This is a genomic window from Pseudomonas sp. GW458-11-26-14-LB4, assembly GCF_059423925.1.
Genome location: NZ_JBWKYU010000018.1, coordinates 56,705 through 112,049, shown reverse-complemented (window position 1 = coordinate 112,049; position 55,345 = coordinate 56,705). Strand labels below are relative to the sequence as shown.

The window sequence follows — 55,345 nt, the reverse complement described above, 5'->3', positions numbered from 1 at the left end:
CGGCGATCAGCACGACCTTGCCGTCGATGTCCGCACCCAGGCCTTCGATGGCAGCCAGAGCGGCGCCGACGTTGGTGGCTTTGGAATCGTTGTAGTAACCGACGCCGTCCAGATCACGCACCCACTGGCAACGGTGTTCGAGACCGGCGAAGGTGCGCAGCGCTGCCAGCATGGCGTCGAACGGCAGCCCGACCGCGTGGCCGAGCGCCAGCGCCGCCAGGGCGTTGGACTGGTTGTGGGCGCCGCGAATCTTCAATTCGCGCACCGGCATCAGGTTCTGGAATTCAAAGGCCAGGTATTTCTCGCCATTCTCTTCACGCAGGCCGAATGCCTTGAAATCGGGTTTGGTCAGGCCGAAGGTCCAGCACGGCTGGCCCTCGCCCATCAGCGGCCGGGTCAAGGCGTCTTGACGGTTGACCACGAACTGCTTCGCACCACGGAAGATCCGGTGCTTGGCCAGGTGATAGGCCGGCAGACCGCTGTAGCGGTCCATGTGGTCTTCGCTGATGTTGAGCACGGTCGCCACTTCGGCGTTGAGCTGGTCGGTGGTTTCCAGCTGGAAGCTCGACAGCTCCATCACGTACAGCTCGACGTCATCGCTGAGCAGATCCAGCGCCGGCGTACCGAGGTTGCCGCCCACGGCCACGCGTTTGCCGGCCGCAGCCGCCATCTCGCCGACCAGGGTGGTGACGGTGCTTTTCGCGTTGGAACCGCTGATGGCCACGATCGGCGCCTTCGCGTTGCGCGCGAACAGCTCGATGTCGCCGGACAGCTTCACGCCACGGGCCGCGGCGGCTTGCAGGGCCGGGGTCGCCAGCGCCAGGCCGGGGCTCACGTAGAGCTCGTCGGCACGGCACAGGAATTCGACGTCCAGCTCGCCACAACGCACTTCCACGTGCGGATAGTCACGCTGGAGCGTGGCCAGTTCCGGTGGATTTTCCCGCGTATCGGCCACGGCAAACGCCACGCCCCGGTTCGCCAGGAAGCGAACCAGGGACATGCCGCTCTTGCCGAGGCCGACAACGATGCGGAAGTGGTCAGAAGCGATCAGAGACACTCGTTCTACCTCAGCTTCAGGGTGGCAAGGCCGATCAGCACGAGAATCACGGTGATGATCCAGAAACGGACGATCACGCGCGGCTCGGGCCAGCCCTTGAGTTCAAAGTGGTGGTGAATCGGCGCCATGCGGAACACACGGCGACCGGTCAGCTTAAAGGACGCAACCTGAATGACGACTGACAGGGTTTCCATCACGAACACGCCGCCCATGATGAACAGGACGATTTCCTGACGGACGATCACCGCGATGGTGCCCAGGGCCGCGCCCAGCGCCAGTGCGCCGACGTCGCCCATGAAGACTTGCGCCGGGTAGGTGTTGAACCACAGGAAGCCCAGGCCGGCACCGATCAGTGCGCCGCAGAACACGATCAGTTCGCCTGCGCCCGGTACGTAAGGGATCAGCAGGTATTCAGCGAATTTCACGTTACCCGAGAGGTAGCAGAAAATGCCCAGGCCACCGCCGACCATCACGGTCGGCATGATTGCCAGACCGTCGAGGCCGTCAGTGAGGTTGACCGCGTTGCTCGAGCCAACGATCACGAAGTAAGTCAGCACGATGAAGCCGGCGCCCAGCGGAATGCTGTAGTCCTTGAGCATCGGCAGGATCAGGGTGGTTTCCACCGGAGTGCTGGCAGTCATATAAAGGAAGATCGCCGCACCGAGGCCGAACACCGACTGCCAGAAATATTTCCAGCGACTCGGCAGACCACGGGAGTTCTTCTCGATCACTTTGCGGTAGTCGTCGACCCAGCCGATGGCGCCGAACAGCAAGGTCACCAGCAACACGACCCACACATAACGGTTGCTCAGGTCAGCCCACAGCAGGGTGCTGACACCGATCGAAGACAGGATCAGCGCGCCGCCCATGGTCGGCGTACCGGATTTGGACAGGTGCGATTGCGGGCCGTCGTTACGAACCGATTGGCCGATCTGACGGTTCTGCAGGGTGCGGATCATCCACGGGCCGTAGCACAGCGACAAGACCAGCGCGGTCAGCACACCGAGGATCCCGCGCAGGGTCAGGTACTGGAAGACCGCGAAGCCTTTGTAGAACTGTTGCAGATACTCCGCTAGCAGCAGCAGCATTAATGTTTCTCCAGACTGGACCCGCACAGGGCCGCAACGATGTTTTCCATCGCTGCGCTGCGCGAACCCTTGATCAAAATGGTGGTGTTTTTGTCCTGCTCGGCGTCGAGGGCCTGGATCAGTTCGGCTTGGGTGCCGAAGTGATGCGCCTCGTTACCGAATGCGTTCACGGCGTGGACCATGTTCGGCCCGACGGCGTATAGCGCGGAAACCTTGCCTCGGGCGTATTCGCCCACGTCGCGGTGCCCCTGCTCCGCCCAGTCGCCCAACTCGCCGATATCCCCGAGCACCAGGACGGTGCGGCCGGAAAAGCCGGCGAGTATATCAACGGCCGCGCACATCGAGGTGGGGTTCGCGTTGTAAGTGTCATCGATCACGCGCATGCCGTTTTTAGCCAGCTGCGCGACGGTGCGACCCTTGACCGGTTGTACCGCGCCAAGCCCGGTGGCGATGCCGAACAGCGACACGCCCAGTGCGTGAGCGGCAGCGGCGGCAGCCATGGCGTTGGCGACGTTGTGGGTGCCGAGCAGGTTCAGTTGAACCCGCTCCACACCTTCAGGACTGTGCAGGTTGAACGCCGGGCAGCCGCGGGCATCGGTAGCCAGGTCGCTGGCGTAAAAATCCGCCTGAGTGTTGCTCAGGGCAAACGTCAGCACCTTGCGGGCGCCGGCGCGGGTCTTCCAGATACCAAACGCCTTGTCATCGAGGTTCAGCACGGCGACGCCGTCGGCCGCCAGCCCTTCGATGATTTCGCCTTTGGCTTCAACGATTTTCTCCGGCCCGCCGAACTCACCGACATGGGCGGTCCCGGCGTTGTTGAGGATCGCCACGTGCGGCTTGGTCAGCCCTACGGTGTAAGCGATTTCACCCAGGCGCGAGGCGCCCAGTTCGATCACTGCCGCGCTGTGTTCCGGGGCGAGTTCGAGCAGGGTCAGCGGTACACCGAGGTCGTTGTTCAGGTTGCCACGGGTCGCGTGCACCGAGCCGCGCGTGCGCAGGATGCTCGCGAGCATTTCCTTGACCGTGGTCTTGCCGCTGGAACCGGTAACGGCCGCGACCGGTTTGGTGAACGCGGCACGGTTCAGCGCACCCAACTGGCCGAGGGCCTGGCGGGTGTCCTTGACCAGCAATTGCGGCAGCGTGCTGTCGGCGACTTCGCGCTCGACCAATGCCGCAACGGCGCCTTTGGCGGCGACTTCATTCAGATAGTCATGACCGTCGAAACGCGGGCCGGTCAGGGCGATAAACAGTTGGCCAGCCTTGATCGCGCGGCTGTCGATGCTCACACCGTCAAAAGTGGCGTCGGCGCTGACCAGACGGGCGTCAAGCGCGTTGGTCAGTTCACTGAGTTTCAGGGCCTTAAGCATGGGCCACCTCCCACGCGGTCAGGGCGTGATCAGCCTCGACCAGATCGGAAAACGCATGGCGCTCGCCGTTGATTTCCTGATAGTCCTCGTGACCTTTGCCGGCCAGGACAATCACGTCGTCGGCCGAAGCGCCGGCAATCAGTTGCGCGATGGCCTGGCCACGGCCAGCCACGAACGTCACGTTATCCACAGCCGTGAAGCCGGCGCGGATGTCATCGAAAATCACCGCCGGGTCTTCGGTGCGCGGATTGTCGTCGGTCACCAGCACGCGGTCGGCCAGACGCTCGACCACTTCGGCCATCAGCGGACGTTTGCCGCGATCGCGATCACCGCCGCAGCCGAACAGGCACAGCAATTGGCCTTTGACGTGCGGGCGCAACGCGGTCAGCACTTTTTCCAGCGCGTCCGGGGTGTGGGCGTAATCGACCACCACCAGCGGCTGGGTGCCACCGCCGAGACGCTGCATGCGTCCGGCCGGGCCTTCGAGCTTCGGCAACACCTTGAGAATTTCGTCGAGGGCGTAGTCGAGACCGAGCAAGGCGCCGACGGCGGCCAGTACGTTGCTCAGGTTGAAACGACCGAGCAGCGTACTGCGCAGATGGTGCTCGCCCTGCGGCGTCACCAGCGTGGCGCGCACGCCATGGTCGTCGAACTGCGCTTCACGCACATAGAGGTAGGCGCTGCTGTCGAGGAGGCTGTAAGTGATCAGCCGCGACTCGCGCTTTTCAACGGCCAGTTGCCGGCCGAAATCGTCGTCGAGGTTGACCACGCGGCACTTCAGGTCACTCCAGGCGAACAGCCGGGCCTTGGCCTCGGCGTACGCTTCCATGGTGCCGTGGTAATCCAGGTGATCGCGGGACAGGTTGGTCATCACCGCCACGTCGAACGCCAGCGCGGTGACCCGGCCCTGATCCAGACCGTGGGACGAGACTTCCATGGCCACGGCTTTGGCACCGGCCTTTTTCAGGTCGCCCAGGGTCGCTTGCATGGCGATCGGATTCGGCGTGGTGTGCAGGCCGCTTTGCAGCGCGCCATGGAAACCGGAGCCCAAGGTGCCGACGATGCCGCAATGCTGGCCGAGCAGGTCCAGCGCCTGCGCCACCAGTTGGGTTACGCTGGTCTTGCCGTTAGTCCCGGTCACGCCGATCAGGTTCAGGTGATGACTCGGCTCACCGTAAAAACGCCCGGCGATGTCCGACAGCTGCGCTGCCAGGCCCTTGACCGGAATCAGCGGCACTTCGGTGATCGGCAGCACGGTGGCGCCTTCCACTTCATAAGCCACGGCAGCAGCACCGCGCTGCAAGGCGTCGGCGATGTGCGCACGCCCGTCGAACTTGCCGCCCGGCACGGCGAGGAACAGGTCACCCGCGCGAACGTTACGGCTGTCGAGCGCCAGTTCACGGATCAACAGATCGTGGCCGGCGTGGGGGAAAATCTTGTTCAGACTCAGAGACATCAGCCGCGCCCTCCATTGGCTTTCAGCGGAACGGCCGGGGTGGCGTTGGCCTGTTGTGTGGTCGGCAGGTTGTCCGGGGTGACGTTCATCAGGCGCAGGGTGCCCGACATCACACGGCTGAACACCGGCGCCGAAACCAGACCACCGAAGTAACCGGCCTTGGTCGGCTCATCGATCACCACGACGATTGCATAACGTGGATCGCTCATCGGGCCGAAACCGGCGAACAGCGAGCGGTAAGAGTTTTCGGCGTAGCCCTTGGTGCCGACCGACGTTTTACGCGCGGTACCGGACTTGCCACCCACGTGATACGCCGGCACCTGCGCACGGAACACGCCGCGCGGAGCTTCGATCACTTGTTGCAGCATGCCTTGCATGGTTTTCGCGACGGCTTCCGGCAGCACCTGGGTGGTCTGCGGTGCCTTGTCGGTTTTGATCAGGGTCAGCGGTGCGAGACGACCGTTGTTGGCCAGCGCCGAGAATGCATGCACCAGCTGAATTGCCGTCACCGAAATACCGTAGCCGTACGACAGCGTTGCGGTCTCGGCCTTGCGCCACTCGCGGTAGTTCGGCAGGTTGCCGACACGTTCGCCCGGGAAGCCGAGGCCGGTGTCCTGGCCGAGGCCGACTTTCTGTGCGAGGCGGAAAATGGTTTCGCCGCCGATATCGAACGCGACCTTGCTCATGCCGACGTTACTGGAATTGATCAGAATGCCGGTCAGGTCGAGCACCGGACCTTCGGTCTTCGATACGTCCTTGATGGTGTACTTGCCGATCTGCAGGGAGCCCGGATACACCTCGACGGTGTCGCTCGGTTTCCAGCGGCCGGTTTCGATCGCGGCGCTCATCGAGATCGCTTTCATGGTCGAACCGGGTTCGAACACGTCGATCATCGCGCGATTACGCATCATCGCCGGCTGCAGGTTGCGACGGTTGTTCGGGTTGTAGGTCGGCTGGTTGACCATGGCGAGGATTTCGCCGGTCTTCACGTCCATGATCACCAGACTGCCGGCCTTGGCGCCGTTCTCGATGATCGCGTTGCGCAGCTCGCGGTTGGCCAGGTATTGCAGACGCAGGTCAATCGACAACGCCAAGGGCTTGCCGGCCTTGGCGTTTTTGGTGACCTGGACATCCTTGATCAGCCGTCCGCGCCGATCCTTGATGACTTGCCGCTTGCCGGGCACGCCGGCCAGCCATTCATCGTAGGCCAGTTCGACGCCTTCACGACCGTGGTCATCGATGTCGGTGAACCCGACCATGTGCGCCGTCACTTCACCGGCCGGATAGAACCGGCGGAATTCTTCGATGCCGTAGACGCCCGGCACTTTCAGGTCGAGCACGGCCTGGCCCTGCTCAGGGGTCAACCCGCGCACCAGATAAATGAATTCTTTGTTGGCCTGGGCCTCGAGACGTTCGGCCAGGGCTTTCGGATCCTGCCCCAGCGCGGCAGCGAGCGCAGGCCACTTCTCTTTGGCGGTCTGCATTTCCTTGGCGTTCGCCCACAGCGTGGTTACCGGGGTACTCACGGCCAGAGGCTCACCGTTACGGTCGGTAATCAGACCACGGTGAGCCGGAATCGGAATGTGCCGAAGACTGCGCGCATCGCCCTGACCTTTGAGGAAGTCACGGTCAACCACTTGCAGGTCGATGATGCGCCAGCAGATCGCCGCGACCATCACGCCGAGCAGTGCCACCATCAAACGGAAGCGCCACGGGAAGAGAGCCCCCTCGAGTTTCATCATGGCGCCACCATCTTCACGTCAGCTGCGCCTGGGATGTGCATCTTCAGTTGTTCGGTGGCCAGCACTTCGATCCGGCTGTGGGCGGTCCAGGTGCTTTGCTCCAGAATCAGGCGCCCCCACTCGGCCTGCGCCTTGTCGCGCACGCTCAGTTCGTTGTAAAGGGTGTTGAGCAACTGCCGGTTCCAGTGGGCGCTGTAAGACACGCCGATGGCCGACACGAGCACGCCGATGAACAGCAGCAGCATGAAAAAGCTGCCGCCGGGCAGTGGCTTGGCGAAAAGCTTGCTCACCGCAGCTTCTCCGCGACGCGCATGACGGCGCTACGGGAACGGGGGTTGGCTTTGAGTTCGGCGTCGGAGGCCGTCTGCGCTTTGCCATGGACTTTGATTTTCGGTTCGAACGCAACGTGGCGAACCGGCAGGTTGCGCGGCAGGTTGTCGGCTTCGCCTTTCACCAGCTTGCGCATGAACAGTTTGACGATACGGTCTTCCAGCGAGTGGAAGCTGATCACGACCAGACGACCGCCCACTTCCAGGCATTCGAGCGCGGCTTCAAGACCCGCTTCCAGATCGCCCAGTTCGTTGTTGACGTGAATGCGCAGGCCCTGGAAAGCGCGGGTTGCCGGGTTCTTGCCCTTTTCCCACGCAGGGTTGGCGACTTTCAGGACTTCGGCCAGATCGGCGGTGCGTTCGAACGGCGTGATGTCACGACGCTCGGCCACGGCACGGGCCATGCGGCCGGAGAAACGTTCTTCGCCGTATTCCTTGAAAACACGGGCGATTTCTTCCACTGGCGCGGTATTGACGAACTCGGCTGCGCTGATGCCACGGGACGGATCCATGCGCATGTCCAGCGGGCCATCGTTGAGGAAGCTGAAGCCACGCTCGGCATCATCGAGCTGCGGCGAAGACACGCCCAGATCCAGCAGAATGCCGCTGACCTTGCCGGCCAGACCCTGTTCGGCAACGACCGACCCAAGCTCGGCAAAGCTGCGCTGCACAACGACAAAGCGGCCGTCTTCGGCCGCCAGCGTTTGCCCGGTGGCAATCGCTTGAGGATCCTTGTCGAATCCGATGAGCCGACCATCCGGCCCGAGCTTGCTCAGGATCAACCGGCTGTGCCCGCCGCGCCCGAACGTGCCGTCCAGATAGCAGCCATCAGGACGTACGGCGAGAGCCTCGACGGCTTCGTCAAGCAGTACGGTGATGTGGTTAAAGCCGCTATCAATAGTCACAGGATCAGATCACGCAGTTCGTCAGGCATGGCGCCCGGTTGTTGTATGGCAGCCAGGTCAGCGGCAGAAACCGCATTCCAGGCATCTTCGTCCCACAGTTGGAACTTGTTCAGTTGGCCCACCAGCATCGCGCGCTTGTCGAGCTTCGCGTATTCGCGCAGGCGCGGCGGCACCAGGAAACGACCACTGCCGTCGAGCTCGAGGTCAACGGCATTACCAATCAATAAACGTTGCAGACGACGGTTCTCTTCGCGAAGCGAAGGGAGCGCGCGCAACTTGGTTTCAATAATTTCCCACTCATCGAGCGGGTAGACACACAAACATGGATCAACGGCATCAATGGTCACGATCAACTGGCCGGAACTGCGCGAATCGAGCTCGTCACGGTACCGGCTCGGCATGGCGAGACGGCCCTTTGCGTCGAGACTGATAGCGTTAGCTCCGCGAAACACGTCTGCGTTTCTCCAATTTTTATCGTTTTGAGCTCAAAAAACCCACTTCATGCCACTTTCCGCCACTTGCGCACACTATAGGAATGCGCCCACCACACCGTCAAGGCGCGGATTAAAGGAAAACCCTTACAGAACGGAGATTTAGGAGCATAAAAGGAGGAGCAACGAGAATCTGGCGGATGCTTTTATCCAATAACTTGAAGCAGCACTGAAAGCTGCGCTCGAAAGTTAAAGTAATTTGTTAAGAGTAAGATTTTTTCGGTATTACAAAAGCGCTTCTGCTGTTGATTGAAGCACGGTGGGAAATGGCTATTACTGCGTTTGCCGCTGCCGGTTTCAGCGCAGGCCTGCTGATAATAAACAGCCCTGTCGCCTTTAATTCAAGCAGGGAAGAGAAAAAGGTGGAGAGTCGATCTGTAAGCCGGGTTCTGTCTTGAACAGTCATTCGTCTACGATGGCCATCACTGGACATCTTTAGCAACCTACCCGGTCCCAGCGCGGGCCACGCCTTGGGACCCTATTTGGTCTTGCTCCAAGTGGGGTTTACCTAGCCACGAACTGTTGCCAGACGTGCGGTGCGCTCTTACCGCACCTTTTCACCCTTACCGGCGCCGAAGCGCTTAGGCGGTTATTTTCTGTGGCACTTTCCGTAGGCTCACGCCTCCCAGGCATTACCTGGCACTTCGCCCTATGGAGCCCGGACTTTCCTCCCCCCCCTAATTTTCATAGAGGGCAGCGACTGTCCGATCGACTCTCCGCCGCGCAGGTTAACGGCAGAGCGGCCGAAGAACAAGCGCTAATAGCCCGCAAACCGGTCTGCGCGACGGGTTACGCGTCTTTTTGCCGGTCCAGCGCCACCTGATACAGCACGTTTTTGCGCTCACCGGTGATTTGCGCCGCCAGAGCCGCCGCACGCTTGAGCGGCATCTCTTCCAGCAACAGGTTGAGGATGCGCATCGCCTCGCTGCTGACGGCATCTTCAGACTCCGGCGCGGTCCAGCCCGCCACCACCACGACGCATTCGCCACGCTGCTGATTGCTGTCGGCCTCGACGAATGCCCGCAACTCGCTCAGCGGCAAGCCCTTGAGCGTTTCAAAGGTCTTGGTGATTTCACGAGCGAGCAATGCCGGACGATCAGCGCCGAACACCGCTTCCATATCCCGCAGACATTCCAGAATGCGATGCGGCGCCTCGTAGAAAATCAGCGTGCGCGGCTCTTCTTTAATGGCTTCCAGGCGTGCTTTGCGCCCCACAGCCTTGGCCGGCAGAAAACCTTCGAAGATAAAGCGGTCGGATGGCAGACCGGCAGCCGACAACGCCGCGATCAACGCGCACGCACCTGGCACCGGCACCACATTGATCCCGGCCGCACGCGCCTGACGCACCAGGTGATAACCGGGATCGGAGATCAGCGGCGTACCGGCATCAGAAATCAGTGCGACGTTGTCGCCCGCCAACAGACGGGTAATGAAGCGACTGCCCTCATCCCGCTCGTTGTGTTCATGACAGGCTGCCAGCGGCGTGGAGATGCCAAAGTGCTGCATCAGGCGCTGGGAATGGCGCGTATCTTCGGCGGCGATCAGCGCCACCTCGCGCAGGATCTTCAACGCCCGGGCGCTGATGTCATCCAGGTTGCCGATGGGCGTCGCCACCACATAAAGCGAGCCCGCAGCGGAATTCAAAGGACCTGGAGCAGTCAAAGCGCACACCTCATGATCGGTAAAAGCCGCCATTGTAGCGCGTCGTGCGCCGGTCGACGCGTCCGGGTCGGACACGGTTTGTCGCACCATTGTGAGGCTGCGCACTCTTTGTATCAGCTAAATTGACGGTTTCACGCCAGTAACATCGCGCCCCGGCCAGTGCTTGGGTACAATTCGACGCTAATTTGATCGAGTATCAGGAACACTTACATGATCGCTTGCCTGCGGCTGTTCACTGCCCTCTGCCTCGCTGCCTTGCTGGCGGCTTGCGCCAGCTCCCCTTCCTCCAGCCTTGGCGAACTTCCACGGACCCCGGATGCCACCATCGAGCAACTGCTCGAACAGGCTGCCCAGGCCAAATCGCCGGACAAGGCTGCTCTGCTGCGCCTGAGTGCGGCAGACATGGCATACCGCCAGGGCAATGCCGGACAGTCCGCGCAAATCCTGCAGCAAGTGCCGATGGAGCAACTCCAGCCGGGCCAGCAGGCATTTGCCAGCACGCTGTCTGCTGAGCTGGCCATGACTCGCAACCAGCCGAAAGCCGCGCTGACTGCCTTGAGCCATCCAAGCCTGCAACGCCTGAGCGAAATGTCGGTACCGCTGCAAGTTCGCGCCGGCACCGTTCACGCCCGCGCCCTTGAAGCCGACGGTCAGACCCTGGCCGCCGCCCGCGAGCGCATCTTCATCGCGCCGATGCTGGAAGGCGAAGCTGCCAGCAAGAACCACGAAGCGATCTGGACCCTGATTGCGTCACTGCCGGCCGATCAACTGCAAGCGAACACCACCGATGACCTCGGCGGCTGGATGAGCCTGGCCCTGGCAGTGAAAACCGCCGGCACTCTGGAACAGCAGCAAGCCGCCATCGACAACTGGCGCAACCAGCATCCAAAGCATCCAGCCGCAATCAACCTGCCGCTGCCACTGACCAAACTCAAGGAACTGGCCAGCCAGCCCCTGAGCAAGATCGCCCTGCTCCTGCCGCAGGACGGCCAACTGGCCTCGGTCGGCAAGGCCCTGCGTGACGGCTTCATGGCCGCGCACTATCAGGCTCAGCAAGCCGGTCAGAAACCGCCGGCCATCGAGTTCTATGACAGCTCGAAACTGACCAACCTCGACGAGTTCTACCGCAAGGCCCAGGCCGATGGCGTGCAACTGGTCGTCGGCCCGTTGGAGAAACCGCTGGTCAAACAGTTGAGCACTCGCCCGCAACTGCCGATCACCACCCTCGCCCTGAACTACAGCGAAGGCGATCAAGGTCCGGCGCAGCTGTTCCAGTTCGGTCTGGCCGCTGAAGACGAAGCCCGCGAAGTCTCACGCCGCGCCCGTGCCGACGGTCTGCATCGCGCCGCCATCATGGTGCCGAAAGGCGAATGGGGCGACCGCGTCCTGCGTGCTTTCAGCCAGGACTGGCAAGCCAACGGCGGCAGCATTGTCGCCACCGAACGCGTCGACCAGCCGGTACAACTGGCCCAGCAGATCGCCGACATGTTCCAGCTGCGTCAGAGCGAAGCTCGCGCCAAGAGCCTGCAGAATGCTGCCGGCACCAACGTTGCCGCCCAGCCTTCGCGTCGCCAGGACATCGAATTCATCTTCCTCGCCGCCACTCCTCAGCAGGCGCAGCAGATCAAGCCGACCCTGAACTTTCAGTACGCCGGTGACGTGCCGGTCTATGCGACCTCCCACGTGTTCAGCGCCAGCGGTGACGTGAACCAGTACAACGACATGAACGGCGTGCGCTTCTGCGAAACCCCGTGGCTGCTGGAAACCAGCGATCCGCTGCGCCAGCAGGTCACCGCGCAATGGCCACAAGCCGCCGGCAGCCTCGGTCGCCTGTATGCTATGGGCGTCGATGCCTATCGTCTGGCGCCACGTCTGGATCAACTGAAAGCATTGCCGGACAGCCGCATCGAAGGCCAGTCGGGCAGCCTGGGAATGACCCAGTCCCAACGCGTCGTCCGTCAGTTGCCATGGGCACAGTTCGTCAGCGGTCAGATCCAGCGCCTGCCGGACACTCCACGCTGATGCCCGACAGGTCACACCTGCAAAGCGGCAAGGATGCCGAGCGTCAGGCGCTCGAGCATCTGCAACACCAGGGTCTGCGCCTGCTGGCGCAGAACTGGTTATGTAAACGCGGCGAGCTTGATCTGGTCATGCTTGATGGCGATACAGTAGTATTCGTCGAAGTCCGTTACCGAAAGAACACTCAATGGGGTGGCGCACTCGACAGCATCGATGGGCGCAAACGGCAGAAACTGATTTTCGCCGCACAGTATTTTCTTCAGCGCGAGTCGCGTTGGGCCAATTCCCCCTGCCGCTTCGACGTGGTGGCCATCGACAGCCACCAGGGTCAGCTGAACTGGTTGCAGAATGCGTTCGACAGTTGACCGCCTGCTCCGACCCGGACACTTTCACTCAACACTTTTGCTCTTTGCTTTGCGGGCTGCACATTCACGTGCCGGACAGCCGCGCTAATTAAGGTCACACAGATGGACATGCAATCCCGAATTCGCCAGCTTTTCCAGGCCAGCATCGACACCAAGCAACAGGCGATGGACGTACTTGCACCGCACATCGAGCAAGCCAGCCAGGTGATGGTCAACGCGCTGCTCAATGAGGGGAAAATGCTCTCGTGCGGCAACGGCGGCTCGGCCGGCGATGCCCAGCACTTCTCCTCGGAACTGCTCAACCGTTTCGAGCGTGAGCGCCCTAGCCTGCCGGCGATCGCGCTGACTACCGACAGCTCGACCATCACCTCGATCGCCAACGACTACAGCTACAACGAAGTGTTCTCCAAGCAGATCCGTGCACTCGGCCAGCCGGGTGACGTATTGCTGGCGATTTCGACCAGCGGCAACTCGGCGAACATTATTCAGGCGATCCAGGCCGCACATGATCGCGAAATGATTGTCGTAGCATTGACCGGACGCGATGGCGGAGGCATGGCTTCACTGCTGCTGCCCGAAGACGTCGAGATTCGCGTACCGGCCAACGTCACCGCACGTATTCAGGAAGTCCACTTGCTGGCGATCCATTGCCTTTGCGATCTGATCGACAGCCAACTGTTCGGGAGTGAAGAATGACCCCTAATCGCCTTGGCCTTCTGGCCTTGACCCTGTGCCTCGGCATCAGCGGCTGCACCTCGGTGGTGAATGCCAGCCGTGAAGCGCCGATCGAAGACGACCGCGGCACCCGCACTTTCGGCAGCAAGATCGATGACTCGCTGATCGAAACCAAAGTCGGCGTCAACGTAGCCAAGGCCGATCCGGCCCTGGACAACGACTCGCACATCGTCGTCACCAGCTTCAACGGCGTCGTTTTGCTGGCTGGCCAGACCCCGCGCGCAGACCTCAAGGAAAAGGCCGAACAGGCTGCCGCCAACGTTCAGCGCGTGAAAAAGGTCCATAACGAACTGCAAGTGTTGCAGCCCTCCTCCCTGCTGGCCCGCCAGAACGATGCCTGGCTGACCACCAAGATCAAGACCCAGATGCTCACCGACGCCAGCATTCCCGGCTCGCGGATCAAGGTCGTGACCGAGAACGGCATCGTCTATCTGCTGGGCCTGCTGACCAAACAGGAAGCCGCCCAGGCGACCAATCTGGTGCAGGGCGTTTCCGGTGTGCAGAAGATTGTGAAGCTGTTCGAGTACATCGACTGACCGCAAAACGCAGGCACAAAAAAGGCGATCCAACCGGATCGCCTTTTTTTATTACTTCACCACTTTCAGGCTTGGCCGGCCGCTTGGGCGCGGTGGCTCGCTGTCCGGTGGCGGAACATCGTCATCCTGCTCGATCTCGTCTTCGTCATCCATCGGCGACTCCAGATCGAACACCATGCCTTGACCGTTCTCCCGGGCATAGATCCCCAGGATTGCAGCAATCGGCACGTACAGACTGTGCGGGACGCCACCGAAGCGACCTTCGAAGGTCACAACGTCGTTGTCCATGTGCAAGTGCCGCACGGCACTCGGCGAAATGTTCAGGACAATCTGCCCGTCACTGGCAAAGCCCTGTGGCACCTGCACCGCCGGGTACTCGGAATTGACCAGCATGTGCGGGGTGCAATCGTTATCCACAATCCACTCGTAGAGCGCGCGGACCAGATAAGGTCGACTGGAGTTCATAGCGGCTCCTTAAGCCTTAGCGCATGTCGCGTTCGACACCAGACAGACTCGCCTGGAAAGCCTCACGCGCAAACTGACGCTCCATATAATCAAGCAGCGGCTTGGCCGGCCGCGGCAGTTCTATACCCAGAATCGGCAAACGCCAGAGTATTGGCAATAGGCAGCAATCCACCAGACTTTGTTCCTCACTGAGGAAAAACGGCTTGTCGGCAAACAGCGGCGACACGCCCGTCAGGCTTTCGCGCAATTCCTTGCGCGCCACGGCACGGGCCGCTTCCTTGGTGCGCGAATCCAGAATCAGATCCACCAGACCACACCAGTCACGCTGAATGCGGTGAATCAGCAGACGGCTGTTGGCACGCGCCACCGGGTACACGGGCATCAATGGCGGATGCGGGTAACGCTCATCCAGGTATTCCATCACCACGGTCGACTCCCACAACGCCAGGTCACGATCGACCAGCGTGGGCAGACTGCCGTAAGGGTTCACTTCAATCAGTTTAGGCGGCTGACGACCAGCCTCCACAAAAATGATTTCGGCGCTGACACCCTTCTCTGCAAGCACGATGCGCACTCGGTGGGAATAGTGGTCGGCGGGGTCGGAGTAACAGGCCAACCGATTGGTCACGCCCATGGCGATCCTCCTCGCTTGTTGAAATAGTCGGAGCCGGAAAAACGCGCGCGCCCAGAGGGCGCCTCCCGCAACGGCTGGCGTACCAGGCGTTGCGTTTTCAGAGGCGCCCTTGGGCGCGCGCGATTAACAGCAATTGCTTGAAGCGTATCAGTGCACGTCTTTCCAGTATTCACGCTTGAGCAGATAGGCGAACACAAAGAAGAACGCCAAGTACAGCAAGACATAAGTACCGATGCGCTGATGTTGCAGCTTAACCGGGTTAGCCGAGTAAGCCAGGAAGGTTACCAGATTCTTGACCTTCTCATCGAACTGCTCTTCGTTGAGGGTTCCGGTTTTCGGCAAGATGGTCAGCTGATCGCACGCTTCATGAGTCAGAGGCGTACCGGTCAGCGGGTCATATTGCTTCTTGCCGTCTTCGACGATCTGTACTTGTTTGCAACCCACGACCTGACGACCTTGCAGGCCGACCAGCACGTTAGGCATGCCGACATTCGGGAAGACCTTGTTGTTCACGCCCCATGGACGTGCAGGATCTTCGTAGAACGACTTGAGGTAACCGTAGAGCCAGTCAGTGCCGCGAACACGAGCCACCAGCGTCAGGTCCGGCGGCGCTGCGCCGAACCAGGTCTTGGCGTCGGCCGGCTGCATGCCGATGTTCATGTGATCGCCGATCTTGGCGCCGGTGAACACCAGTTTCTCCAGCATCAGTTCGTGCGGAACGCCGAGGTCATCGGCCACACGCTCGTAACGCTGGAACTTGGCACTGTGGCAACCCATGCAATAGTTGGCGAAGGTACGCGCACCATCCTGCAGGGCAGCCTTGTCGGACACGTCGATGTCGACCTTTTCCAGTTCCGGACCACCGTGTTCGGCCGCGAAAGACAGCACTGGCAGAGCAGCAAAAATCAGAGCAAAAAATAACTTTTTCATCAGCCAGTCACCCTTTCCGGAACCGGTTTGGTCTTCTCGAGCCTGGTGTAGAACGGCATCAGAATGAAGTAGGCGAAGTACAGGAAGGTGCAGACCTGCGACAGCAGCGTACGGCCTGGCGTCGGGGCCAGAACGCCCAGAATGCCGAGGATCACGAACGAAATGCAGAACACCACCAGCCAGATCTTGCTCATCCAGCCTTTGTAGCGCATCGACTTGACCGGGCTGCGGTCGAGCCACGGCAGGACGAACAGCACCGCAATCGCCGCCCCCATGGCGATAACACCCATGAGCTTGTCAGGGACCGCACGCAAGATTGCGTAGAACGGTGTGAAGTACCAGACCGGTGCAATGTGCTCAGGGGTCTTGAACGGGTTGGCTTGCTCGAAGTTAGGCTTTTCGAGGAAGTAACCGCCCATTTCCGGGAAGAAGAACACAATGAAGCAGAAGATGAACAGGAACACCACGACGCCGACGATATCTTTTACGGTGTAGTACGGGTGGAAGGCGATACCGTCCAGCGGGATACCGTTTTCGTCTTTGTGTTTCTTGATGTCCACGCCGTCCGGGTTGTTCGAACCGACTTCGTGCAGCGCCAGGATGTGCAGCACCACCAGACCGAGAATCACGATCGGCAGGGCAACCACGTGCAGGGCGAAGAAGCGGTTCAGGGTGATCCCGGAAATCAGGTAGTCACCGCGGATCCACTGGGTCAGGTCGTTGCCGATGACCGGGATCGCGCCGAACAGCGAAATGATCACCTGGGCACCCCAGTAGGACATCTGGCCCCACGGCAGCAGGTAACCCATGAAGGCTTCGGCCATCAGCGCCAGGTAGATCAGCATCCCGAAGACCCACACCAGCTCGCGCGGTTTCTGGTACGAACCGTAGAGCAGGCCACGGAACATGTGCAGATAGACCACGATGAAGAACGCCGAAGCGCCGGTGGAGTGCAGCAGGCGCAGGATCGAACCGTACTCGACGTCGCGCATGATGTATTCGACGGAGGCGAACGCTTCTTCCGCCGACGGGGTGTAGCTCATCGTCAGCCAGACACCGGTGACGATCTGGTTGACCAGAACGAGCAGCGCCAGCGAGCCGAAGAAGTAGAAGAAGTTGAAGTTTTTTGGAGCGTAATACTTGCTGAGATGGTCTTCCCACATCTTGGTGGCGGGGAAGCGCGCATCAACCCAATCCATGAACTTGCTCATCACGCTTTCTCCGTATCGACGCCAATGACAATCAGGTCATCGGTCTCATAGGAATGCGGGGGTACTGGCAGGTTCAAAGGCGCAGGTTGCGACTTGTAGACGCGGCCAGCCAGATCGTAGTGGGAACCGTGGCAAGGGCAGAAATAGCCGCCTACCCAGTCTTTGCCCAGATCTGCGGGTGCCACTTCGGGACGGAAGGTCGGTGAGCAACCCAGGTGAGTGCAGATCCCGATCAGCAGGAGGATTTCCGGCTTGATCGAACGCACTTCAGGGTCGACATAAGTGGGTTGCGTGGAGTTTTTGGAGGTCGGATCGGAGAGCTGGCCCTCGATCTTCTTGAGATTCCCCAGGATTTCCTCGGTACGGCGGACAATGAACACCGGCTGGCCGCGCCATTCAGCAATCATCTGCTGTCCTGGCTCGATTTTGCTGACATTCACTTTCACCGGTGCTCCGGCAGCCTTTGCCTTGGCACTGGGAAACCATGACCCCACGAACGGGACCGCAGCCCCCACCGCTCCTGCAGCACCCACCACGGATGTGGCTGCTACCAAGAAGCGACGCCGGCCTGCATTCACGCCGTCATTGCTCATTCAGTCCTCTCCCATCAGCTTTGTGGCCTGTTAAATCAGGCGTCTACTAAATTGAAACTATGTACTTATAAAAATTTTGCCGAATGGTAATGAAAACCCCCAATTCTGACAAGGTAATTACCCGGAGGGCTGGCCCTCAAGCCTTGTAGTATAGGGGGTCTACGAATGTGGCAAGTTGTCACAGCGCAATTATTCAAGAAATCGCACGCATAAAAAAACGCCCGGTTCCGTGAGGAATCGGGCGTTCTTTTTGAACGTGGAAGCGAAATTAACGCTTCGAGTACTGCGGACGCTTACGCGCTTTACGCAGACCAACTTTCTTACGTTCAACTTCACGGGCGTCGCGGGTAACGAAGCCAGCTTTGCGCAGAGCGCTACGCAGGGTTTCGTCGTAGTCCATCAGAGCGCGAGTGATGCCGTGGCGGATTGCGCCAGCTTGACCACTTACACCACCACCGATGACGGTGACGTAGATGTCGAACTTCTCGACAGTCTCAGTCAGTTCCAGCGGCTGACGAACTACCATGCGGGCAGTTTCGCGACCGAAGAACGTGTCCAGGGAGCGGTTGTTGATGGAGATGTTACCAGTACCCGGACGCAGGAAAACGCGTGCGGTTGCGGTCTTGCGACGGCCAGTGCCGTAATTTTGAGTCGCCGACATAATGAACTATTCCGTTAAATCTTCAGTTCTTGGGGCTGCTGAGCAGTATGAGGGTGTGCAGCGCCCGCATAGACTTTCAGCTTACGGTACATGTCGCGACCCAGTGGGTTTTTAGGCAGCATGCCTTTAACCGCGGTCTCGATCACGCGCTCAGGGGCCTTGGCGATCAGCTTTTCAAAGTTGATCGACTTGATGCCGCCCGGGAAACCGGAGTGGGAGTAGTACATTTTGTCAGTGGTTTTAGCACCGGTAACACGGATCTGCTCGGCGTTGATTACGACGATGTAGTCGCCGGTGTCAACGTGAGGAGTGTACTCAGGCTTGTGCTTGCCACGCAGACGGCTCGCGATTTCGGTGGCCAGACGACCCAGGGTCTGACCAGCAGCGTCGACGACAAACCAGTCGCGCTTTACTGTTTCCGGTTTAGCAGTAAAAGTTTTCATTCTTTATAGCCTCAGGGGCCGCCTGTAAATAAGACGGCGGATCTTACTGAATAGTGCGTACTTTGACAAGTCAAAGGCAGCCGGATACAGACGCTTTCGGGGGCTCGGGTCGGCGCGTCCGTTCAACGGCAAGATTCTTCGGCGGCGGGGCATCACTTCCACTGCAGAAAGAGGTCGGCAATTATGCAGATTGCGAAAAAAATTTCAACCTGCTTTTATGCTTGTTTTGCCCAAGGAGCACCCGATGGACTATCGCCAGCTAGGCCGTACCGACCTGAACGTGAGTGCAATCTGCCTCGGCACCATGACCTGGGGCGAGCAAAACACTGAAGCTGAAGCCTTCGCCCAGATCGAACGGGCAAAAGAGGCCGGGATCAATTTCCTCGACACTGCCGAAATGTACCCGGTGCCGCCAAAAGCCGACACCTACGCCACCACCGAGCGCTACATCGGCAATTACTTCAAGAGCCGTGGCGACCGCGCCGACTGGATTCTCGCCAGCAAGATCGCCGGCCCCGGCAACACCATCGACTACATCCGCGACAAGAACCTGCGCCACAACCGCCAGCACATCACCGAAGCCGTGGACGCCAGCCTCAAGCGCCTGCAGACCGACTACATCGATCTGTATCAATTGCACTGGCCGGAGCGCAGCACCAACTTTTTCGGACAGCTGGGCTACAAGCACCAGACCGAAGCCAACCTGACGCCGCTCGAAGACACCCTTGAAGCACTCGATGAGCAAGTGAAGGCCGGCAAGATCCGCCACATCGGTCTGTCCAACGAGACCCCGTGGGGCACCATGCGCTTTCTCGCCCTGGCCGAAGCCCGTGGCTGGCCGCGCGCCGTGTCGATTCAGAACCCGTACAACCTGCTCAACCGCAGTTTCGAGATCGGCCTGGCGGAAATCGCCATCCGTGAACAGTGCGGCCTGCTCGCCTATTCGCCGCTGGCGTTCGGTTTCCTGTCGGGCAAGTACGAAGGTGGGGCGCGTCCGCCGAAAGGCCGCCTGAGCCTCTACAGCCGCTTCAGCCGCTATTTCAACCCGCAATCGGAGGCGGCCTGCAGCCGTTACGTGGCGCTTGCCCGTGAACACGGCCTGGATCCGGCACAAATGGCCCTGGCCTTTGTGAATCAGCAACCGTTCGTCACCAGCAACATCATCGGAGCGACAACGCTGGAGCAACTGGACAGCAACATCGCCAGCTACGAGCTGAAACTGTCGAAGGAAGTGCTGGAAGGGATCGAAGCGATTCACAAGGATCATCCGAACCCGGCGCCGTGATCCAGAACGATGATCGTTCCCACGCTCAGCGTGGGAACGCATACCGCGATGCTCCGCGTCACTCCCAAAGCGGACGCAGAGCGTCAATGGCGGCATTCCCACGCAGAGCATGGGAACGATCACACGCTCGGATCAAAGCGACCGCGCAATGATCTCCTTCATGATTTCATTGGTGCCGGCATAGATCCGCTGCACCCGCGCATCCGCCCAGGCCCGGGCCACCGGGTATTCCCACATGAAACCGTAGCCGCCATGCAGCTGCACGCACTCGTCGAGCACCTTGCATTGCAGGTCGGTGCCCCAGTACTTGGCCATCGCCGCCGTCGGCACGTCGAGCTTTCCTTGCAGATGCAGCTCCAGGCAGCGGTCGACGAACACCCGGCCGATCTGAATCTCGGTGGCCATTTCCGCCAGTTTGAAGCGGGTGTTCTGGAAGTCGGCAATCGACTTGCCGAACGCCTTGCGCTCGCGGGTGTAATCCAGCGTCCATTGCAGCGCCGCCTCGGCTGAAGCCAGACCGCCAATCGCCACGGTCAGACGCTCCTGCGGCAGTTCCTGCATCAGATAGGCAAACCCTGCCCCGGCCTGACCCAGCAGGTTTTCTTTCGGCACTCGCACGTCCTGGAAGAACAATTCCGACGTGTCCTGCGCCTTCATTCCGACCTTCTCCAGGCGCTTGCCCTTGTCGAAGCCCGGCGTGTTCGCCTCCACCAGAAACAGGCTGGTGCCCTTGGCGCCGGCCTTGGGATCGGTCTTGGCGACAACGATCACCAGATCCGCCAGGAAGCCATTGGTGATAAAGGTTTTCGAGCCGTTGATCACATATTCGTCGCCATCCAGCACCGCCGTGGTCTTGACCCCTTGCAGGTCGGAACCGGCACCCGGCTCGGTCATGGCGATCGCGGTGACCATCTCGCCGGACACCAGTTTCGGCAGGTACTTCTGCTTCAGCGCCTCGCTGCCGTAATGCAGGATGTACGGCGCAACAATGTCCGAATGCAGCGAGAAACCGATGCCGGTCAGACCCAGCCGCCCCACTTCCTCGATGACAACCGCGCTGTAAAGAAAATCTGCGCCCAACCCGCCGTATTCCTCCGGCAGGTGCGAACAGAGCATCCCCGCCTCCCCCGCCCTGTTCCACAGTTTGCGGTCGATGTAGCCTTGTTTTTCCCATTGCCCATGGAACGGCACGGCCTCTTTTTCGAGGAATGTTCGTACGCTGTCGCGGAACAATTCGTGCTCGGAGCTGAACAAGGTTCTGGGAATCATGCGGCACCTTTTCTTTATTGTTGGAGGGATCAGACCTTCAGAGACTAAGCCTCGCTTCCGATACAGGACACTGGACACATCCGACAAAAAATAAGACGATCCAGCCGTCTGGTGACCACTTTCCCTTATAAAAACAAAAGTTGAATTATGCCCAAGCAAGTCTCCACGCCCTTGCGGCGCGTCAGCATCCTGGCGATCGACCGGGTTTTCGCTTCCACCCTCATGCAAGCCAAGGATTTCTTCCATCTGGCCAGCCTGCGTTACGGCAAACAACTGGGCCACGGCCTGACTCCGGCGTTCGAAACCCGCCTGGTCAGTCCCGACGGCAAACCGGTGAACAGCTTCAGTGACGTGGTCATGCCGGTGGACGGTGGCCTGGAAAACGCCGACGTCATCATCCTCCCGGCGTTCTGGGACGATTTCGATACGCTGTGCCAACGTTATCCACAGATCCTGCCGTGGCTTCGCGAACAGCATGCCCGGGGCGCCGTGCTCTGCGGCGAGGCCACCGGGGTGTTCTGGCTGGCCGAGGCCGGGTTGCTCAACGGCAAGGAGGCGACCACCTACTGGCGCTTCTTCAACGTCTTCGCCGAGCGTTTCCCGCAGGTCTACCTGAATCAGGACAAGCACCTGACCGACGCCGACAACCTGTATTGCGCCGGCGGCACCACCTCAGCCTGCGATCTCTACATTTATCTGATCGAGCGCTTCTGCGGCGCCAATGTGGCCCAGGCTGTGGCCCGCGACATTCTCTATGAAGTGCAGCGCAGCTACGCCCCGGGACGCATTGGTTTCGGCGGTCAGAAGTTGCACCAGGACGTGATCATCCTGCAGATCCAGCACTGGCTCGAAGAGCATTTCGCCGACAAATTCCGCTTCGAAGACGTGGCCCGCGAGCACGGCATGAGCATTCGCAATTTCATGCGCCGCTTCCAGACTGCCACCGGCGACAAGCCGCTGCACTATCTGCAACGGCTGCGCATCGAGACCGCCAAGGGCTTGCTCTCCGGCAGTCGCAAGAGCATCAAGACCATCAGCTACGAAGTCGGCTACGACGATGCGAGCTTCTTCGCACGGCTGTTCCGCCAGCACACCGAACTGTCGCCGAACCAGTACCGGCAGCAGTTCCAGCAAGCTGCCTGACGATTCGACCAGACACAAAAAAGGGCCTGCATCTGCAGGCCCTTTTTGTTTGCCGAATCCGCTTAAGGCTTGTGTGCCCGGGACAGGAATTCGTGGGATTGCATCTCCAGCAGACGGCTGAGGGTGCGCTGGAACTCGAACGTCAGGCGTCCGCCGGTGTACAGGTCTTTCAACTCGACTTCGGCAGAAATGATCAGTTTGACGTTACGGTCGTAGAACTCGTCGACCATGTTGATAAAGCGACGGGCGATGTCGTCGGTGGTGACGCTCATCTGCTCCACGCCACTGAGCAGCACGGCGTGGAAGATCTTGCCCAGTTCGATGTAGTCGTTCTGGCTGCGTGGGCCGTCGCACAGCTCGCGGAAGTCGAACCAGGCCACGTCATCGCAAGTACGCAGGGCACGGATTTCGCGGTTCTCGATGATCAGCACATCGTTTTCCACCGCCGCCGTGCATTCCGGCGTCAGCGCGCGGAAGCTCTTGCGCAGGCTTTCATGGGCGGCTTCGTCGAGCGGGAAATGGAACAGCTCCGCTTGTTCGAGGTGGCGCAGACGGTAGTCGACGCCGCTGTCGACGTTGACGATCTCGGTGTTCTGCTTGATCAGCGCGATGGCCGGCAGGAAGCGCGCGCGTTGCAGGCCGTCCTTGTACAGGCCGTCCGGCACGATGTTCGACGTGGCGACCAGGGTCACGCCGTTCTTGAACAGTTCTTCCATCAGCGTGCCGAGGATCATGGCGTCGGTGATGTCGGAAACGAAAAATTCATCGAAGCAGATGACCCGCGACTCAGTCGCGAAGCGCTTGGCGATGATGGTCAGCGGGTTTTTCTCGCCGCCGAGGGTCTTCATCTCTTCGTGCACGCGCTTCATGAAGCGGTGGAAGTGAGTGCGGGTCTTTTCCTTGAATGGCAGCGCTTCGAAGAAGGTGTCCACCAGGTAGGTTTTGCCGCGACCCACGCCGCCCCAGAAGTACAGGCCCTTGACCGGCGTCTGATCCTTTTTGCCAAACAGCTTGCCCAGCAAACCCGGCTTGTTCTGCTCGGCCGCGATCAGATCGTCGTACAGGCGTTGCAGATGACGCACGGCAGTTTCCTGCGCCGCATCATGGAAGAAGTCCGGGCGTTTCAGATCAGCTTGATATCGTTCTAGGGGCGTCATAATTCGTTAGCAAGGCAACAAAAACGGGCCGTCACTGTAGCGATGGCCCGTGGGAATGGCAATCGGCCCTTGGTCGGGCCGGCCCGTTGATTATTCCTGAACCGGTGTCAGAGCGACCCGCAAGGCCTCGACGGCCGCATCCCGCGCAGCCACGTCGGCGAACGCCGGGCTGTCGCCAACGCACTCGCCTTCCAGCCAGACGCTGAAGCTCAGCTCTTCGCTGCGCACATCCAGCGCCTGACCCGATTGCAGCTGCTTGGTCACCTGACCGGCGGTTTTACCGTCGGCGAAGTTGCGCGACAGCAGCAATTGCTCGCCGTCGGCCGCCAGCAGACGGAAACGGAAGCTGCCGTCGTCTTCACGGAAGCTGACGAAACGTGCGGCTTTCGCGGCTTTCTTCTTGGTGGTCGCGGCCACCTGAACCTGATTGACGAAGGAGCGCAGGCCGACCGCTTCACGCAGCTCGTTGAGGAACGGCGTCGCCACCGCACGGGCCTTTTTGGCGCCGTGTTGCAGGATGTCTTCCAGATCTGCCGGACGCTCGATCAACTGGTGATAACGCTCGCGGGACTCGCCCAACTCGTTGTCCAGCAGCTGGAACAGACGGTTCTTCGCCTCGCCCCAACCCAGACCGCCCAGCAGTTCGCTGCGGAATTCGTCGGCCTGCGCCGGCGTGGAGAAGGCCTGGAACAGAGTGAACAGGTGCGAGTTGTCCGGATCTTTCGCTTCGCCCGGCGCGCGGGAGTCGGTAACGATGCGCGAGATCGCGTCCTTCATTTCCTTGGCGCTGGAGAACAGCGGAATGGTGTTGTCGTAGCTCTTGGACATCTTGCGACCGTCCAGGCCCGGCAACGTGGCCACGCTTTCCTCGATCAGCGCTTCGGGCATGGTGAAGAACTCCTTGCCCTGGCCGAACAGGTGGTTGAAGCGCTGGCCGATGTCACGGGCCATTTCCACGTGCTGGATCTGGTCGCGGCCGACCGGCACCTTGTGCGCGTTGAACATCAGAATGTCCGCCGCCATCAGCACCGGATAGCTGTACAAGCCCATGGTGATACCGGCATCCGGGTCTTCGCCGGTCTCGACGTTCTTGTCCACCGAAGCCTTGTAGGCGTGGGCGCGGTTGAGCAGGCCTTTGGCGGCAACGCAGGTCAGCAGCCAGGTCAGCTCGGGGATTTCCGGAATGTCGGACTGACGGTAGAAGGTCACGCGATCCACATCCAGGCCACCGGCCAGCCAGGTCGCGGCGATTTCCAGACGCGAGCGCTGGATGCGCAGCGGGTCATCGCACTTGATCAGGGCGTGATAGTCGGCCAGGAAGTAGAACGAGTCGGCATTGCTGTCGCGGCTGGCGAGGATCGCCGGGCGGATGGCGCCGGCGTAGTTGCCCAGGTGCGGGGTGCCGGTGGTGGTGATGCCGGTGAGGATGCGGGTACGGTTCGTCATGGGTAATCGCTTGTCAGACTGCAATCAATTCGAGAGACGCGGCAGGATCAGATCCTTGAGATCGGTCAGCTTGCCATGAAAAAAGTGTCCGCATTCTGCCACTTTCAGCAGCTCATGGGGGCGCGGGAGTTTTTCAGACCAGTCGTAGACCAGCTGCGGATCGATCACTTCATCGGTTTCCGGCTGGATCACGGTCAGCTCACCCTGCTGCGGCAATTGATCCTGATTGCCCAGACGCATCACCGCCGGCGCGACCATGAACAGATGCTTGAGCGCGATGCCCCGGGATTCGAGACGACCGCCGAGACTTGCTGCAACAAATCCGCCGAAGGAGAAACCGAACAGGGTCAGCGGCAGATCCGGGTGTTTTTCCAGCAGCCATGCGGCGGCGGCCTGGGCGTCGTCGACTTCACCAGTGCCCATGTCATGGGAGCCTTCGCTGGCACCGACGCCGCGATAGTTGAAGCGCAAGGTGATCAGGCCGGCGTCGCGTGCGGTGCGCTGCAGGGTCGAGACGACCTTGTTGAGCATGGTGCCGCCCTGCACCGGGTTCGGGTGGCAGATCAGCGCTACGCCGCGGGGCTGCTCGTTGTCCAGATACAAAGACTCAAGTTGCCCCACCGGGCCATCAATCACTACAGGGGTTTCACGCATCAGCAAGGAAGGAACTCCGTGACCTCGAATCGGGTCGACTCGTCTAGCAAATTGTCTGTGCCAGTCTATTGCGAGTGAATCGCGGTATACAGCGCAGGTTCGAGCCGTTAACGTAAAGCAAAGCCGTTTATAGAGGAAGGACTCGTGGAACACTCGCTCTTAGTTTGGTTGTTACCGACTCTTGCCCTGGTTGTGGGTGTCGCCATTGGTTTCCTGATCGCTCGCGTTGCGCCGAACGCCGCGCCCAGCCGCACGCAGCGTCAACTGGATGATATTCAGGAACGTTTCGACAGTTATCAGAACGAAGTGGTGACCCACTTCAACAGCACCGCCAATCTGGTCAAGAAGCTGACCCAGAGCTATCAGGAAGTGCAGGATCACCTCGCCGAGGGTGCCAACCGCCTGGCCCTGGACGAGCAGACCCGTCAACGCTTGCTGGCCTCGCTGCACGCCGACGCGGCACAGGCCCCACGGGAACGCCTGACGCCACCACGGGATCAGGAACCGCCGCGTGACTACGCGCCGAAGACCCCGAACTCGCCGGGCATGCTCGACGAGCATTACGGCCTGAAGAAGTAATCAGCCTTCACGCCAACAAAAAGCCCCCGGACAATCACTTGTCCGGGGGCTTTTTTGTACCTGACGGTTACGGGTACTGCTGAACCGTGCCCGGTTGTTGCTGACCACCGTACTGCTGGCCAGGGATGGCTTTGAGGTTGACCTCGACACGGCGGTTCTGCGCCCGGCCGTTGACGTCACCGTTGCTGGCAATCGGATTATCCGGACCGGCACCGCGGGCGCTCAGGTTGGCACCGCTGACGCCTTGCGAAGTCAGGTAGGTCGCCACGCTCTGCGCACGACGCTGGGACAGGTCCATGTTGTGCTGACGACTGCCAGTGCTGTCGGTGTAACCGACGATTTCGATCTGGTTCTGGTTGAACTCTTTGAGCGAGTTGGCCAGGTTGTTCAGCGGCTGATAGAAGCTGGAAGCGATGTTCGCCGAATCGGTGGCGAACGTGATGTTGCCCGGCATGATCAGCTTGATCTGGTCGCCCTGACGCTGCACTTCAACCCCGGTGTTGGCCATGCTGGCGCGCAGTTTTTTCTCCTGCTGGTCGGCGTAGTAGCCGTAACCGGCGGCCGAGGCACCGACGACGGCTGCGCCGATCAGCGCACCCTTGCCGCGGTTGTTGTGGTCGATGGCGGCACCGGCCAGCGCGCCGGCCAGCGCACCGAGGCCACCGTACTTGGCGGTTTTGCTCATGCCCTGGGAGCCACCGTCGGCCTGACCCTGATTGTCATACGGGTTGGGCGAGGCGCAGCCGGACAAGACGGCCACGGCAGTAGCGACAATAATCAAACGACGCGTGGTGAACATGGAGTGCTCCTACATTTTGCATTCTGTGGTGCAGCGGCCATTGGCAACTGGCCCGTGCGGGCGTTGGATCATGACAATGCACAAAAATTCCGCCGGGCACCCGTGACAAAATGTTTAGGCACGCACAAACGGGTTCTCGCGCATCTCATCCCCCAGACGCGTATCCGGACCATGCCCGGCTACAACGGTCGCGTCTTCATCCAGGGTGTATAGCCGTTGCTTGATCGATCGCACGATGGTCGCCTGATCGCCGCCCCACAAATCCGTGCGCCCTACTCCGCGACGAAACAGCGTGTCGCCGGCAATCAACAGCTTAGCCTCGGAAAACCAGAAGCTCATGGAACCTGGCGTATGCCCCGGCGTGTGCAGCGCCACGCCACAGCCGCAGGCCAGCTCTTCATCATCGCTCAACCAGCGATCGGGAGACGGCACCGGGGTGTAAGGCACGCCGAACATCTGGCACTGCATCTCGAGGTTGTCCCACAGGAACTGATCCTCTTTGTGCAGATGCAAGGTGGCGCCGGTCTTCTCTTTCATCTGTCCGGAAGCCAGAAAGTGGTCGAGGTGCGCGTGAGTGTGAATGATGCTGACCACTTTCAGACCGAGGGCATCGAGCCGGGCCATGATCAGGTCAGGGTTGCCGCCCGGATCGACGACAATGGCTTTTTTGGTGATCGGATCCCCGATGATCGTGCAGTTGCACTGGAGCGGGCCGACGGGGAAAGTTTCGCGAATGAGCGCGGGATTTGCAGCGGTCATGGGAGATCCTGAACAGACATTGAAGACAGTGCGCAGAGGCTGATTTCCGCCATTTTACGTTGTTGGCTCGCAGGATGCCGACACAGCGCAAAACAGCAGATTCAGTTCAACACCCCCAACTCTTTCGCCCGCGCCACCGCTTGCGTGCGCCGTTCCACACCCAGCTTGCTGTTGATGTGACTGGCGTGCGTTTTCACGGTGTGCAGCGAGATGAACAGCTGATCACTGATTTCCTGATTCGAGCAGCCCTGAGCGATCAACCTCAGGACGGCGAGCTCACGACTGCTGAGCGATTCGGTCGTCGTGGATTCCGCTGCAGGACGAGCCGGCGCCTGGGGGAAATGTTCCAGCAATTGCTGACCGGCAGCTGTCGGTGCAGTCAGTGACAGTTGCCCGCGCAACCAGTCAGCATGCTCTTTGACCAGCACATCGAAAGGTTGCAGGACGCCGCCGGACGCCGCTTCCAGTGCCTGACTCAATGCCTTGCGCGCTTCAGGCTCACGATTGTTTGCCAACAGCAACACCACTTTTTGCGTCAGCGCCATCACGCTGAGCAGTTGCCGTCCGGTTTGCTGGCCGTTCTCCAGCAGCACGTTCAATCGCCCTTCGGCGAGCATCGGTTGCCCCTGTATGACGTCCAGCAACGCCTGTTGCAGCTCGACGTGCAAGGGCAGTTGCGGATGAAATTCCGGCGGTGCCGCCGCGTATTCACCGGTGTAGGTCTGGCCCAGTCGCGCCAGCCAGGCTTCGGCCAGATCGATACGCCCCTGAGCCAGCCACAGCTCACATTTGACCAGGGTGATCATCGCCAGGTAGTAGATCGGCGGGACATCCCATATGTGCATCAGCCTTTCGGCTTCGGCCAGTTCGGCGAAGGCCTTGGCGAAATCGCCGCTGCTGCCGTCGAGCCGGGCGATCACGCAGTGGCCAATCAGCACGCTGATGTCACGACAGGCCCTTGCTTCAGTCAGGCCCGCCTGCAATCGCGCCCTTGCCGCCTGAGGCTGCAATCGCATGGCCAGCAGAAAACCCTCATACAGCGTCAGTCGCGCACGCACGGCGTACAAACGCTGCGCGGACAATCCGCGCAAGCGCTCCAACCCTTGGCGCACTTCATCGAGCGCACGCAGGATTTCGCCGCGGGCCTGCAGGACGCGGGCACGATCATAATGCGCCAGCGCCTCGAATAAGGGATTGCCGACCCGCTGCGCCAGCTCAAGCGACTCGCGGTTCAGGCCCCGTGCACGCCACAGATCGCCGTCGGCAATCGCCAGGTTGGACAGGGTCGAGAGGCACATCAGGCGTTGGCCGTAACGCTTGGCCGGCAGGCTTTCCAGTGCTTCGCTGCAATACTCGATGGTCTGCTCGCGATGGCCCCGCCCGCGGGCGATGATGCCCTTGAGCGCCAGCCATTGAGCCAGCATGGATTTCTGGGCGGTGGCCGAAGGTGCCGGCAGAAAACGACTCAGATGACTGGCGAGTTCTTCGGCCGCATCAAGCTGACAGGCCAGCCCCAGCGCCCAGCTGTACAACACGATCAGGCGCGGGGTGCTGATCAGCAGGCTGTCGGGCAGGTCCATTTTCCAGCGCAGCAGCATGCCGACGTTTTGCTCGGCCAGCAGTTGTTCCTCGGACAGGTTTTGTACCAGATTGGCCGCGACGTCCAGATGCCCTGCGCGCAGCGCCTGCTCGACAGCTTCATCCAGAAGGCCCTGGGCATTGAACCAGCGGCAGGCGCGCAGATGCAGCGTCGCGGCCGGCACCAGTGCCCGGGCGATAGGCCGGCTGCGCAACAGGTCGGAAAACAGGTGGTGATAACGATACCAGTGCCCATGCTCGTCCAGCGGCACGAGGAACACCTGATGCGCCAGCAGGAAACGCAGGATTTCCGCACTGTCGTGGGCTTCGCGCACCGCGTCGCACAGCTCGCTGCAAAAGCGTTCCTGCGGCGCGGTGTCATAAAGAAACGCCTGGACCTCGGCGGGCAGGCAATCGATGACTTCTTCCAGCAGATATTCGCGGATCAGCCCTTCCCCGCCGTTCAACGCTTGTGGCAAGGCTGATTCGGTGCCGACTTCAGCGATCGCCAGCAGCCAGAAACGCAGCCCGGCCACCCAGCCTTCGCTGCGCTGGATCAGGTTTTCCAGCGCTTCACCGCGCAGGGAACTGCTGTGACGATCAAGCAGTGCCAAGGCTTCGTCGTGGGTCAGGCGCAGGTCCTGTTCGTGCAGTTCCAGCAACTGGCGCGACAGGCGCAGACGTGCCAGGTGCCAGTCCGGGCGCTGCCGACTGGTGACCATGACCACCAGGCCGTCCGGTAAATGATTGAGGAAAAATTGCAGGCAACGGTCGAGCACCGGCCCTTGAGCGAGGTGGTAGTCATCCAGTACCAACAGCAGCGGAGCCGTCGGTTGCAGATGCAGCGCCAGTTCATCCAGCAGGCCGTCGAGCCATTCTTCGAACGCAAACGGCTGATGACGTTGACGCATTTTCAGCAGTCCCAGTGCCCGGCTGCCCAATTGCGGAAAATAGTCCTGCAGACCTTCGAGCAGTCGCTCGAGAAACCGCCCCGGATCGTTGTCCCGCGGACTCAGACCCAGCCACAGGCTTTGCCAGTGCGCCGGCAGACTCTGACAGAACTCCACCGCCAGCGAGCTCTTGCCGAACCCGGCCGGGGCGCTGACCAGCAACAAACGCCCTCCGAGCCCGGCGCTCAGGCGCTCGCACAAACGGGGTCGCAGCACGTAGCCGTCGGGTAGCGGCGGACGGAAAAAACGTCCGTCCAGTGCCGCGACGGCAACGCTTGCAGGGCCCGGAAGTGGGGACAGATCAGTCATGGCCGGCTCTTGTTTGTAGGGCTGTTGGCGGCGTAGCAGATGCCCGCAGACTAGCCTTAAACGGAGCGGTTATGAAGGTCGTTGCTACAAATGGCTACAAAAAGGCTACGGAAAAAGCGACAGGCAAAAAAACGCCCCGAACCGGTCGGGGCGTTTTAACGAGGATGCGGCCTCGGTTTACAGGAGCTTAGCGAATACCGTCCTGGCGCAGGGCTTGGGGCGTGAAGTCTGCGGTGGTTGCAGTGAAACCGAAGTCATACGCCGATTTCTCTTCGTTCTTCATGCCCAGAGCCAGGTAGCGGCCGGACTGCAGGTCGTAGAGGGTTTCCAGGGTGTACCAAGGCACCTGCACGTTGTAGTAGTCCTGGGAGTGAGCTTCCGCCACGCGCCACAGTTGGTTGCGACCGTCATAGTGATCGATCACGGCCGCTTGCCAGGTGTCTTCGTCGATGAAGAAGTCACGCTTGGCGTAGATGTGACGCTGACCTTCCTTCAGGGTCGCGGTCACGTGCCAGACGCGACGCAGTTCATAGCGCGCCAGATCCTGGTTGATGTGCCCGGCCTTGATGATGTCGGCATACTTGAGCTTTGGATCGTCGAGCTTGTAGCTGTCGGAGGCGATGTACATCTCTTGCTTGCCGACCAGTTTCCAGTCGTAGCGATCCGGTGCGCCGTTGAACATGTCCAGGTTGTCGGAAGTACGCAGACCATCCGCCGCGGTACCCGGGCCGTCATAGGACACTTGCGGTGCGCGGCGCACACGACGCTGACCGGCGTTGTAGACCCACGCCGAACGCGGTTCCTTCACCTGATCGAGGGTTTCGTGCACCAGCAGTACACCACCGGCCAGACGTGCCGGCGCGGTCACTTTCTGCTTGAAGTAGAACAGGATGTTGCCCGGGTTCGCCGGATCGTAATCTTTCATCTTGTCGCGGAACACGAACTGGTCCTGGAAATACACCAGGCTGAACGAGCCGTTCGGTTGCGGCGTGGCCTGGGTCACCAGACGGGTCACGCTGCCGCCGCGATAGCGGGTGATGTGGTTCCAGATGACTTCCACACCGGTTTTCGGAATCGGGAACGGCACGGCGGTATCGAAGTTTTCCAGGCCGTTGCCGCCCGACACCAGCGTCGTGGTGGTGGCGTTCTTCTTGATGGCGGCGAATACCGCATCCGGCACGGTGGCACCGCGATGGGATGGGTAGACCGGCATCTTGAAGGTATCAGGGTAACGCTGGAACATCGCGTACTGACCCGGCGCGAGCTTGGCCTTGTACTGATCGACGTTCTGTTTGGTAATGGTGAACAGCGGTTTTTCACTGGCGTACGGGTCGGACAGGAAGCCTTTGCTGTCGACAGTACCGGCGTTCTTCGGCATCGGTTTCCAGGCCGGGATCGAGCCGTCGGCGTTACCGGCCATTTCGGCGCCCATCGGGGTCAGGCTCTTGCCCAGTTTGTCCGCTTCGGCGGCAGGCACTGCCGCCATGACGCCGGTCGCCAGCAGCGACAGGCCCAGAACACCGGCGTGGAACAGACTCTTTGTTATTTTCATAAATTCGTTCGTCCTGAATGCAGTGCTTAGAAGTTCACGCCGAGGCTGAGCGCCACGAAGTCGCGGTCATCCACGGTGGTGTACTTGCCGTCGAAGAAGTTGGTGTAAGCCAGGCTCGCGGTATAGGTGTTCTGGTACTCGGCATCGACGCCCAGGCTCACCGCCTTGCGACCTTCTTCAAAGTTGCCGCCAGGGCCTGGCGAGTAGCCGCTGACGTCATGGGACCAGGCCACGTTCGGCTTGAGGTTCACGCCGGCGAACACGTCGTTGTATTCCCAGATGGCGCGACCGCGATAACCCCAGGACACCGACGTGGTGAAACCGTCATTGTTGCAATTGCGGCTACGGTTGTTCTGTGGGGAACCTGGCCCGGCGCCATTGATGGTGCCGTTGTTGAGGATGTTGACGCAGGTGTTGGTGCCGCCGGTGGCTGGCAATTCGCCCGGGCCGAAGACCGGGTCGCGGCCATAGCGCTTGTCGGATCGGCTCTCCAGACCGCCCACGTAAGTCGCGCCCACTTCACCCACCAGCGTCAGACGGCTCGCGCCCATGACCTGATCGAAGAAGTGCGTGAAGGTGGTCTGCAGTTGAGTGATTTCCTTGCGCTCGTAACCGTGCAGATCCTGACCCGGCACGCCGTCGAGCAGCGATGCGTTCGCAAACGTGCCGCCCAAGGGACGCACACCGGCGAACAGGATGTCGGTAGAGTTCAGTTGTACCGGCGCATTCGGACGGTAGCTGATCTCACCGCTCCAGGCGGTGCCGGTAGGCAGGGTGGTGGAGAAGCTCAGACCGTACAGGCGGATGTCTTCTGGATACTCGACGAAGTAGTTCGAGTTGCCTGCAACCACCAGCGGCCCCAGGGCCCGGAATGCTGCCGGCAATGCCGCCACGCCGTTGTAGACCGATTGCGGTGCACCCGTGGCGCTGAAGATCGGCGCACGGCTGTGATAGTTCATGAAGTAGGCACCGAACTCGGTGTCCAGTGGCTCGAACATGTATTTGAGGGACGCGCCCCACTGACCGCTGTCTCGGGCATCCCGATCAGGACCGCGACGTACCAGCACGCCTTCCTCGTTGACGTCGACGCCGTTGGCTGCCAATGGCCCCAGGGCAATGGCCGGGATCTGCGAGCGCTTGTTCAGCACGCGCAGGTTGTCGGTGCAGCCGTCGGCAATGATGTCCGGCTGGGAGAAGAAGGTCCCGCAGTTGTCGACGACGGTCTGGTCCCACTCGAGCTGATAGAAGGCTTCGGCGGACAGGTTTTCGGTCAGGCTCTGGGACACGTAGAACATGTTGACCGGGATCAGGCCTTCCTTGATCTCGGCGCCTGGACGACGGAACGCGGACACGTCGATCGGGTTGATCGAGTTGATGCCGCCGCCGATGAAGGTACTTTCACCCCAGCTCACCACCTGTTTGCCCAGGCGCACGGAGCCCGGCTGATCGGCGATCGAATAGTTGTGGTAGACGAAGGCATCGAGGATCTGACCGCCGGCGGACTTGGCGCCTTCCTTGCGGTTGCTGTCGCTGATGTCCTTGAACTCGCGACTCTCGTCCTTGAGTTCGAAGTCGTACCAGTACTTGCCACGGACGAACACGCCGGTGTCGCCGTATTTCAGTTCGAGGTCATGGATGCCCTTGAAGATCTTCGAGAACGTTTCGCCGCTCTTGAAGTTGGCATGGCCGTCGTCGGAAGTCTGGGACAGACCGTGACCGCCGTTGTTGACGCCGATGAGGTTCTTGTTCGGGCTCTGGGTGGACCAACTGGCACCGATCGACAGGGAGGAGTCGAACTGGCCTTCGATTTCACCGACGTTGAAACTGACGCCGAATGCGGGCCCGGCGAGCGAAGAAGCAAGACTGACGGCCAGAGGCAGCTTTGCCCGGCGCCAGAACTGGTTTACTGAGGTCATCGACGCTACTCCATGTGCATTATTGTTATGGCAGTGAGTACTTTTAAAAACGCCTGAAGGACCGGGCGCCAGAGGCTTCCCGAGATCGCTTCAATGTTGCATCGCCCCGTTTGTGCGTGTGCCCCGTTCTTAAAAATCCTTGAGCGGACTATAGCCAGCAGGTGGTACTGCTTGATCCCTCTAAAGTGTGATTTGCAGCTGCCGGCCACTCTGGAACAGTCCTTTCGCCAGTCCGACACATGTCGGCACGGCAAGGATGGCTGAAAATTCGAATTTCACAAGCCAAGCGCTTGCTTGGTGGGTCTGGCGCGCCGTTTTCGGCGCGCCAGAGGAGGCTCAGAGCGTCGAGAGGAAGGTGCTGTTGTTGGCCTGCCATTCGGTGATGTCGAGGCGGATGCGCTTCTTGTCGAGCTTGCCGACACTGGTCTTGGGAATTTCAGTAACAAGCGCGATCTGGCTCGGAATCGCCCACTTGCTCAAGTGCCCCAGTTCAACGAATGGCTTGAGGTGTTCCTTGAGCTCGCGCGCCCCGATGGCGTGCCCTTCGCGGACCACCAGCAAGGCAAACGGACGCTCGCCCCACTGCGGATCGGCGATGCCCACCACTGCTACTTCACGTACCGCGACGTGACGGCTGATCAGGTCTTCGAGGTCCAGCGAGGAGATCCACTCGCCGCCGGTCTTGATCACGTCCTTGATCCGGTCGCGAATGTCGATCACGCCCATGCTGTCGAGCGTGGCGACGTCGCCGGTGTGCAGCCAGCCGCCGGCCCACAGCTCGGCGCCCTTCTGCGGTTCGTTGAAATAACCCTCGGTCAGCCACGGTGCACGCAACACCAGTTCGCCCTGGGTCTCGCCGTCCGCCGGGAGGAAATTGCCCTCGGTGTCGACAATCGCCGCTTCGACCAATGGCCCCGGCACGCCGGCCTTGATGCGGTAGGTGGTGCGCTCGTCTTCGGTGCCTGCCATCAATTCATCGTTGAGGTGCGCGCACGAGACCAGCGGCCCGGTTTCCGACATGCCATAGGCGGCCGTCAGTTGAATGCCCTTGCTCTTGGCTGTTTCGTACAGCGTACGATTGAGCGCACTGCCGCCGATGACGATTTTCCAGCCGCCAAAATCGGTGCCTTGCGCGCCCTTGGCGTTGAGCACCATCTGCAGGATGGTCGGCACACAATGGGAGAATGTGACCTTTTCCTTGCGCCACAACTCGACCAGAAACTCCGGGTCGTAACGCCCCGGATAAACCTGCTTGAGCCCGAGCATTGTCGCCACATACGGCAGACCCCACGCATGCACGTGGAACATCGGGGTGATCGGCATGTACACGTCGTTGGTGCCCAGCAGCCGCACGCTGTCGATGGCGCCCATGATGGTCGACACGCCCATGGTGTGCAGCACCAGTTGCCGATGGGTGAAGTACACGCCCTTCGGATTGCCGGTGGTGCCCGTGGTGTAAAACGTAGTGGCGACCGAGTTTTCGTCGAAATCCTGGAAGTCGTACTGCGGACTCGCGGCCGCCAGCAGTTGCTCGTACTCCCCCACCAGATTCGGCAAATCCGCGGTTTTTTCCGGCAGATCAGTCAGCAGCAGGGTTTTCTCCACCGTGGTCAGGTGTGGCGCGATGGCCTGGTACAGCCCGACAAACTCGCTGTTGACCAGCACGAAGCGGTCCTCGGCGTGGTTCATGGTGTAGAGGATCTGTTCCGGCGACAGGCGCACGTTGATGGTGTGGATCACCGCGCCGATCATCGGAATCGCAAACATGCACTCGAGGTAGCGATGGCTGTCCCAGTCCATCACCGCCACGGTGTCACCGGCCTTCACGCCGGCCGCCGTCAGTACGTTGGCCAGCCGCGCGACCCGCTCGATCAGGGTCGGGTAGCTGTAGCGCAGCTGGTCACGGTAGATGATCTCGCGGGTTTTCTCGTAACGGGCGCCCGACATCAGCAGCCGTTTGATCAGCAGTGGATACTGGTACGCCCCTTCGGCGGGCGGAATAACGCGAGTCTGCAACATAAGAATCCCTTTTCTGACTGCACGGTGTTGGCTTTGGAGTTTCGTACTCTAGAACCGTTATACGTCAGCCAAATCAGCCAAAGGAATGATTTGCAGAGCCGTACAAATGCTAGCTTTGCGCCAGCATTTGCCGAAACAGATGACAGCCCAGAAGGATCAATGCATCTCGGTGAACGCGAGTTTCACGCCGATGGCGATCAGCACCGCGCCCATGGTGCGGTCGAACCAGTGGCCCATGCGGGCGAAACCGGCGCGCACGCGCTGCTGGCTGAACAGCATGGCCACCAGGCAGAACCAGGTGGCGGTCGCGACGGCGAGATAAATGCCGTAACCGGCCTGGACTGTCAGCGGGGTGTGCGGGTTGATCACCACGGTGAACAGCGACAGGAAGAACAGCGTGGCTTTCGGGTTCAAACCGTTGGTCACGAAGCCTGAGGTGAAGGCGCCCCGGGCGGTGCGCTCGCCAGCTTCTTTGTGCAGGTCGTCGGTCACGGTTTTCGCCGGTTGCGCACGCAAAGCCTTGAAGCCGATGTACAGCAGGTACGCGGCGGCCGCCCATTTCAAGGCGTTATACAATACGATCGATTGGGAGACGATCAGCCCGATTCCCAGCAGCGAATAACCCACGTGCAGGAAAATCGCCGTGCCCACGCCCAACGCGGTCCAGGTCCCGGCGCGTCGACCATGGGTCACGCTTTCGCGCACCACCACGGCGAAATCAGGACCGGGGCTGGCGACGGCCAACACGTGGATCAGGGCAACGGTCAAGAATTCGGTCCAGTACATGGGGGCTCCTTTCGGCCAAGCGTAACGAGTTGTTTCATCTGGTAGGCTCGGCAGATTACGCCTTCCCTTCAAAGCACAACAGGTACAGTTGATGACGAACGCCCACCGCGCCGTATTCCTCGATCACCCGTCGCTGGATCTTGGCGATCTCGATCTGAGCCCTTTGCGTGACTGCTTCAGCGATCTGCAACTGTTCGCCCAGACGTTGCCTGCGCAGGTGAGCGAACGCCTGCAAGGTGCGACCGTGGCAATCAGCAACAAGATCCTCATCGACGCCGACGCCATGGCCGCCAACCCACAGTTGAAGCTGATCCTGATCACCGCCACCGGCACCAACAACGTCGATCTGGCCGCCGCCCGCGCCCACGGCATCACGGTGTGCAACTGCCAGGGTTACGGCACGCCGTCGGTGGCGCAACACACGATCATGCTGTTGCTCAACCTCGCCACACGCCTGGCCGATTATCAAAAAGCCGTCGGCGAAGGCCGCTGGCAACAGGCGAAACAGTTCTGCCTGCTGGATTACCCGATCGTCGAACTGGAAGGCAAAACCCTGGGTTTGCTCGGTCACGGCGAACTCGGCGGCGCGGTCGCGCGTCTGGCCGAAGCCTTCGGCATGCGCGTGTTGCTGGGACAGATTCCGGGGCGCCCGGCCCGTCCGGATCGTCTGCCGCTGGAAGAACTGTTGCCGCAGATCGACGCCCTCACCCTGCACTGCCCGCTCAACGAACACACCCGGCATTTCATCGGCGCCCGCGAGCTCGCCTCGATGAAACCCGGCGCGTTCGTGGTCAACACCGCCCGGGGCGGGCTGATCGACGAACAGGCCCTGGCCGACGCCTTGCGCAGCGGTCATCTGGGCGGCGCGGCCACCGATGTGCTGAGCGTCGAGCCGCCGACCAACGGCAATCCGTTGCTGGCTGCCGACATCCCGCGCCTGATCGTCACCCCGCACAACGCCTGGGGCAGCCGCGAAGCGCGGCAGCGTATCGTCGGCCAACTGGTGGAAAACACCCAGGCGTTCTACAGCGGTAAGGCGCTGCGGGTCGTCAGTTGATAAACTGCGGCACTTTTTTTTCACAGGAGCAGTTATGGATCCGCGCAGTGAAGTACTGCTTCGTCAGGCCGAGTTATTCCAGGGTTCGGTGTTGCTGGCCGGTTTGCCTGCCGATGATCTGCTGGGGCGCCTGCCCGATGCGTTTGGCTGGTGCTGGCACGCCGGCGATCAGGCCGCACTCGAAGCCCGCTTCGCAGGCCGCAGCCATTTTGGCGTGAACGTCCCGGAACGCGAATTCACCAACGCCGTGGTGTTCCTGCCCAAGGCCAAGGACCTGACCGATTACATCCTCAACGCCGTGGCTTCGCGCCTGGCCGGGCGTGAGGTGTATCTGGTCGGGGAAAAGCGCAGCGGTATCGAAGGCGCCTCCAAACAGCTCAACCCGTTCGGCAAGCCGCGCAAGCTCGACAGCGCGCGCCATTGCCAGCTGTGGCAAGTGACCGTGGCTAATGCTCCCGAAGCCAAACCGCTGGAAAGCCTGGCGCAAACCTACGAACTGCCGCTGGCCGAAGGCCCGTTGAAAGTCATCAGTCTGCCGGGCGTGTTCAGCCATGGCCGACTGGATCGCGGCAGCGCCCTGCTGCTGGAGCACCTGGACAAACTGCCAAGCGGTCATCTGCTGGACTTCGGTTGCGGCGCCGGCGTACTCGGTGCGGCGCTCAAGCGTCGTTACCCGCACAATCAGGTCACGTTGCTCGACGTTGATGCCTTCGCCGCCGCCAGCAGCCGGCTGACCCTGGCGGCCAACGGTCTGGAAGCCGAGGTACTGACCGGTGACGGCATCGACGCCGCGCCGATGGGTTTGAACGCGATTCTGAGCAACCCGCCGTTCCACGTCGGCGTGCACACCGATTATTTCGCCACCGAGAACTTGCTGCGAAAAGCTGCCAAACATCTGAAAAACGGCGGCGAACTTCGCCTGGTTGCCAACAGTTTCCTGAAGTATCAACCGTTGATCGAAGAGCATCTCGGAGTCTGCGCGATCAAGGCCGAAGGGAATGGTTTCCGGATTTACCGGGCCAAGCGCGGCTGAAAATTAGCACTTGCCGAATGGATTCTGCCTAGGCAGAATCCGCTCCGTCCTAGGGGAGTAGTCTCCCACGAGCGCCAAGCTCGTCCGGCATACGTCAACATACTTGATCCTCAGATCATGGCGTATGCGACCCAAGCGTCCGCAGCAGACGGATCGCAGGGTTTGACAAGACCTATGACACGCACACCTTACCCGGGGCGGGAAGGCTGTACGTGTCATAGCCGTGTCGACCCGCCCCTTAGGAAATCCTGATGCTGGACTCGTTACTCGTTCCCACCGCAATCGTTGCCTTGGCCGAAATCGGCGACAAGACGCAACTGCTCGCGCTGATTCTCGCCGCTCGCTTCCGCAAACCCTGGCCGATCATTGCCGGTATCGTCGCTGCGACCCTGGCTAACCACGCGGCAGCCGGTGCGGTCGGCGCCTGGTTCGGCAGCTTCTTCTCCGATTCGGTACTGCACTGGATTCTTGCCGCGAGCTTTGCCGCCACCGCTCTGTGGACGCTGGTTCCGGACAAGATGGATGACGATGAAGCCAGCACCGCTCGCAAGTTCGGGCCATTCCTGACCACGCTGATTGCGTTCTTCCTCGCGGAAATCGGCGACAAGACTCAGATCGCCACCGTCATGCTGGCCGCGCAATACCCGGAGCTGTGGCTGGTGATTATCGGTACGACGGCGGGGATGCTGATCGCCAACGTGCCGGTGGTACTGGCGGGTAATTTTGCGGCGGAGAAACTGCCGCTGACCCTGATCCGTCGACTGGCCGCCTCGGCGTTCCTGATCCTCGCGATCGTCGCGGTGTACAAGGCGATGCAGAGCAGCGGCTGGGTTTGATCCGGCAGATCGCTCCCGCACCGAGTGCGGGAGCGATCATGGTTTCAGGACTTGGGCGCTTTCTCGTAAAGCGGCATGACCTTCGGAATCGCCGCTTCCAGCGAAGCGATCCGGCTGGACGACGCCGGGTGAGTGCTCATGAACTCCGGAGGGGCCCCTTCGGATGCCTTGCTCATCTTGTTCCACAACGTGATGGCGGCGTTCGGGTTGTAGCCGGCACGAGCTGCCAGTTCCAGACCGATCAGGTCGGCCTCGTTTTCGTTGGCGCGGCTGTTGGGCAGCGTCATGCCGTAGTTGGCCACAGTGTCGGCCAGCGCCAGGCTGTCCTGACCCAGGCCGAGCAACGCACCGGCACCCTGCTTGGCCATTTCGATGCCATAGGCCTTGGACATGGCTTCACGACCATGCTCGCGCAGGGCGTGGGCGATTTCATGGCCCATGACCGCGGCGATTTCATCGTCGGTGAGCTTCAGACTGTCGATCAGCCCGGTGTAGAAAATGATCTTGCCGCCAGGACCGCAGTTGGCGTTGAGCTCGTCACTCTTGATCAGGTTCACTTCCCATTTCCACTGCGCCGAATCCGGACGGAAATTCGGTGCTTGGGCGATCAGCCGGTTGGCGATGGCCTGAATGCGTTTGGCATCGTTGCTGGTCTTGTCCAGCACGCCTTTGCTGGACGCCTCGCCCACGGTCTTCTGGTAGGACTGGGCATACATCTGGTCGACCTCTTGCGAGGACAGCATGCTGAACATGTACTGCTTGCGCTCCACGCCCACGGCACCGCCGCTGGTGGTGTTGACCGACTGACAACCGGCCAGCAACAGCGCTGCGCTCAGTGCACTTACAACCAATGTCTTGTTCATTCAAAAGCTCCCTGAAAACCTGCCGCGTATCCTAGGCGGGTAATTGTATCGACGCCAGATACAACGGACGTGTTGCATCTACTTTCAGAAAACTCCCGCCAGACCTGTAGGAAAAAATTCACATCCGCCACCAGGCCCGCTGCAACTGCGTCGCGCACTGATCCATTTGCGACATTGCGCTGCAATTACTCCCTCTTTACCTCATGGCGCAATAGTGGCTGCCGATACAGCAGCGCAGACGTCCTCTCGCGTGCGGAGCTCCCATGAAGTTCAAGTCGATCCAGTTTTCCGTAGCCGCCCTGGCCGGCGCCATCGTACTCAGCGTAGTCGCCGCGCTGGTGCTGTACGCGCTGTTCTCCGGTGCCCGCACCCAGGAAATGGTCCAGCAACGGACCCAGGCCCAGTTCGAGCAAGTCATCGAACAGCGCCTGACGTCGCTGGCGCAGACCCAGGTCAGCCAGATCCAGCGTGAACTGGAAGCGCCACTGTTGATTGCCGGCGGACTGGTACGGGTCAACGCCCTGCTCGGCACGCCGGGCGCCGATGGCCAGCCGCGACTGACCGTCAGCCGTGAGCAACTGATCAGCCTGATCAAGGAAAACGTCGAGAAAAACCCGAAGATTCTCGGCACCTACATCGGTTGGGAAAAGAACGCACTGGACCACAACGATTCGGCCTACGTCGGCACCAGCGTGGTCGGTATCGACGCCGCCAACGGGCGTTTCCTGCCGTGGTGGTTCCGCAACGACGATGGCACCCTCGGTCTGGACAAACTGGTGGACGTCGACGACCAGAAAGTCCTGTCCACCGGCGTGCGCGCCAGCGAGTACTACCTGTGCTCGAAGGAAACCAAAAAATCCTGCGTGATCGATCCGGCCCCGTACAAGGTTGGCGACAAGATCGTCATGCTCGCCTCCTTTATTGAACCGATCATGCTCAACAGCGCGTTCCAGGGCATCGTCGGCGCCGACCTGTCGGTGAACTTCATCCAGGAAATGCTCCTGGGCGCCAACCAGAAACTGTACAGCGGCGCCGGACAGATGGCCCTGATCGGCGGCAACGGCCGGATCGTCGCCTACACCAAGGACCCGAGCAAATTCGGCGAGAAGGTCAGCGACATCCTCGACGCCCAGCAGATTGCCAACATGGCCAATCTCAAGCGCGGCGAAGTGACGTACACCGTCAATAAAGAGCAAGGCCGGATCGAGTTGTACCTGCCGTTCGGCATCGGCCAGACCGACGCGCGCTGGACGCTGATGCTGCAACTGCCGCTCGACGCGGTGATGGCCGACCTGCAAAAGCTGCAAGGTGACCTCGACGCCCAGCGCAAATCCGACACCTTCGGTATGGCCATGGTCGGTCTGATCATTGCCGGTCTCGGCTTGCTGGTGATCTGGCTGGTGGGCCACGGCATCGCCCGTCCGCTGAAGCAAATGGTGACCATGCTCGATGACATCGCCCAGGGCGAAGGTGATCTGACCCGTCGTTTGACCAGTGATCGCAATGACGAACTCGGTTCAATCGCCAAAGGCTTCAATACCTTCCTCGCCAAATTGCAGGGGATGATCACGCAGGTAGTGTCGTCGGTACAGAGCGTCAGCGATTCCTCGGAGCACACGGCCGACATCGCGATCCGGACCAATATCGGCATACAGAAACAGATGGCCGAGATCGATCAGGTCGCCACCGCCGTGCAGGAAATGACCGCCACCGCGCAGGACGTGGCGCGCAACGCGACCCAAGCGGCACAAGCCGCCAGCCACGCCGATCAGGCCGCCAGTCAGGGCATGCAGATCGTGCGCGACACCTCGAATTCGATCGGCGTGCTGGCCGTAGAAATCGGCAAGGCCGTGGACGTGGTGCAGACCCTGGCCAAGGACAGCGAAAACATCAACGCGATCCTGATCGCCATTCGCGGAATCGCCGAGCAGACCAACCTGCTGGCCCTCAACGCGGCGATCGAAGCGGCCCGCGCCGGTGAACAAGGACGCGGTTTTGCGGTGGTGGCCGATGAAGTGCGCAACCTGGCGCAGAAAACCCAGAAGGCCACCGAAGAAATCCAGAGCATGATCCAGCAACTGCAACAGGGCACCCGCGATGTGGTGCGGGTCATGGAAGACAGCCAGAATCGTACCGACGAAAGCGTGCAGCACGCGGCCAAGGCAGCCGAGGCGCTGGAGACCATTACTCAGGCGGTATCGGTGATCAACGACATGAACACCCAGATCGCCAGCGCCGCCGAAGAACAGAGCGCGGTGGCCGACGATATCAACCGCAACGTGATCAATATCGGTCAGGTGGCGAATGAGGTGGCGGGTGGTGCGGATGAGTCGAGTTCGGCGAGTGCCGATCTGACCAAACTGGCGGAGCAGCAGCGGCGGTTGATCAACCAGTTCAAGGTTTAAGAGCCACCCCCCTCACCCCAGCCCTCTCCCGGAGGGAGAGGGAGCCGACCGAGCAGTCTTCCGTCATACATCGACCTGGTAATTAGTGTCGATTATGGATTCAGCAAAGAACTTTCAAGTCGGTGTATTACTGCAATATCTCTCGGTCAGTCCCCTCTCCCTCCGGGAGAGGATTAGGGTGAGGGGGGCTCTTGATCTGCTGCTAGGCCGGAGTCAGGCACTCCGGCCCGTTGAGCTTCGGATCATTGACCAGATTCGCCAGCACCCGCTCGCGCAAGGCGGCGGGTTCGCTGGCGAGCAAACCCTGCAGAACATGCAATGGCGTTTCAGGATCAAGCCACGCCGCCTGCCCCGCCTCATCAAGAATCAACGGCCGGCGCTGACTGGCCGCTGACTGAGTGATCACCGCCGTGCTCAGCCACACCTGTTCCTGCACCGGATACGCTTCCCAGATCGCCGCAAAAAACAACGACGCCCCTTCCCCCGGCGTCAGCCAGTACGGCCGTTTGCGCACGTTGCCGCGCCATTCGTAGAAACCGTTGGCCGGCAGCAGGCAACGACGCAAGCGCAGGGCTTCACGGAACATCGGCTGTTCGGCGACAGTTTCGGCCCTGGCATGGGCCGGGGTGCGCGACATGTCGGTCAGCCATGGCGGTGTCAGCCCCCAACGGGCACGGGCCAGCGTGCGCTGGCCGTCGGGTTCGGCGCGCAGCATCAACACCGAATCGTTGGGGGAAATGTTCCACTGCGCCTGCTGATCGGCGGGAAAACCTGGCAGGCTCGCGAAATCGCGGTTCCAGCGAAACAGGGCATAACGTCCACACATGGGGCAGCACGACTCACAAATAAAACGAACGCCAGCCTAACAGACCAGCGTCCCGGGATAGCTGTCCGGTTCATCGCCGGGCAGCGGCAGCGCGGCATTGTACGCACTGATCAGCTCGCGGGCGTATTCGGCCTGGTCGTTATCGACCGACAGGCCCAACAGTCCGAAGATCGGCAACTCCCCCGTGCCGCCCAGCAGATCGCGCCCGACCAGATGCGCCTCGATGCCCTCGCTGGCGAGCATGCCCTTGAGCATCTCGCCTTCCATCAGGTTTTCCGGCTCGTAGATTCGCTGCATGGCCGCGCCTCACTCGTTTTCGCTGAAGACTTCCAGAAACCAGTCCTCTCCATGGACCTGCAATACAAAGGTGATCGGCCGACAGCACACCTGACAGTCTTCAATATAGGTCTGGTCGCCAGCGGAGAGATCCACGGTCGTCTCGACCTCTTCACCACAATACGGACATTCATATACTGCGCTTTCCAGCATCGCGGTCTCCCGGGTGACTTGTGCGTATAATCGCCGGTCTATTTGCAGGGCTATTTTTGTCTGGCTACTTTTTCAGACCGTGCCCCGTTGGTTTTCGATCAAAACCTTTACTTACCCTAGCCGTTTCCAACAAGAGAGCATGATGGGCGAATTCGATGCCATCCGACCTTACGACGACAGCGAAGTACCTGCGGTACTGGCGCGACTGCTCGGCGACAAGGCGTTTCTAGATATCCTCACCCACTTCCGCTTCCCGCGTTTTGCCGGTGCCTTCGGCTGGATGCTCAAACCACTTATAGCCCATCGGCTGCGTCGTGAGTTTGCCGACGTGACCTCCGTGGCCACTTTGCAGGACAAGGTCGAGTTCTACGTCGACCACACCATCGAGCGCGCCACCGACGGCGTGACCTACACCGGTGTCGAGCAGTTCAAGTCCGGCAGCGCTTATCTGTTCATCGCCAACCACCGCGACATCGTGATGGACCCGGCCTTCGTCAACTACGCCGTGTACCACGCCGGCCTGCCGACGCCGCGCATCGCGATTGGCGACAACCTGCTGCAAAAGCCGTTCGTCAGCGACCTGATGCGCTTGAACAAGAGCTTCATCGTGCATCGCTCGATCACCGGGCGCCGCGAGAAAATGGCCGCTTACCAACTGCTGTCGGCCTACATCAACCACTCGATCCGCAATGACTGCGCCTCGATCTGGATCGCCCAGGCCGAAGGCCGCGCGAAGGACGGCGACGACCGTACCGAGTCGGCGATCCTCAAGATGTTCCACATGAGCCGCAAGGACGAGCCGTTCGGCGAAGTCATTCAGTCGCTGAACCTGAGCCCGGTGTCGATCAGCTACGAATACGACCCATGCGACCAGGCCAAGGCCCGCGAGCTGTACATCCGCGCCACCACCGGCACCTACAGCAAGGCGCCGGGCGAGGATGACGTGAGCATTGCCAAGGGCATCACCGGCTACAAGGGCCGGGTGCACGTGAACTTCGCCGCGCCGATCACCGAGCTGTTCGAGGACACCAAGCAATTGGCGGTCGAAATGGACAAGCAGATTCTCGGCGGCTACCGGTTGTTCCCGGTGCATTACCTGGCATACGCGCAGTGGGCTGATGCCGATCCGCAGTTGAACGTACCGAAGGCTGCCGAAGTGTTCGGTGCCGAGGAACTGGCCAAGGCCCAGGAAGAATGGCAAAGCCGTCTGGACGCTTGCCCGCAAGAGCATCGTCCGTATCTGGTGCTGCAATATGCGACGCCGGTGCGCAATCAGTACCGGGTCAAGGCTGGACTGCCGCTGTAAGCGGTGTCGGCTGGATACAAGAACGGCGCCTTCGGGCGCCGTTTTTCGTTCAGAAGCGGGTACTGATCCAGGACACCAGCAACGCCAGGCCCAGGCAGGCAAAACCGAAGCGGTAGAAGAAGCGGTTCATGCGCAGGGTCGCCCAATCCAGCACCGGTTCCTGATCCGGCTGACTCTGACGCTGGGCCGCGATACTGGCCATCGCCCGTTGTTCACGGCGGCGGGTCGCGTGCAGCAGCCAACTGCCGGGGAAGGCCAACAGCAGGGCCAGCAGGTTGATCAGTTTGGCGGGATGGGCGGTAAACAGCGTCATCAAATGCAGCGACATCACAGACCTCAATCTAAACCGGTATGGCGAACGCCAGACCGACGACCGCGGCGCGGATTCTACCGAAACCCTCCCCGACTGCCCTAGCCTTTGCGACAAATAACCCGTCAATCGACCGATGGCTGTCCTGTGTCACGGCATCGTCATTTGTTTCAGTCACCCTGCGCGCCTCTAAACCGACACGGAACGCGACATGCTTCACGCTGAAAACCAGGATCGCCTGTACCTCATCTCCCCGTCCGACGAACAGCAGACCCTCATCGGCAGCCTTGCCTTCAATGTTCAGGACCGTCACTGGCTGGTGTATTGCGCCCTCGGCGGGCACCAGCATGCGGACTTGCCCGAGACTGATTTGCTGACTGGTGTCAGCGTCCTCGACTTCTATTCGCAAGCTGCCTGAACGAAAAAGCCCGGAACCATCACTGGCCCCGGGCTTTTTCACATCAACCGAACACTTACTCGGCGAGGACCTGACCCACGGTCGGGTCCTTGAACAGACGGGTCAGCGCATCGCTCAGCACGTCGCTGACCAGTTTGGTGTTGGTTTCCTGGTTCGGCGCCATGCCGAAACGCTGGTCCAGCGAGGCACCGTAACGGCCGCTGTAGCGACGGTTGGCGTTCTGCACGTCGGAGCGGAAGGTCGCACCGATGGTGGCTTCAGTCACGTACATTCCTTCCTTCGGCGACTGGTATTTCAGTTCGGCCAGGGTCACGGTCAGTTGCGGTGCATTGGGCGCGTTGTTGGTCGGGGTGAACCCGAGCAGACGCACGGCGGCTTCAGCCTGGGCCTGCAGCTTCGGCAGGATCTGCTCGCGCTGCACGGTGATGGCGCTGGTTTCCGGGTACAGGCCGCCACGGGTGCCGAGAGTTGGCGACGGACGACCGTCGACCACGCGGACCACGACAGGCTGACCATGGCCGACCGGTGCCAGCTGAGTGGTCAGCTTCGGTTCCGGGCTCAGTTGTTGCGGGCTGTGGGCGCAGCCAACCAGGGTCAAACTGGTCACAGTGATCAAACCGAACAACAGGCGTTGCAACATGCTCTTCTCTCCAGAATCAGGCACAGACAGGCCGGCAGTATAGCGGTGGGCCACTGTGGGTCACCAGCACTGAAATGTCAGACAAAACCCGCCGCCAGCGGTTCCTGTCACACATTCTTCACTCCCCATACACGTTCGCGTCACGGCCTTTTGACAATCTTGCTCACAGATCCCCAAAAGGAGCACTGCCATGCGCTATCTGATCTCGTTGTTCGCCCCACGCCCGCTGCACCGCAGCTTCGCCCTGCTCGACCGCAACGGCCATTGCCAGGCCTTCAAGCAATGCAGCCTGCAACCGATGGGTGACGGCTGGGTCGAAATCGAGGAAATCCGCCTCAACTGGTTGCACCAGCCACTCCCCGCCAGCGCCCGGGTCGAACAGCAGCGCCCACGCGCACGTGCTCAGGCGATGTTGAGCATCTGACCGGATGCCTAATAAAAGTCATTAAACTCGACCAACTCCCCGCATTTCTTCGATACAATCTCCCCCCGATTATAAGGACGTCTCCTGATCGGGCCCCGCAACAGCGTCAATGCGCTTGCATTGGCATCCAAATCGCCCACAGAGAGCCGCCCACACAGATCGAGTGAAGCTGGCGTGCTTGCTGTTTCCCTGGCAAATCCCGCTTTTCGCGAATCTGCAGAGCTGTCATGACGCTCGGCCACTGAGTTGTTTGCCCCCTCGGGCACGGTGCCAGCCCCGGACAGCCCTTTTTGAGGTTCACGTCTTCAAAAGAGCGTGAAAAAAACGGGTTTTCACAACTTCACAAGAGTGTGGCGAGCAAATGAATAGTTTTGCGTCTGAACATGCACCATTAGCGTCTGAAACAGCCCAACGACACAGGAACGGGAACGCCTCGAATACCGGAGCCTGAAGCCTGTCCGCTACGGATTTGGTTGCACAAACGGATGTCTCGACCATAAGTCGAATTGCCAGCCCCGTGCCGAAATGAGTTCATAGGACTCTTGAAGCCAGGCCGCACGCATCCGTCGAAGTTGCGAAAAATTGCGAAGATTCGGACATGGCACACCTGACCAAGGATACCCGGGGCTCAACTGACCTGCCCTGGACGCCTGGCAGCCATGCCGACAATTTGGTGCTGCAGATTTTGGAGACGCGTTAAATGGCGCATAACGAAGCAGTCGACGTAGTTCTGGTTGGGGCCGGCATCATGAGTGCCACCCTCGCAGTACTGCTCAAGGAACTCGACCCGGCGATCAAGCTGGAAGTCGTCGAGCTGATGGATTCCGGTGCCGCGGAGAGTTCCAACCCCTGGAACAACGCCGGTACCGGCCACGCCGGCCTGTGCGAGCTGAACTACACGCCACAGGCTGCCGACGGCACCGTCGACATCAAGAAAGCCGTGCACATCAACACCCAGTTCGAGGTGTCGAAGCAGTTCTGGTCGTACCTGACCAAGAAAGGCACGTTCGGCTCGTGCAAATCCTTCATCAGCCCGGTGCCGCACCTGAGTTACGTCGAGGGTGAGAAAGGCGTGTCGTTCCTCAAGGAACGTTTCAATACGCTGCGCAAGCACCACGCCTTCGCCGACATGGAATACACCGAAGACAAGGCGAAGATGACCGAGTGGATGCCGCTGATGATGCCGGGTCGTCCGAAAGACCAGGTGCTCGCCGCCACCCGCGTGATCAACGGCACCGACGTCAACTTCGGCGCCCTGACCAATCAGTTGCTCAAGCACCTGACCAGCGCACCCGATGCCCAGGTCAAGTACTGCAAGCGCGTGACCGGCCTCAAGCGTAACGGCAACGGCTGGACCGTCAGCATCAAGGACGTCAACAGCGGCAGCAGCCGTGAAGTCGACGCCAAGTTCGTATTCCTCGGCGCCGGTGGCGCGGCCTTGCCGCTGCTGCAAGCCTCGGGCATCGAAGAAAGCAAAGGCTTCGGCGGCTTCCCGATCAGCGGCCAGTGGCTGCGTTGCGACAACCCGGAAGTGGTCAAGCATCACCAGGCCAAGGTTTACAGCCAGGCCGCCGTGGGTTCGCCACCGATGTCCGTGCCGCACCTCGACACCCGCGTGGTCGACGGCAAGAAATCCCTGCTGTTCGGGCCATACGCCGGCTTCACCACCAAGTTCCTCAAGCATGGCTCCTTCATGGACCTGCCGCTGTCGGTTCGCGCCGGCAACATCGGGCCGATGCTGGCCGTGGCGAAAAACAACATGGACCTGACCAAGTACCTGGTCAGCGAAGTGATGCAGTCGATGGAACAGCGCCTGGAATCCCTGCGTCGTTTCTACCCGGAGGCGAAAGCCGAAGACTGGCGCCTCGAAGTGGCCGGCCAACGGGTGCAGATCATCAAGAAAGACCCGAAAAAAGGCGGCATCCTGCAGTTCGGTACCGAACTGGTGGCTGCGAAGGACGGCTCCCTCGCCGCCCTGCTCGGCGCTTCGCCGGGTGCTTCGGTGACCGTTTCGATCATGCTGGAACTGATCGAGAAGTGCTTCCCGGCCAAGGCCAAGGGTGAGTGGGCTGCCAAACTGGCGGAAATCTTCCCGGCCCGTGAAAAGGTCCTGGAAACCGACGCTGCGCTGTATCGCAAGATCAACACGCAGAACAACGTCGCGCTGGAACTGGTTGAAGCCAGCAACGAGACCGAAAGCTACGCCTGATTCGTCTCCATGAAAAACGCCCCGCACTCGGTGAGTGCGGGGCGTTTTTTTATGCCTGTGGAAAACTTCGGGCGATCAGCCGCGTGCTTTCTCGATCAGCTCGATGTATTCCGGGGCGTTGCGCTGATCGCGGATCTGGTCGACGAAGGTCTTGCCGTGCTCGTCCTTGCCGTCCACGTCATAACCGGCTGCAACGAAGAACGTCAGAAAACGCTCGAAATCGTCGATGCGCAGGCCACGGTAAGCCTTGACCAGTTTGTGCAGCGACGGCGAGGTGGCGTCGACCGGCTCAAAATCGAGGAACAGCTTGATCTGCTCATCGCCGATCTCGTCACCAATCACTTGCTTCTTATCTTTACGCATTGCCGACTCCAGCTCGCAGACATTTCACGGGGCGGGCAGTTTACCTCTGCGCAGGCACAAGGCTCAACGCGAGCGCGTGCTGCCGGTGTGCAAATCGGCCCAGATGTGGCCATTGGCATAGGTCAGGAACTGGCAATACACGGTGTCGTTGCGCAACAGATCGATCACCACCCGGTACTGGGCCAGCGGGTAGAAGAGCGTCAGGGTCTTGCTCTTGTCGTCATAAATCGGTTTTTTCAGGCTTTTGCTTTCGCCATCGAAGTTGACCAGCACCTGATTGATCGTCGCGCCCTTGTTCAGGGATTTGCCCTTGAGGCGGATCATCAATGGCGAGGTCACGGGAATCGGCTGTTGGTTGGACTGGCGCTGGGCCCCCACGACCACGGAATAATCGGTGACCTGCAAGAGTTGCTGCTGCTCGGGTTCGGCATCGCGCAGGGTCAGGTCGTCCGGCGGCAGGAATTGACTGTGCATCGGGGCGGCGGCCAGGGGCAGGCTGAGGGTCAGCAACAGGGCGGCGCAGCTGCGGATCAAGAGGCTCATGACAGGCTCCGGGGGGCGGGGCCGAGCACTCTAGCACGGGTTTTACAGGGTTCTGTAAAGCAAAAGGCGCAAGCTTCACCTACGGACGCTTGCGCCTTTTCATTGCGGATTCGCTCAGTCGAATTGCGCGCGCATCCAGGCCTGATACTCCGCAACCCCGGCCTCGCCTTCGCGTGGGGCCCAGTGCGCAAGCTCGCCCTCTCCAACCGGACGATAGGGCCCAGCCTTGCACTCGAACATCAGACTGTCGGCTTCCAGAACGACCAGACCGTGGAATACCCCGACTGGCAGATCCACCCCAAGGCACTCGCCACCGGCCTGCAATACCTGCTTTTTCACCACCGCACCGGTTTCGTCAAAGATCAGCAAACCGAGCTTTCCTTTGAGTACCAGCAAGGTTTCCGCCTTGTTGTCACCCAAATGACGGTGTGGCGGAATGTAGGTGCAAGGTTGCAGCCCTACCGCCATGCGGTGGCAGGCCTCCTCCATCTGATGGAAGTTGTGGTGCTGACGCCCGCGAGGACTGGCCGCGGCTTTCTCGGCCAACTCGGCAAACAGCGTTTGATCAAGAAAGCCCGGCGTGTTCATTGATTACATTCCCTTGACGGCAAAAATTCCGTTGGCGTTGCGCCAGTAACCTTTGTAGTCCATGCCGTAGCCGAAGATGTAACGGTCGATGCACGGCAGACCGACGAAGTCGGCTTTGAGGTCAGGACGAGCCTTGCGGTCGTGGTCCTTGTCGATCAGCACAGCGGTGTGCACTTTGCGCGCGCCGGCGTGACGGCAGAAGTCGATGATCGCGCCCAGGGTGTGACCTTCGTCGAGGATGTCGTCGATGATCAGCACGTCGCGGTCAATGAACGAGACTTCCGGCTTGGCTTTCCAGAACAGGTCGCCGCCGCTGGTTTCGTTGCGATAACGGGTGGCGTGCAGGTAGGACGCTTCCAGCGGGAACTGCAGATGAGTCAGCAGTTTGCCGGAAAAAATCAGACCACCGTTCATCACGCAGAACACCACCGGGTTGCTGTCGGCCAGTTGTTCGTTGATTTGTGCACCGACGCGGGCAATGGCAGCCTCGACTTCAGCTTCGGTGTACAGGCAGTCAGCCTCTCGCATGATTTGACGGATATGCTCGAGATCAGCGGACATGGCGCTCTCCAGGGGGGACGGATTTCGGAAAAGCGGGCAAAGGTACGCATCAACCGGGGCCGAATCAAGCATTTGTGGACTAACGTACTGTATGTCCTATAGGACATCACCCTCGGATAGATTAATCTAGGCCGGTTTTTTTGCCCGCCGCCGGAGCCTTTCCCCATGTCCATCCAAGAGATCCGCCATCCGCTGATCCGTCACAAACTTGGCCTTATGCGCCGTGCAGACATCAGCACCAAGAATTTCCGCGAACTCGCGCAGGAAGTCGGTGCCCTGTTGACCTATGAAGCTACAAAAGACCTGCCACTGGAAACCTACGACATCGAAGGTTGGTGCGGCACCGTGTCGGTCGAGAAAATCGCCGGCAAGAAGATTACCGTCGTGCCGATCCTGCGTGCCGGCATCGGCATGCTCGAAGGCGTGCTGAGCCTGATCCCGGGTGCCAAGGTCAGCGCCGTCGGCGTTGCCCGTAACGAAGAAACCCTGCAGGCCCACACCTATCTGGAAAAACTGGTTCCGGAAATCGACGAACGCCTGGCCATGATCATCGACCCGATGCTCGCAACCGGCAGCTCCATGGTTGCGACCATCGACCTGCTGAAGAAGGCCGGTTGCAAGGACATCCGCGCGATGGTGCTGGTTGCCGCGCCGGAAGGCATTGCCGCTGTCGAGAAAGCTCACCCGGACGTGATCATCTACACCGCGTCCATCGATCAGAAACTCAACGAGCACGGTTACATCATTCCTGGGCTTGGCGATGCCGGTGACAAGATCTTCGGCACCAAGCAGAAGGACGCGTAAGCATGCAGCAAGAGTTCAACGATCCGCTCTGGCGCACGGTGCTGTCCGGCGCACAGATGCTGTTCGTGGCTTTCGGCGCCCTGGTGCTGATGCCACTGATCACGGGCCTGGACCCGAACGTGGCACTGTTTACCGCAGGTCTTGGGACAATTCTGTTCCAGATCGTCACCGGGCGTCAGGTGCCGGTGTTCCTGGCGTCGAGCTTCGCCTTCATCACCCCGATCATTCTCGCCAAGGGCCAGTTCGGCCTCGCCGCGACCATGGGCGGCGTGATGGCGGCCGGTTTCGTCTACACCTTCCTCGGCCTGGCCGTGAAGATCAAAGGCACCGGGTTCATTGACCGTCTGCTGCCGCCAGTCGTAATTGGCCCGGTGATCATCTCCATTGGCCTGGCCATGGCGCCGATTGCCGCAAACATGGCGATGGGCAAGGCCGGTGACGGTTCCGAGCTGATCCATTACCAGACCGCGATGATGATCTCGATGCCGGCGCTGCTGACCACGTTGATCGTGGCGGTGTTCGGCAAAGGCATCTTCCGTCTGGTGCCGATCATTTCCGGCGTGCTGGTGGGTTTCGCCATGTCCTTCTATTTCGGTGTCGTCGACACCGCTAAGATTGCGGCGGCCCCATGGTTTGCGCTTCCTCATTTCACCGCGCCGGAGTTCAACTGGCAGGCGATCCTGTTCATCGTCCCGGTAGCATTGGCCCCGGCGATCGAGCACATCGGCGGCGTGATTGCGGTCGGCAGCGTGACCGGTCGCGACTACCTGAAGAAACCAGGCCTGCATCGCACCCTGCTCGGTGACGGAATCGCGACCACCGCAGCCGGCCTGTTCGGCGGTCCACCCAACACGACCTACGCGGAAGTCACCGGCGCGGTGATGCTGACCAAGAACTACAACCCGAAAATCATGACCTGGGCGGCGATCTTCGCCATCACTCTGGCGTTCATCGGCAAGTTCGGCGCCCTGCTGCAAAGCATTCCGGTGCCGGTGATGGGCGGGATTCTGTGCCTGTTGTTCGGTTCGATCGCGGCGGTGGGGATGAACACCCTGATCCGTCACAAGATCGACCTGGGCGAGGCGCGCAACCTGGTGATCGTGTCGGTGACCCTGGTGTTCGGGATTGGCGGTGTGCTGGTCGGCACCGGCACCGGCCCGGACGACTTCGGCCTCAAAGGCATCGCGCTGTGCGCGGTGGTGGCGATTGCGCTGAACCTGATCCTGCCGGGCAACGACAGCTGGAAACACAAGAAGGCGGATGAGCCGCTGATCTAAACTTTTAGATCTTCATCGCCTGACAGTCAGCCTTCGCGAGCAAGCCCGCTCCCACATTGAAATGCAATCAAATGTGGGAGCGGGCTTGCTCGCGAAGCTTTTGACTTTTAGAGGGCCAGTGGCGCCCGTTCACACAGCGTTGCCAACGCCTTCGCCCATTGCGGGTCGTCATTCAGGCACGGCACCAGCACCAACTCCTCGCCCCCCGCCTCGCGGAACTGCTCCTTGCCGCGATCGCCGATCTCTTCCAGGGTCTCGATGCAATCGGCGACAAACGCCGGGCACATCACCAGAATCTTCTTCACGCCGCTTTTGGCCAGTTCATCCAGCCGCGCTTCGGTGTAGGGTTCGATCCACTTCGCCCGGCCCAGCCGCGACTGAAACGACACCGACCATTTACCGTCCGGCAAACCCATGCGTTCTGCGAACAGCGCCGCTGTGCGCAGGCATTGGGCGCGATAACAGGTCGCCAATACGGCCGCCGAGGCGTTCTTGCAGCAATCTTCATTTTTGAAGCAATGATTGCCGGTCGGGTCGAGCTTGGTCAGATGCCGCTCCGGCAAACCGTGGAAGCTCAGCAACAGGTGATCGTAATCCTGCTGCAAATGCGGCTTGGCGCTCGCCACCAACGCGTCGAGGTATTCCGGCTGATCGTAGAATGGCTGCAACACCGACAGCTGCACATTGAGCTTCTTCTCACGCACCACCCGCTTGGCTTCTTCAATCACGGTGGTCGTGGTGCTGTCGGCGAACTGCGGATAAAGCGGCGCGAGGGTGATGCGTTTGTGCCCCGCCGCGACCAGCTTCATCAAACTTGTCTCAATCGACGGCTCGCCGTAACGCATGGCCAGCTCAACCGGGCCGTGAGTCCACTGCGCCTTCATCTGCTGCTGCAGACGGCGACTGAGCACCACCAGCGGCGAACCTTCGTCCCACCAGATCGAGGCGTAGGCATGGGCCGACTGCTCCGGGCGCTTGATCAGGATCAGCGACACCAGCAGACGCCGCACCGGCCACGGCAGGTCGATCACGTACGGGTCCATCAGGAATTGATTGAGGTAGCTGCGCACGTCGGCCACCGAAGTGGAGGCCGGCGACCCCAGGTTGACCAGAAGCAAGGCGTGATCGGTCATGCAACGTCCTATTTCAGAGGCGGCCGGAAAGATCGTCCAGGGCCGCGCGTAAATCCGTGAACCGGAAAGTGAATCCCGCTTCCAGCAAGCGTTTCGGCGTGGCCCGTTGGCCACCCAGCAATAGCAATGACATCTCGCCGAGCCCGACCTTCAACGCGAGGGCCGGCATCGGCATGAACGCCGGGCGGTGCAGCACGCTGCCCAGCGTCTTGGCGAATTCGCGATTGCGCACAGGTTTCGGCGCGCACGCATTATAAGGACCGCTCGCCTGATTGCGGTGCAGAAGAAAATCAATCAGGGCGATTTGGTCATCGATATGAATCCACGGCATCCACTGCCGACCGTTGCCCAAAGGCCCGCCCAGCCCGAG

At 60.6% G+C, this 55,345-nt stretch carries 56 protein-coding genes, 1 other RNA gene and 1 riboswitch (2 of these 58 cut by a window edge); of the genes, 17 read left to right on the top strand and 40 right to left on the bottom strand.

Going from position 1 to position 55,345, the window contains the following annotated elements; translation table 11 throughout:
- The 10 genes from murD to rsmI all read right to left on the bottom strand — a co-directional run.
- Positions 1-1,057, bottom strand: the 5' portion of a protein-coding gene (gene murD / locus AC07XZ_RS22055) for a UDP-N-acetylmuramoyl-L-alanine--D-glutamate ligase (RefSeq protein ID WP_039766248.1). Its footprint begins 290 nt before the window's first position; 1,057 of the gene's 1,347 nt are visible here — the first part of the coding sequence; its start codon is at positions 1,055-1,057; its stop codon lies beyond the left edge, outside the window.
- A 5-nt stretch (positions 1,058-1,062) separates the two neighbouring features.
- Positions 1,063-2,145, bottom strand: a complete 1,083-nt coding sequence (gene mraY / locus AC07XZ_RS22050; RefSeq protein WP_007956769.1) for a phospho-N-acetylmuramoyl-pentapeptide-transferase — start codon at positions 2,143-2,145, stop codon at positions 1,063-1,065.
- Positions 2,145-3,512 carry a UDP-N-acetylmuramoyl-tripeptide--D-alanyl-D-alanine ligase gene (locus tag AC07XZ_RS22045; protein WP_102687551.1) on the bottom strand — a complete coding sequence of 456 codons (1,368 nt, stop codon included), beginning with the start codon at positions 3,510-3,512 and terminating at the stop codon, positions 2,145-2,147. Before AC07XZ_RS22045 ends, mraY begins: the two co-directional genes overlap by 1 nt.
- Positions 3,505-4,968, bottom strand: coding sequence for a UDP-N-acetylmuramoyl-L-alanyl-D-glutamate--2,6-diaminopimelate ligase (locus tag AC07XZ_RS22040; protein WP_102687550.1), 1,464 nt, complete (start codon positions 4,966-4,968; stop codon positions 3,505-3,507). The genes AC07XZ_RS22045 and AC07XZ_RS22040 overlap by 8 nt, the downstream gene beginning before the upstream one ends.
- Positions 4,968-6,707: a peptidoglycan D,D-transpeptidase FtsI family protein gene (locus tag AC07XZ_RS22035; protein ID WP_170929382.1), complete on the bottom strand. Its 1,740-nt coding sequence runs from the start codon at positions 6,705-6,707 to the stop codon at positions 4,968-4,970. The genes AC07XZ_RS22040 and AC07XZ_RS22035 overlap by 1 nt, the downstream gene beginning before the upstream one ends.
- The gene (gene ftsL, locus AC07XZ_RS22030) at positions 6,707-7,000 is read right to left on the bottom strand and encodes a cell division protein FtsL (protein WP_007956777.1); all 294 of its coding nucleotides are present in this window, start codon (positions 6,998-7,000) and stop codon (positions 6,707-6,709) included. Before ftsL ends, AC07XZ_RS22035 begins: the two co-directional genes overlap by 1 nt.
- Positions 6,997-7,944, bottom strand: coding sequence for a 16S rRNA (cytosine(1402)-N(4))-methyltransferase RsmH (rsmH, locus tag AC07XZ_RS22025; protein ID WP_039766256.1), 948 nt, complete (start codon positions 7,942-7,944; stop codon positions 6,997-6,999). The genes ftsL and rsmH overlap by 4 nt, the downstream gene beginning before the upstream one ends.
- Entirely contained in the window at positions 7,941-8,396 is a 456-nt protein-coding gene (mraZ, locus tag AC07XZ_RS22020; protein WP_007917012.1) for a division/cell wall cluster transcriptional repressor MraZ, read from the bottom strand. The genes rsmH and mraZ overlap by 4 nt, the downstream gene beginning before the upstream one ends.
- 401 nt (positions 8,397-8,797) lie before the next feature.
- An RNA gene (rnpB, locus tag AC07XZ_RS22015) (RNase P RNA component class A) lies at positions 8,798-9,151 on the bottom strand.
- Between the two features lie 73 nt (positions 9,152-9,224).
- Positions 9,225-10,130 carry a 16S rRNA (cytidine(1402)-2'-O)-methyltransferase gene (gene rsmI / locus AC07XZ_RS22010; RefSeq protein ID WP_085745355.1) on the bottom strand — a complete coding sequence of 302 codons (906 nt, stop codon included), beginning with the start codon at positions 10,128-10,130 and terminating at the stop codon, positions 9,225-9,227.
- A gap of 177 nt (positions 10,131-10,307) precedes the next feature.
- Here rsmI and AC07XZ_RS22005 point away from each other — a divergent pair, with 177 nt between their 5' ends.
- The 4 genes from AC07XZ_RS22005 (at position 10,308) to AC07XZ_RS21990 (ending at position 13,752) form a co-directional block, all read left to right on the top strand.
- Positions 10,308-12,119 carry a penicillin-binding protein activator gene (locus tag AC07XZ_RS22005; RefSeq protein WP_064599306.1) on the top strand — a complete coding sequence of 604 codons (1,812 nt, stop codon included), beginning with the start codon at positions 10,308-10,310 and terminating at the stop codon, positions 12,117-12,119.
- Entirely contained in the window at positions 12,119-12,481 is a 363-nt protein-coding gene (locus AC07XZ_RS22000; protein WP_007956783.1) for a YraN family protein, read from the top strand. Before AC07XZ_RS22005 ends, AC07XZ_RS22000 begins: the two co-directional genes overlap by 1 nt.
- A gap of 102 nt (positions 12,482-12,583) precedes the next feature.
- Positions 12,584-13,177 carry a phosphoheptose isomerase gene (locus AC07XZ_RS21995; RefSeq protein ID WP_007928463.1) on the top strand — a complete coding sequence of 198 codons (594 nt, stop codon included), beginning with the start codon at positions 12,584-12,586 and terminating at the stop codon, positions 13,175-13,177.
- Entirely contained in the window at positions 13,174-13,752 is a 579-nt protein-coding gene (locus AC07XZ_RS21990; protein WP_011335871.1) for a BON domain-containing protein, read from the top strand. Before AC07XZ_RS21995 ends, AC07XZ_RS21990 begins: the two co-directional genes overlap by 4 nt.
- A gap of 51 nt (positions 13,753-13,803) precedes the next feature.
- On the opposite strand, the gene AC07XZ_RS21985 is transcribed toward AC07XZ_RS21990, so the two are convergent.
- From AC07XZ_RS21985 to rplM, 7 genes are all read right to left on the bottom strand, one after another.
- Positions 13,804-14,217 carry a ClpXP protease specificity-enhancing factor gene (locus AC07XZ_RS21985; protein ID WP_007956787.1) on the bottom strand — a complete coding sequence of 138 codons (414 nt, stop codon included), beginning with the start codon at positions 14,215-14,217 and terminating at the stop codon, positions 13,804-13,806.
- Between the two features lie 16 nt (positions 14,218-14,233).
- On the bottom strand, positions 14,234-14,851 hold the full coding sequence (locus tag AC07XZ_RS21980) for a glutathione S-transferase N-terminal domain-containing protein (RefSeq protein WP_011335872.1): 618 nt from the start codon (positions 14,849-14,851) through the stop codon (positions 14,234-14,236).
- A gap of 147 nt (positions 14,852-14,998) precedes the next feature.
- A complete protein-coding gene (locus tag AC07XZ_RS21975) occupies positions 14,999-15,781 on the bottom strand; it encodes a cytochrome c1 (protein ID WP_102687549.1) in 783 nt (260 codons plus the stop codon).
- Positions 15,781-16,992 (bottom strand): cytochrome b, encoded by a 1,212-nt coding sequence (locus tag AC07XZ_RS21970; protein WP_007956792.1) that lies wholly within the window; start codon positions 16,990-16,992, stop codon positions 15,781-15,783. The genes AC07XZ_RS21975 and AC07XZ_RS21970 overlap by 1 nt, the downstream gene beginning before the upstream one ends.
- The gene (gene petA / locus AC07XZ_RS21965) at positions 16,992-17,585 is read right to left on the bottom strand and encodes a ubiquinol-cytochrome c reductase iron-sulfur subunit (RefSeq protein ID WP_007917031.1); all 594 of its coding nucleotides are present in this window, start codon (positions 17,583-17,585) and stop codon (positions 16,992-16,994) included. The genes AC07XZ_RS21970 and petA overlap by 1 nt, the downstream gene beginning before the upstream one ends.
- A gap of 268 nt (positions 17,586-17,853) precedes the next feature.
- A complete protein-coding gene (gene rpsI / locus AC07XZ_RS21960; protein ID WP_007956794.1) occupies positions 17,854-18,246 on the bottom strand; it encodes a 30S ribosomal protein S9 in 393 nt (130 codons plus the stop codon).
- Between the two features lie 14 nt (positions 18,247-18,260).
- A complete protein-coding gene (gene rplM / locus AC07XZ_RS21955) occupies positions 18,261-18,689 on the bottom strand; it encodes a 50S ribosomal protein L13 (protein WP_003228062.1) in 429 nt (142 codons plus the stop codon).
- Between the two features lie 244 nt (positions 18,690-18,933).
- Between rplM and AC07XZ_RS21950 the strand changes: the two genes are divergently transcribed.
- Positions 18,934-19,974: an NADP(H)-dependent aldo-keto reductase gene (locus tag AC07XZ_RS21950; RefSeq protein WP_085655282.1), complete on the top strand. Its 1,041-nt coding sequence runs from the start codon at positions 18,934-18,936 to the stop codon at positions 19,972-19,974.
- A gap of 132 nt (positions 19,975-20,106) precedes the next feature.
- Here AC07XZ_RS21950 and AC07XZ_RS21945 read toward each other — a convergent pair whose 3' ends face one another.
- Positions 20,107-21,243: an acyl-CoA dehydrogenase family protein gene (locus AC07XZ_RS21945; protein ID WP_102687548.1), complete on the bottom strand. Its 1,137-nt coding sequence runs from the start codon at positions 21,241-21,243 to the stop codon at positions 20,107-20,109.
- A 246-nt stretch (positions 21,244-21,489) separates the two neighbouring features.
- On the opposite strand from AC07XZ_RS21945, the gene AC07XZ_RS21940 reads away from it, so the two are divergent.
- The gene (locus AC07XZ_RS21940; protein ID WP_173892775.1) at positions 21,490-22,386 is read left to right on the top strand and encodes a GlxA family transcriptional regulator; all 897 of its coding nucleotides are present in this window, start codon (positions 21,490-21,492) and stop codon (positions 22,384-22,386) included.
- 62 nt (positions 22,387-22,448) lie between these two features.
- Here AC07XZ_RS21940 and zapE read toward each other — a convergent pair whose 3' ends face one another.
- The 3 genes from zapE to AC07XZ_RS21925 all read right to left on the bottom strand — a co-directional run bounded on the left by zapE (position 22,449) and on the right by AC07XZ_RS21925 (position 25,643).
- Positions 22,449-23,543 (bottom strand): cell division protein ZapE, encoded by a 1,095-nt coding sequence (gene zapE, locus AC07XZ_RS21935; protein WP_085606932.1) that lies wholly within the window; start codon positions 23,541-23,543, stop codon positions 22,449-22,451.
- Positions 23,544-23,633: 90 nt separating this feature from the next.
- The gene (locus AC07XZ_RS21930; protein WP_102687546.1) at positions 23,634-24,989 is read right to left on the bottom strand and encodes a tryptophan--tRNA ligase; all 1,356 of its coding nucleotides are present in this window, start codon (positions 24,987-24,989) and stop codon (positions 23,634-23,636) included.
- 24 nt (positions 24,990-25,013) lie between these two features.
- Positions 25,014-25,643 carry an alpha/beta hydrolase gene (locus tag AC07XZ_RS21925; RefSeq protein ID WP_102687560.1) on the bottom strand — a complete coding sequence of 210 codons (630 nt, stop codon included), beginning with the start codon at positions 25,641-25,643 and terminating at the stop codon, positions 25,014-25,016.
- Between the two features lie 144 nt (positions 25,644-25,787).
- Here AC07XZ_RS21925 and AC07XZ_RS21920 point away from each other — a divergent pair, with 144 nt between their 5' ends.
- A complete protein-coding gene (locus tag AC07XZ_RS21920) occupies positions 25,788-26,222 on the top strand; it encodes a Z-ring associated ZapG family protein (protein WP_007956803.1) in 435 nt (144 codons plus the stop codon).
- A 67-nt stretch (positions 26,223-26,289) separates the two neighbouring features.
- Here AC07XZ_RS21920 and AC07XZ_RS21915 read toward each other — a convergent pair whose 3' ends face one another.
- From AC07XZ_RS21915 to AC07XZ_RS21885, 7 genes are all read right to left on the bottom strand, one after another.
- On the bottom strand, positions 26,290-27,021 hold the full coding sequence (locus AC07XZ_RS21915) for a YiaD family glycine zipper/OmpA-like lipoprotein (protein ID WP_007956806.1): 732 nt from the start codon (positions 27,019-27,021) through the stop codon (positions 26,290-26,292).
- Between the two features lie 114 nt (positions 27,022-27,135).
- On the bottom strand, positions 27,136-27,780 hold the full coding sequence (locus tag AC07XZ_RS21910; RefSeq protein ID WP_085745362.1) for an MBL fold metallo-hydrolase: 645 nt from the start codon (positions 27,778-27,780) through the stop codon (positions 27,136-27,138).
- 101 nt (positions 27,781-27,881) lie between these two features.
- Positions 27,882-30,617, bottom strand: coding sequence for a winged helix-turn-helix domain-containing protein (locus AC07XZ_RS21905; protein WP_085745363.1), 2,736 nt, complete (start codon positions 30,615-30,617; stop codon positions 27,882-27,884).
- Between the two features lie 187 nt (positions 30,618-30,804).
- Positions 30,805-32,169 (bottom strand): DUF1329 domain-containing protein, encoded by a 1,365-nt coding sequence (locus AC07XZ_RS21900; protein WP_085745364.1) that lies wholly within the window; start codon positions 32,167-32,169, stop codon positions 30,805-30,807.
- Between the two features lie 26 nt (positions 32,170-32,195).
- On the bottom strand, positions 32,196-34,085 hold the full coding sequence (locus tag AC07XZ_RS21895) for a DUF1302 domain-containing protein (RefSeq protein ID WP_085745365.1): 1,890 nt from the start codon (positions 34,083-34,085) through the stop codon (positions 32,196-32,198).
- Between the two features lie 336 nt (positions 34,086-34,421).
- Positions 34,422-36,104 (bottom strand): fatty acid--CoA ligase, encoded by a 1,683-nt coding sequence (locus AC07XZ_RS21890; RefSeq protein ID WP_085606947.1) that lies wholly within the window; start codon positions 36,102-36,104, stop codon positions 34,422-34,424.
- 156 nt (positions 36,105-36,260) lie between these two features.
- Positions 36,261-36,890 (bottom strand): LysE family translocator, encoded by a 630-nt coding sequence (locus AC07XZ_RS21885; protein ID WP_102687545.1) that lies wholly within the window; start codon positions 36,888-36,890, stop codon positions 36,261-36,263.
- A gap of 91 nt (positions 36,891-36,981) precedes the next feature.
- Between AC07XZ_RS21885 and AC07XZ_RS21880 the strand changes: the two genes are divergently transcribed.
- From AC07XZ_RS21880 to AC07XZ_RS21870, 3 genes are all read left to right on the top strand, one after another.
- Positions 36,982-37,947, top strand: a complete 966-nt coding sequence (locus tag AC07XZ_RS21880) for a 2-hydroxyacid dehydrogenase (RefSeq protein ID WP_102687544.1) — start codon at positions 36,982-36,984, stop codon at positions 37,945-37,947.
- 34 nt (positions 37,948-37,981) lie between these two features.
- Entirely contained in the window at positions 37,982-38,980 is a 999-nt protein-coding gene (locus tag AC07XZ_RS21875) for a methyltransferase (RefSeq protein WP_102687543.1), read from the top strand.
- Between the two features lie 39 nt (positions 38,981-39,019).
- Positions 39,020-39,144, top strand: a riboswitch (yybP-ykoY riboswitch).
- A gap of 87 nt (positions 39,145-39,231) precedes the next feature.
- Positions 39,232-39,816 (top strand): TMEM165/GDT1 family protein, encoded by a 585-nt coding sequence (locus AC07XZ_RS21870; protein WP_007956837.1) that lies wholly within the window; start codon positions 39,232-39,234, stop codon positions 39,814-39,816.
- A gap of 44 nt (positions 39,817-39,860) precedes the next feature.
- Here AC07XZ_RS21870 and AC07XZ_RS21865 read toward each other — a convergent pair whose 3' ends face one another.
- A complete protein-coding gene (locus AC07XZ_RS21865; protein ID WP_085700865.1) occupies positions 39,861-40,679 on the bottom strand; it encodes a M48 family metallopeptidase in 819 nt (272 codons plus the stop codon).
- A gap of 263 nt (positions 40,680-40,942) precedes the next feature.
- Between AC07XZ_RS21865 and AC07XZ_RS21860 the strand changes: the two genes are divergently transcribed.
- On the top strand, positions 40,943-43,084 hold the full coding sequence (locus AC07XZ_RS21860) for a methyl-accepting chemotaxis protein (protein ID WP_102687542.1): 2,142 nt from the start codon (positions 40,943-40,945) through the stop codon (positions 43,082-43,084).
- Between the two features lie 202 nt (positions 43,085-43,286).
- Here the strand turns inward: AC07XZ_RS21860 and AC07XZ_RS21855 are convergent, their stop codons facing one another.
- Genes AC07XZ_RS21855 through AC07XZ_RS21845 form a run of 3 tightly spaced genes read right to left on the bottom strand, consistent with a single transcriptional unit; the run spans position 43,287 to position 44,399 of the window.
- Positions 43,287-43,910, bottom strand: coding sequence for an SOS response-associated peptidase (locus AC07XZ_RS21855; RefSeq protein ID WP_085745370.1), 624 nt, complete (start codon positions 43,908-43,910; stop codon positions 43,287-43,289).
- A gap of 36 nt (positions 43,911-43,946) precedes the next feature.
- On the bottom strand, positions 43,947-44,207 hold the full coding sequence (locus AC07XZ_RS21850; RefSeq protein ID WP_011335895.1) for a putative signal transducing protein: 261 nt from the start codon (positions 44,205-44,207) through the stop codon (positions 43,947-43,949).
- 9 nt (positions 44,208-44,216) lie between these two features.
- Entirely contained in the window at positions 44,217-44,399 is a 183-nt protein-coding gene (locus AC07XZ_RS21845) for a CPXCG motif-containing cysteine-rich protein (RefSeq protein WP_011335896.1), read from the bottom strand.
- Between the two features lie 142 nt (positions 44,400-44,541).
- Between AC07XZ_RS21845 and AC07XZ_RS21840 the strand changes: the two genes are divergently transcribed.
- The gene (locus tag AC07XZ_RS21840) at positions 44,542-45,705 is read left to right on the top strand and encodes a 1-acyl-sn-glycerol-3-phosphate acyltransferase (protein WP_173892773.1); all 1,164 of its coding nucleotides are present in this window, start codon (positions 44,542-44,544) and stop codon (positions 45,703-45,705) included.
- A gap of 49 nt (positions 45,706-45,754) precedes the next feature.
- Here the strand turns inward: AC07XZ_RS21840 and AC07XZ_RS21835 are convergent, their stop codons facing one another.
- Positions 45,755-46,033, bottom strand: a complete 279-nt coding sequence (locus tag AC07XZ_RS21835) for a hypothetical protein (protein ID WP_011335898.1) — start codon at positions 46,031-46,033, stop codon at positions 45,755-45,757.
- A 193-nt stretch (positions 46,034-46,226) separates the two neighbouring features.
- Between AC07XZ_RS21835 and AC07XZ_RS21830 the strand changes: the two genes are divergently transcribed.
- A complete protein-coding gene (locus tag AC07XZ_RS21830; RefSeq protein WP_102687541.1) occupies positions 46,227-46,433 on the top strand; it encodes a hypothetical protein in 207 nt (68 codons plus the stop codon).
- A 55-nt stretch (positions 46,434-46,488) separates the two neighbouring features.
- Here AC07XZ_RS21830 and AC07XZ_RS21825 read toward each other — a convergent pair whose 3' ends face one another.
- Complete coding sequence (locus AC07XZ_RS21825) at positions 46,489-47,073, bottom strand: YajG family lipoprotein (RefSeq protein ID WP_007951676.1); 585 nt, start codon at positions 47,071-47,073, stop codon at positions 46,489-46,491.
- Positions 47,074-47,263: 190 nt separating this feature from the next.
- Here AC07XZ_RS21825 and AC07XZ_RS21820 point away from each other — a divergent pair, with 190 nt between their 5' ends.
- On the top strand, positions 47,264-47,497 hold the full coding sequence (locus AC07XZ_RS21820) for a hypothetical protein (protein WP_039766297.1): 234 nt from the start codon (positions 47,264-47,266) through the stop codon (positions 47,495-47,497).
- Positions 47,498-48,197: 700 nt separating this feature from the next.
- The gene (gene mqo, locus AC07XZ_RS21815) at positions 48,198-49,706 is read left to right on the top strand and encodes a malate dehydrogenase (quinone) (RefSeq protein WP_102687540.1); all 1,509 of its coding nucleotides are present in this window, start codon (positions 48,198-48,200) and stop codon (positions 49,704-49,706) included.
- 75 nt (positions 49,707-49,781) lie between these two features.
- Here mqo and AC07XZ_RS21810 read toward each other — a convergent pair whose 3' ends face one another.
- From AC07XZ_RS21810 to AC07XZ_RS21795, 4 genes are all read right to left on the bottom strand, one after another.
- Positions 49,782-50,069 (bottom strand): PA4642 family protein, encoded by a 288-nt coding sequence (locus AC07XZ_RS21810; RefSeq protein ID WP_007951679.1) that lies wholly within the window; start codon positions 50,067-50,069, stop codon positions 49,782-49,784.
- 63 nt (positions 50,070-50,132) lie between these two features.
- Entirely contained in the window at positions 50,133-50,612 is a 480-nt protein-coding gene (locus AC07XZ_RS21805) for a hypothetical protein (RefSeq protein WP_085745374.1), read from the bottom strand.
- Positions 50,613-50,726: 114 nt separating this feature from the next.
- Positions 50,727-51,200: a WbuC family cupin fold metalloprotein gene (locus AC07XZ_RS21800; protein ID WP_085745375.1), complete on the bottom strand. Its 474-nt coding sequence runs from the start codon at positions 51,198-51,200 to the stop codon at positions 50,727-50,729.
- Between the two features lie 3 nt (positions 51,201-51,203).
- Complete coding sequence (locus AC07XZ_RS21795) at positions 51,204-51,761, bottom strand: hypoxanthine-guanine phosphoribosyltransferase (RefSeq protein WP_007951681.1); 558 nt, start codon at positions 51,759-51,761, stop codon at positions 51,204-51,206.
- Positions 51,762-51,926: 165 nt separating this feature from the next.
- Between AC07XZ_RS21795 and upp the strand changes: the two genes are divergently transcribed.
- Positions 51,927-52,565, top strand: a complete 639-nt coding sequence (gene upp / locus AC07XZ_RS21790; protein ID WP_007951682.1) for a uracil phosphoribosyltransferase — start codon at positions 51,927-51,929, stop codon at positions 52,563-52,565.
- 2 nt (positions 52,566-52,567) lie between these two features.
- Positions 52,568-53,842 carry a uracil-xanthine permease family protein gene (locus AC07XZ_RS21785; RefSeq protein WP_007951684.1) on the top strand — a complete coding sequence of 425 codons (1,275 nt, stop codon included), beginning with the start codon at positions 52,568-52,570 and terminating at the stop codon, positions 53,840-53,842.
- A 107-nt stretch (positions 53,843-53,949) separates the two neighbouring features.
- Here the strand turns inward: AC07XZ_RS21785 and hemH are convergent, their stop codons facing one another.
- Together hemH and AC07XZ_RS21775 are read right to left on the bottom strand one after the other, a co-directional pair.
- On the bottom strand, positions 53,950-54,975 hold the full coding sequence (gene hemH / locus AC07XZ_RS21780) for a ferrochelatase (protein WP_102687539.1): 1,026 nt from the start codon (positions 54,973-54,975) through the stop codon (positions 53,950-53,952).
- Positions 54,976-54,988: 13 nt separating this feature from the next.
- Positions 54,989-55,345, bottom strand: partial view of a TIGR01777 family oxidoreductase gene (locus AC07XZ_RS21775; RefSeq protein WP_102687538.1) — the final stretch only. The gene runs 546 nt beyond the window's last position; 357 of the gene's 903 nt are visible here — the last part of the coding sequence; its start codon lies beyond the right edge, outside the window; its stop codon occupies positions 54,989-54,991.

Excerpts from the sequence above, each read along its gene's own strand:
- mraY (WP_007956769.1), bottom strand. The coding sequence starts at position 2,145 with ATGCTGCTGCTGCTAGCGGAGTATCTGCAACAGTTCTACAAAGGCTTC.
- AC07XZ_RS22045 (WP_102687551.1), bottom strand. The coding sequence starts at position 3,512 with ATGCTTAAGGCCCTGAAACTCAGTGAACTGACCAACGCGCTTGACGCC.
- AC07XZ_RS22040 (WP_102687550.1), bottom strand. The coding sequence starts at position 4,968 with ATGTCTCTGAGTCTGAACAAGATTTTCCCCCACGCCGGCCACGATCTG.
- AC07XZ_RS22035 (WP_170929382.1), bottom strand. The coding sequence starts at position 6,707 with ATGAAACTCGAGGGGGCTCTCTTCCCGTGGCGCTTCCGTTTGATGGTG.
- rsmI (WP_085745355.1), bottom strand. The coding sequence starts at position 10,130 with ATGGCGGCTTTTACCGATCATGAGGTGTGCGCTTTGACTGCTCCAGGT.
- AC07XZ_RS22005 (WP_064599306.1), top strand. The coding sequence starts at position 10,308 with ATGATCGCTTGCCTGCGGCTGTTCACTGCCCTCTGCCTCGCTGCCTTG.
- AC07XZ_RS22000 (WP_007956783.1), top strand. The coding sequence starts at position 12,119 with ATGCCCGACAGGTCACACCTGCAAAGCGGCAAGGATGCCGAGCGTCAG.
- AC07XZ_RS21995 (WP_007928463.1), top strand. The coding sequence starts at position 12,584 with ATGGACATGCAATCCCGAATTCGCCAGCTTTTCCAGGCCAGCATCGAC.
- AC07XZ_RS21990 (WP_011335871.1), top strand. The coding sequence starts at position 13,174 with ATGACCCCTAATCGCCTTGGCCTTCTGGCCTTGACCCTGTGCCTCGGC.
- AC07XZ_RS21985 (WP_007956787.1), bottom strand. The coding sequence starts at position 14,217 with ATGAACTCCAGTCGACCTTATCTGGTCCGCGCGCTCTACGAGTGGATT.
- AC07XZ_RS21980 (WP_011335872.1), bottom strand. The coding sequence starts at position 14,851 with ATGGGCGTGACCAATCGGTTGGCCTGTTACTCCGACCCCGCCGACCAC.
- AC07XZ_RS21975 (WP_102687549.1), bottom strand. The coding sequence starts at position 15,781 with ATGAAAAAGTTATTTTTTGCTCTGATTTTTGCTGCTCTGCCAGTGCTG.
- AC07XZ_RS21970 (WP_007956792.1), bottom strand. The coding sequence starts at position 16,992 with ATGAGCAAGTTCATGGATTGGGTTGATGCGCGCTTCCCCGCCACCAAG.
- petA (WP_007917031.1), bottom strand. The coding sequence starts at position 17,585 with ATGAGCAATGACGGCGTGAATGCAGGCCGGCGTCGCTTCTTGGTAGCA.
- rpsI (WP_007956794.1), bottom strand. The coding sequence starts at position 18,246 with ATGTCGGCGACTCAAAATTACGGCACTGGCCGTCGCAAGACCGCAACC.
- rplM (WP_003228062.1), bottom strand. The coding sequence starts at position 18,689 with ATGAAAACTTTTACTGCTAAACCGGAAACAGTAAAGCGCGACTGGTTT.
- AC07XZ_RS21950 (WP_085655282.1), top strand. The coding sequence starts at position 18,934 with ATGGACTATCGCCAGCTAGGCCGTACCGACCTGAACGTGAGTGCAATC.
- AC07XZ_RS21945 (WP_102687548.1), bottom strand. The coding sequence starts at position 21,243 with ATGATTCCCAGAACCTTGTTCAGCTCCGAGCACGAATTGTTCCGCGAC.
- zapE (WP_085606932.1), bottom strand. The coding sequence starts at position 23,543 with ATGACGCCCCTAGAACGATATCAAGCTGATCTGAAACGCCCGGACTTC.
- AC07XZ_RS21930 (WP_102687546.1), bottom strand. The coding sequence starts at position 24,989 with ATGACGAACCGTACCCGCATCCTCACCGGCATCACCACCACCGGCACC.
- AC07XZ_RS21925 (WP_102687560.1), bottom strand. The coding sequence starts at position 25,643 with ATGCGTGAAACCCCTGTAGTGATTGATGGCCCGGTGGGGCAACTTGAG.
- AC07XZ_RS21915 (WP_007956806.1), bottom strand. The coding sequence starts at position 27,021 with ATGTTCACCACGCGTCGTTTGATTATTGTCGCTACTGCCGTGGCCGTC.
- AC07XZ_RS21910 (WP_085745362.1), bottom strand. The coding sequence starts at position 27,780 with ATGACCGCTGCAAATCCCGCGCTCATTCGCGAAACTTTCCCCGTCGGC.
- AC07XZ_RS21905 (WP_085745363.1), bottom strand. The coding sequence starts at position 30,617 with ATGACTGATCTGTCCCCACTTCCGGGCCCTGCAAGCGTTGCCGTCGCG.
- AC07XZ_RS21900 (WP_085745364.1), bottom strand. The coding sequence starts at position 32,169 with ATGAAAATAACAAAGAGTCTGTTCCACGCCGGTGTTCTGGGCCTGTCG.
- AC07XZ_RS21895 (WP_085745365.1), bottom strand. The coding sequence starts at position 34,085 with ATGACCTCAGTAAACCAGTTCTGGCGCCGGGCAAAGCTGCCTCTGGCC.
- AC07XZ_RS21890 (WP_085606947.1), bottom strand. The coding sequence starts at position 36,104 with ATGTTGCAGACTCGCGTTATTCCGCCCGCCGAAGGGGCGTACCAGTAT.
- AC07XZ_RS21885 (WP_102687545.1), bottom strand. The coding sequence starts at position 36,890 with ATGTACTGGACCGAATTCTTGACCGTTGCCCTGATCCACGTGTTGGCC.
- AC07XZ_RS21880 (WP_102687544.1), top strand. The coding sequence starts at position 36,982 with ATGACGAACGCCCACCGCGCCGTATTCCTCGATCACCCGTCGCTGGAT.
- AC07XZ_RS21875 (WP_102687543.1), top strand. The coding sequence starts at position 37,982 with ATGGATCCGCGCAGTGAAGTACTGCTTCGTCAGGCCGAGTTATTCCAG.
- AC07XZ_RS21870 (WP_007956837.1), top strand. The coding sequence starts at position 39,232 with ATGCTGGACTCGTTACTCGTTCCCACCGCAATCGTTGCCTTGGCCGAA.
- AC07XZ_RS21865 (WP_085700865.1), bottom strand. The coding sequence starts at position 40,679 with ATGAACAAGACATTGGTTGTAAGTGCACTGAGCGCAGCGCTGTTGCTG.
- AC07XZ_RS21860 (WP_102687542.1), top strand. The coding sequence starts at position 40,943 with ATGAAGTTCAAGTCGATCCAGTTTTCCGTAGCCGCCCTGGCCGGCGCC.
- AC07XZ_RS21855 (WP_085745370.1), bottom strand. The coding sequence starts at position 43,910 with ATGTGTGGACGTTATGCCCTGTTTCGCTGGAACCGCGATTTCGCGAGC.
- AC07XZ_RS21850 (WP_011335895.1), bottom strand. The coding sequence starts at position 44,207 with ATGCAGCGAATCTACGAGCCGGAAAACCTGATGGAAGGCGAGATGCTC.
- AC07XZ_RS21845 (WP_011335896.1), bottom strand. The coding sequence starts at position 44,399 with ATGCTGGAAAGCGCAGTATATGAATGTCCGTATTGTGGTGAAGAGGTC.
- AC07XZ_RS21840 (WP_173892773.1), top strand. The coding sequence starts at position 44,542 with ATGGGCGAATTCGATGCCATCCGACCTTACGACGACAGCGAAGTACCT.
- AC07XZ_RS21835 (WP_011335898.1), bottom strand. The coding sequence starts at position 46,033 with ATGTCGCTGCATTTGATGACGCTGTTTACCGCCCATCCCGCCAAACTG.
- AC07XZ_RS21830 (WP_102687541.1), top strand. The coding sequence starts at position 46,227 with ATGCTTCACGCTGAAAACCAGGATCGCCTGTACCTCATCTCCCCGTCC.
- AC07XZ_RS21825 (WP_007951676.1), bottom strand. The coding sequence starts at position 47,073 with ATGTTGCAACGCCTGTTGTTCGGTTTGATCACTGTGACCAGTTTGACC.
- AC07XZ_RS21820 (WP_039766297.1), top strand. The coding sequence starts at position 47,264 with ATGCGCTATCTGATCTCGTTGTTCGCCCCACGCCCGCTGCACCGCAGC.
- mqo (WP_102687540.1), top strand. The coding sequence starts at position 48,198 with ATGGCGCATAACGAAGCAGTCGACGTAGTTCTGGTTGGGGCCGGCATC.
- AC07XZ_RS21810 (WP_007951679.1), bottom strand. The coding sequence starts at position 50,069 with ATGCGTAAAGATAAGAAGCAAGTGATTGGTGACGAGATCGGCGATGAG.
- AC07XZ_RS21805 (WP_085745374.1), bottom strand. The coding sequence starts at position 50,612 with ATGAGCCTCTTGATCCGCAGCTGCGCCGCCCTGTTGCTGACCCTCAGC.
- AC07XZ_RS21800 (WP_085745375.1), bottom strand. The coding sequence starts at position 51,200 with ATGAACACGCCGGGCTTTCTTGATCAAACGCTGTTTGCCGAGTTGGCC.
- AC07XZ_RS21795 (WP_007951681.1), bottom strand. The coding sequence starts at position 51,761 with ATGTCCGCTGATCTCGAGCATATCCGTCAAATCATGCGAGAGGCTGAC.
- upp (WP_007951682.1), top strand. The coding sequence starts at position 51,927 with ATGTCCATCCAAGAGATCCGCCATCCGCTGATCCGTCACAAACTTGGC.
- AC07XZ_RS21785 (WP_007951684.1), top strand. The coding sequence starts at position 52,568 with ATGCAGCAAGAGTTCAACGATCCGCTCTGGCGCACGGTGCTGTCCGGC.
- hemH (WP_102687539.1), bottom strand. The coding sequence starts at position 54,975 with ATGACCGATCACGCCTTGCTTCTGGTCAACCTGGGGTCGCCGGCCTCC.